Below are 49,064 nucleotides of genomic sequence, written 5' to 3'. Positions count from 1 at the left end.
TGATTAATACCATCATGCAGCTCACGCGCGAGATGCTTCTTCTCGTCTTCTTGAAACATCACCGTCTTATGAGCCAGCTCTTTCAAATTGTTATCGGCAATACGATGTTCATGCATGTTGATGGCTAAAGTCAGTACGATGATCACCGCCACGGTAACACTCAAGATCACCACAATAGAGAAAAACGTGGTTTCAATGTTCTTGTTGATCGCAGCCTGCATTGAAGCGACTTCTTGATGCACATCTTCAATGTACAAGCCCGTACCAATCATCCAATCCCAACGTTCCAACCAAGCGGCATAACTCAGCTTAGAGACCACCTCACCTGTCGATGGCTTTTGCCACAAGTACTGATGAAAGCCTCCTCCGGTTTGTGCTTCTCGTAATAAGGCTTCAATCAGGAAATCGCCATCTTCATCTTGAAGTTGCAGTAAATTCTGGCCGATCAATTCCGGCTGTATCGGATGAACGAGATTGGTCCCATGATGATTGTAAGCGAAAAAATAGCCATCCGCGCCATATCTAAGTTTAGACAATATGTCTCGAACTTCCGTTTTAGCTTGGGCTTCTTGAATATCGGGATCGTTGTAGATGTGTTCGATGGCGTCGAAAGCCAGATCGACAGTGTCCTTAAGAGCATTTTCACGGGATTTGATCAAGCTGTCTCTGAAGATCTGGACCTCTTTATCACCCAGGGTTTTAGTCTGGTGTAACGAGATCCAACTAATGCTCGCCGTAACCAGCAGCAACGGGAGTAGTGTCAGCAGAATCAGCTTGGCTTTTAGAGGCATTCCTTTTCCTCACGAAAAACGGCTTATTGAACATCAATAAGCCGTTTTATTTTAGCAATTTATAGATAGCCGTTGAAACGTATCGTTCACATTCTTGGCGTCACTCACATTCCATAAAACGCAGGGAACGCGAGAAGTGACCCAAGTACGAGTATCTGAATCACAATGAAAGGCATCACTCCTCGGTAGATGTCTTTGGTCGTTACGCCTTTTGGTGCCACACCTTTTAGGTAGAACAAGCTAAAACCAAATGGTGGCGTCAAGAAGGAGGTTTGTAGGTTCATTGCAATCAAGATAGCGAACCACGTCATGTTGATACCCATTAACTCAGCAACAGGCGCTAAGATTGGCACGATGATGAAACAGATCTCTACGAAATCGATGAAGAAACCCAGAATCAAAATCACTAGCATGGTAATGATCAGGAAGCCCCATTTCTCACCCGGAAGCTGCAGCATCCACTCTTCTACCAGATAATCACCGCCAGTGTAGGTAAACGCCATCGAGAAAGCGGTCGCACCGAGCAAGATTGCAAACACCATTGCCGTTACCTTTACGGTTTCTTTAGAAGCGTCATACACCATTGACCAACTAAACTGACCATATAGCAGTGCAAGTATCATCGCACCTGCGCCACCTAATGCAGCAGATTCTGTCGGCGTCGCCACACCCGCAAAGATGGAACCCAGTACCACAATGATTAACGCGAGCGGCGGAAGAATCGCTTTTAGCGCATCAATCACTTCTTGTTTACGGCTGATTGAATCGTCACGCTCAATAGGCTGAGCGGCTGTAGGGTTAAGTTTTGCGTATATCAGAATATAAACAATGTACGCACCCACCAGCATTACACCCGGCCAAATTGCCGCTTGGAACAAGTCACCAACCGGAACACCAAGTACATCACCGAGTAGAATCAAAACGATCGATGGTGGGATGATTTGACCTAAGGTACCTGAAGCACAAATGGTGCCACAAGCTAAGCCTTTGTCGTAATTGTACTTAAGCATTACAGGCAAAGAGATAAGGCCCATCGCAACAACAGAAGCACCAACCACGCCAGTTGAAGCAGCAAGTAGCGAACCTACCAGTACTGTAGAAATCGCGATACCACCACGTACACCACCAAACAAGCGGCCCATAGACTCAAGTAGCTGCTCAGCAAGCTTGGTCTTTTGCAGAACAAGCCCCATGAAAACGAATAATGGAACGGCCATCAGTACCGTATTTTCCATGATCGATTGAATTCGATATGGCATAAAGGCAAACATTTCGATGCCTTCAGCCCAAACACCAAAGATTAAGGCGATACCACCAAAGGTAAACGCAACTGGGAAGCCAAGTAAAAGTGCAAACAAGGCTACAAAAAACATTACTATTCCAATCATGTTTAGCCTCTACTTATGATTTACATGGATAAGGTGCGGATTAAAAATCTTGTTGAGTGAGTGCAGGATCAAACCTACGCCACTCAGTGCCATCAAAAAGAACGACAACGGGATCATGGTTTTGATGATCCAGCGATATGGCAAGCCACCAGGATCGCCTGAGGTTTCACCCAGTTCATAACTCTCTTTGGCAACATCGATGCCGAACCAAGTAACCAGTAAACAAAAAGGAAGAAGAAAGATAAGCGTACCCAGCAGGTCAATAATAGCTTGCGCCTTAAAGCTCAATTGCTCGTAGAACACATCTACTCGAACATGGCCACCCGCTTTAATGGCATATGGCACACCTAGTAGGAAAACAGCAGAGAACAGATGCCATTCCATCTCTTGAAAGGCAATTGAGACATCGTTGAATGCATATCTCATGACAACGTCATACACGACGTTGGCGATAAGTAAAATAAACAACATACTGGAAAGCCATCCCAGTGCATCACCGATGCGATTAAACATGCGTTCAATATAAATTAGACTTCGCATTCCCGACTCCATGGAATTTGAAAAGACATCGTGCAGCTGAATTAACAAGCTGTAGGACGTAGAAAAGGTTCTTGAGAGTAATACAGGTTAGTTATTATGTTTTAAATAAACCCTCAGCTTATTCACTCTTAAATACTTAATAAGAAAAGCTTTGGGTTCATTTAGACTTAGTTCATAAAGAGCGATTATTTCGCTTGGCTATTTAGGTAAGCTCTGTGTGAAATATCCGTCCATGAACGTACTTGCTCTAGGTAAGCAGCTTGTGAAGCTTGAATATCTTTTGCTAGCTCATCTTTCTCAGCATGTGCAGCAAGTAGGCGATCGTTCGCTTCTTTCATTGCAGACATAACCTCTGGCGGGAAGTCTTTCACTTGTACATCTGGGTATTCAGTCTTCATAGAAACCCAGTTCTTACCACTTTCGTGCGTTGCTTGTGTGTACATGTCGTAAGCCGCTGTGCGCATTGCAACACGTAAGATTTCTTGTAGATCTTCAGGAAGCTTGTTCCAAGTGCGCTTGTTCACTAGGAATTGAAGCTCTGAACCGGGCTCATGCCAACCTGTGTAGTAGTAAGGCGCGATTTTGTGGAAACCCATTCGCAGATCCAGTGACGGACCTACCCACTCTAGTGCATCAATCGTGCGACGCTCTAGAGATGTGTAAAGCTCACCAGGGGCAATGTTTGTCGGCTTAGCACCAAGCTCTGCTAGGATTTCACCCGCAAAACCAGGGATTCGCATTTTCAGACCTTTTAAATCTTCAACACTGTTGATCTCTTTTTGAAACCAACCATCCATCTGAATATCCGTATTACCACCAGGGAACGACATCAAGTTATGTGGAGAATAAACCTGCTCCATTAACTCCATACCGCCACCGTGGTAGAACCATGCGTATTGCTCTGCTGGCGTCATACCGAAAGGCATAGATGTGAAGTAAAGAGTGTTTGGAACTTTACCTTTCCAGTAGTAAGAACCTGAGTGACCCATGTCGTATTGACCTGACTTAACCATGTCAAAAACGCCTAGAGGGGCTTTGTGTTTATTCGCTGAATCGATCCTGATTTGCAGTCGACCATTCGACATTTTCTCAGCCATCGCCGCCATGTTCTTCGTAGCATCACCGAAAACTGGGAAATTTGGTCCCCATGTTTCAGCAAGTTTTAAACGGTAAACCTTATCCGCAGCTGTTGCACCAGTAGCGACCAAAGCTAAACAAGCCGCAGCAGTCACCGCTACGTTTTTAAAAACTCGTGTGAGTGAGTTAGAAATGAGACTCATGTTCACGTCCTTTGTTGGGTTAACACTCTTTCTTTGAGCATTTTTTATGATTCAACACAAGAGTGCACCGCGATGAGGCAACAAGATATCAGGGAGAGCACGCACGGATACTCCGCACAAAGATACGTATTAGACCAAAGAACTAAGTAGAACTACGTAGGAGGTAAATGACTGTCGCCAGTTTTAAAGGACTTAGACTATTCACACGAAGAATTCGTATTGATCAATACCTAAGTAGTTACAATGAAGCCGTATTAACAATTGTTTGCTATTTCGTGATGAAGCTCTATTCATCGCTTGATGAATCGGGAGAGATTATCGATGTTTTAATCAGGGTTCGCCCTAATTTGGTGCTCACTGATGAGAGGCAGAGCCAGACGGTAGACTGAATAAGCGAACAACAAATTTGGAAGAAGTATAAGAGCGAGCCTTGTATTGCAGATACAAAAAAGCCTCGATAATCGAGGCTTAAAAACTTAACGAAGCGAAAATCATCCCGTGAGATTAGATAGCTTTGTAGATAACCTTGTTACCTGCTAGCTGCTCTTTCGCTACTAGGTTTTCTTCAAGAAGTTTTTTCAATGCGCCTGTTGCCCATGAAGCTGCTTTCGCGTCTTCTTGACCAGCTGCTAGGCCGATACCTTTAGGGTTAATGCCTTCAGCATTGCTAACAACGATGTCTAGAACTTGTTGTTGCTTAGGAGTCAGTGCTACTGCAACTTCTTTAGTTGCTGCTACTGTTTTCTCTACCGCTGGTTTTGCTGCTACAGTTTTTTCTGCTACAACTTTCTCTGCGACAGGCTTCGCTTTTTTCGGCGTTGCCACTGCTTTAACTACAGCCGCTTTAGTGCGTTTCTGCAGTTTAGCCTGCACCTTACGCTTATGAGCAAGTCTCATTGAATATTTCTCCAGTTCACTGCTCTTTTCGCAGTGGTGAAAATTTGAAGCGCGATTTATACCAAAAAACAGGAGCTATTTGTAGAGTGAAGCGCCGAAAGTCGACGAAAAATACCGATATTGTCTACTAGCGTCTATTATTTAAACATCAACTTATCAATTCAGGGTCATATACACTGGTTATCCATCCAGACAAAATATGAAAACTTGGTGTTACCTATGAACACTCGTCATCTCACTAATTTCTCTTTGCCTTCGTTCACACGAGCATACCGTATTCTAGCTGTTATTTTGGGCTTTATTTGCTTCATCATTGCACTCTATAGCGATAATCCAAAGTTAGTGATCGTAGGCGCTTTTTGCATTATTACGCTGCTTGGAACAGGCTATTATTTAATGCTACGCAGCCGAGTGATGTTCACACTCACTCCGACACATTTTCAGCAGCACTTTTATAAAGGTGGATGGGTTTTAAAATGGAGTAATATCCAAAAAATCGGCTTGTGTACTTATGAACAAGATGGCTGGCATCAACCTCTTCCTTGGATCGGGATTAAGGTCAAAAATTACTCACCCTACTTGGATTCCATCTGCCCTAAAATCACCTGCGAATTACTGCTCAGCCAGCGCGGACTTTTGTACTTGGGAGCTAAGCAAGCGGGTAAGGAGTCCAACTTTGAAGATATGGTTCTCGACTCTTCGCATTTCCATGCTCGCTGCACTAAAGCTGGCTGTGTAGAGCTAAGTCAATTTAAAGAATCAGAAAACACTGAAGAGAGCCACTTTGGTAACAGCCAAAAACAAGCTGCGTCTGAACCCTCTAAAACATCAAGTGACGAGAAAGCCATCATCAAAGATTACTCTGGACTACAGGCGATGCTCGCTAACAGAATGAAATACCAAAGACGTTTTCACGACTACGATATTTTTATATCAACCAATGACCTAAATATTAGCGGGGAAGAGTTTGTAGGCTTGGCTCGGCGCTACCTAGCCGCTGCCGAGCGTGTTTCTGATTAACATCCAATAGGCTCAGAGAGTCAATCCGCACGCTAATCCACGATGAACCATAAAAAAGCTTGGCTTTCACAAGCAAAGCTAAGCTTCATTTTCAATCGTTCTGTATTGAATCAGAGATTTAGTAAAGCGGCATCTCATCGGCTACAAATGGGTTTGATGCGCGCTCACGACCGAATGTTGATTCAGGGCCATGACCCGGTACGAAAGTTACATCGCTGCCTAGTGGCCAAAGCTTGGTCTTGATTGATTTGATGAGCGTGTTGAAATCGCCTTGTGGGAAGTCGGTACGACCAATGGCACCGTTAAACAACACATCACCAACAAACGCTAAACGAGCTTGCTCGCTAAACAGTACCACGTGACCTGGTGTGTGGCCCGGAGTGTGAATTACATCGATAACTTGGTTACCAAACGTTAATTTGTCACCCTCTTCTAACCAAGTATTTGGTTCAAACGCTTTACACAGAGGGAAACCGAACATTTGGCTTTGATTCTCTAGACCTTGTAGCCAAAAGTTATCCGCCTTATGTGGACCAACAATCTCAACGTTCAACATCTCAGAAAGTGGCACCGTACCACCTACATGATCTAAGTGACCATGAGTCAGCACCAAGTTCACTACCTTAACGCCCAGCTCTTCGATGATTGCAGCTAGCTGTTGAATGTCACCACCTGGATCAACAACGATGCCTTCCATGGTTTCATCACACCACACAATCGAACAGTTTTGAGCGAAAGAGGTAACAGGTACAACTTGATACTTAAGAGACATATACAAACCTTAGAGGGCAAACTGAAATTTGGGCAAACTATGACATTGGATGTTTACTTTGACAAGCCCCTACCGCTTTGCTCACCTACTGAGTCTTGCTCTACCAAGTTCGCACAGGGCCAGTATCAATGTGAATGAAATTGCTCCGAGCATAGTAACCAACACCACCCGCTTGTAGACTTCTTGCTACATCTCTCAACTCTTTCAAATCAACACCATCGATACGGAAATCGATCGCCTTACCAAGCATGTGATAGCTCTTTTTAGCAACACCACTCGACTTAGAGCGTAACGCTTCATTGGTTGCTGGAGAGCGGTAGCCAGAGATGATCTGAACTTCTTTTTGAATGCCTAAGATATTTTGAATCTGAGTAATTTGATCAAATAGGTTCTTATCCATTGGGTGTATTTCATTACGGCGGAAGTCACGACATAGTTTGCTAAGGCGCGCCATCTCATCACCAATATAGTTGGTGCCATCGAAATAGCAGGACTCTAACCTTTCACCGGTATGAAGGTTGTTCATGCTAATCGTTCTTGGTTGATCAGGGTATGAAGCAAAGGCAATAGAAGGAGTAAGTGAGGCAACAACAGCAGTACCACCAGCGTAAGTCAGGAACTGACGGCGTGAAAATAAACTTTGAGACATACAGCAAGTAAACCCAATCAGATCGAACAAAAAAAGCACGATACATAATTGAAATTGCTTCGTCAACGAACAAAAAACGTGCAAAACGTTAGTGTTTGTAACCTTTGCACGGTTAGTTATTGATACTCATTATAAATTTACCAATAGCAGGCAAGTTGTCATTTTTTGGTCAAGATCACCACTCTATTTATATCTATTATTAGCCACCCTGTTTATCGTATTGATAAATGTCGCCACGGTACTGTATGCCCTCTTCTTCAAACAACACGGTTTGGTAAATAATGTGTACCGGAATTCGTTTATTGAGTCGAACCTTTGTATTGGGAGCAAGTTCATCATTCTGATTGGGTACTTTCTTTACCTTAGTCGCAAATAACAACTCCGCGAGTTCCTCGGCATGCTCAACACGAATGCAACCTGAGCTATAGGCGCGGAAGTCATCGTTAAACAAGCTTTTACTTGGGGTGTCATGGAGATAGATGGCTCGCTTATTTGGTGTATTGAACTTATACAAACCCAATGCGTTGCTAGAGCCTGCTTGCTGGCGCATTCGATAAGGGAAAGAGTTGAAGTTGATCGTCTGCCAATCTATCTCGGTAGTATCGACGGTTTCCATCGAACGCCAACCATCAATCAATTGAAAATTGTGTGTTTCAAGATAGCTCTCGTCGGCTTTTACTTTAGGCAAGATATCTTTAACCATAATTTTCCATGGCACGTTCCAAGTCGGGTTTAAGATCACCGAATCAAGTTTTATCTCTAAGAGTGGCGTTTTTCTCGATTTTCTCCCGACCACGACTTTAGACTCAAAAACCTCTTCTCCGTTTTCCCAGTACTTCATATCAAAACTAGGTACATTCACCACTATCAGTGAGTCTCTATTTCTTGGCCATAAGCGGGCACGCTCGGCGTTCAATGCTAGGGAAGTAAGTCGATCATCAAAGCCCATGTTGATCCACTTGATCGTGTCTGGTCCGATAATCCCATCCGCGGTAATCCCATGCATACGCTGAAAAGCTTTGGTCGCGATTTCTAAGTCTTGATCAAACCGAGGGGAGTCGACAGCAATCATTGAAGTATCTACGCCAACCAATGCAATGCGCTCAACCAATGTCGCTTTGTCTGAAAGCTTATCTCCCAAGCGTTTTAGGCCTTTCTGGCGGTAGCGTTCAATACCAAGCTCTGATGCCGTGTTTAAAACAGAATAGGTTGCTTTGAATTGGTCAAAATCGCCAACCGGTGGCGCGTAAGACAACACCATCTCCAATAAGTAATCATTGGCGACACTGCTTTTAAGCCTCATAACAATGTGAGGTGAAGGCGCGGGCAATTTCGAGTGCAGCTGCCCAGAGAAATACCATTCCTCACCTATGATTGGCGCATTCTCAACGTAACTTAGATAATAGATGAAGGTGTCGGTAAGCAGTATGTCTAGCTCTTGCCACTGCTGGCGAGATTGGTATTGGTGAATCTGTTTAAGCTGTCGATCGAAAAGTGGGGCCACCTTTGCCTGTTCAATCAGCGATAACTGGAATTCAAACGCTTTAACAAGCTCGGGAGAGTCCCACAAGAATGGAAATGATGTATCTTGATAAATACTCAGGGTGAGTTCGGGATAGATAAGCATGAAAGAGAGTTCTGAATCAGCCGGAATAAACCGACGATCCTCAGAACCCGTATAGCTCCATGTGCTCATAGAAACTAGCAGCAATAATCCACAGAAGTATTTAGCTAACATGCTCACTCCACCTTTATCCATCACATAAGTATGGCAAAGAAATTGAAGCCAGCATTTTATTTTTAGATGACGTTATGAATCATATAGAACTCCAGTGGTTGTCCCACTGAATGGAGGATTGCTGTGTTGATTTCTCATAAGGTTTGCGTTGGCTAACCACACTCCCCGCCCCAGAACTTAATCTAAATTCGCCATCAAGAAGTACTGCTCCGGAAGCATCAGACAATGCCGATAGCTCAACTAACTCTTTAGTTTGCTTAGACCAAATGCCGTAGCAATTACCTCTTGGTGAGGTAGCGATAATCCAATCATCGGATGCTGCGATACTTGCAATGTAATGATTAAATCGCGCCCATTGCTCTGGCTCTGCATTCAAGGATTCGAACTCACCGCCTTTCGTATGCATTGCTAAAAGTGAAGGATATTCATCAGGTTCACCACGATATTGCTGGCCACAAAGTACTGTCTCTGTCCCATCATGCGCTAAGTGTCGAATGCTTAACTTCTTATCCAGCAATTCAACCTGATCAAGAAGCTCACCTCGCGATGAAACATAGCTCAAACTAGGCTGCATGGAATCCAAGTTTTTCGGTGTTCGGCCATCAGTGTGTACACCGCCAACTCCGATAGCAAGATTACCATCGGGCATGATAATCACCTCGTGAGGGCCAATACCAAAACCAGTGAATTCTTCGACCTTGCGATATCCTTGCGCAACATCATAGACGCCAATTACGCCCTGGCTTGTGTCCGTTTTCCCTTCAGTCGCATACAGTAGAGTACCGTCTAACGAGTAAACGCCGTGACCATAGAAGTGACGGTTATTACCCTTCACTACCATTTTTATCTGCTCACCACTTTTGTAGTCAAACGCCATAAAGTAGTCACCAGGGCGACGGGCAAACACCACAGCATGTGATGACGTTGGGCAAATGGCAACACCATGTCCACGCTCGGGGATCGCTAGCTGAGTCAGTGGCATGCCATATTCATCAGCGACAACCGCGGAATACTGGTCTCGACCATTAAGCGCGCAACCAATCAACTGAGGTTTGTTCGATGCGTTTTCACCTGAACGGCTTGCACATCCGAACGGCAGCAATGGGACAGCAGCACACCCAAGTGCTGCTTTCAGTAAGTTTCTTCGTGTAGTATCAGTCACCATCGGTAGCATTAAATCCTATTACCACGCCCAGCTCTATCGCTACTTCTTCATGAATCAGGTACTTCAAACGTTCTAGCTTGTTGTACTGGGTAAGAACTTCTCGGTAACCTTCTTTACTCTGCAGTAAACTGAACAAGCTCAATCCCGTTGGCCAAGTCTCTAATGTCAGTGTGAACTGATCAGCAACACGATCAGCCAAGTCATTTAGCCCTTTCTCTCTCAACAAGCCATCAAGGCCGTTACCGTCAGCTAGATACAATTTCTCCAGAGCTGCAACGTTCGCTTTTAGTTGAGTCATAGAAGTTTGCGCTCGCCAAGATTCTGAAAAGTATGGGCGCGGGTGACCAATTTTTGCCATCGGACGGCTTAACTTCTTCATGCTGTAATCAAGCTGATTCGTCAAAAGAGCAATGTATTCAGACTCCCAGCGCATTTCATCCAAAGCAAGCCATGGGTTTACTTGCCAAGCTTCAGCAATTGAAGCTGATTTCATTGCTAAGTTTTGCGCGATAGCTTGTGAAGACAGACAACCCGACGCCTTATCTTTAAGCAGTGGCGATTGCTGGTCATATAGCGCCCACTCCAAAGCACCCAAACCTTGAACAGTCACACTTTGCTGTGCGATTTCGTCTTGCGTCCAAGCTTTATTCTGTTGCGTCAGCTGACGCATTTTAAGGCCCGTCGTGTTCTTTTTATCTGGCCAAAATTGAACATTCCAGCTCTCTTCTAGCGCCGCTGTTGGGCCACGCTCTTGTCCTTGCAGTGCCATCCAACTATTCATGGTAAGCTGCCACTGATTTTTAACGGTATCTAACTCAACGTTATTTGTTTCACAGTAACCCTGCATCAAAGCTTCTAATTCGCTCGATTGCTTAGCGAATAGTACTGCTGAGTCAAACTCCTGTTGATACACACTACGACTGATATGACTTGTCGTGTCAGCTTGATAAGACACGCCGTTAACCTCAGACGAAGCCACTTGCTCCCCTGATGATTGACAGCCTGCCATGGCTAAAACCGACAAAGGCATTAACAATAATTTTTGAGCCATGCTGTTACCTTACTTCCTAATTTTTCTTTTAATTATATGAGTTCATCAAATATGAAAACGACCGCTGCGCTCGTATTTCTACAAGCTCAGCGGCAGTCAGTCATTTATTCGCTACTTGCTTCGCTCATCAAGCCTCTGGCCCAAATGAGTTCAAGTTAGCTTATAGTGAATCTAAGAACGCCAGCAGTGCTTCACGTTCGCTACGACTGAGTGACAACACTTCCTGTTTCGCCATCTCAGCTTCACCACCGTGCCAAAGTACCGCTTCCATCACGTTTCTTGCACGACCATCATGCAGCAAGAAGGTGTGGCCATTCACTTCTTTTGTATAACCTAAACCCCACAATGGTGTAGTTCGCCACTCACGTCCATTCGCTAGATACTCTGGACGATTATCCGCTAGGCCTTCTCCCATATCATGCAGCAGCATATCGGTATAAGGGCTGATTAACTGGTCAGATAGTGCAGGCAAACCTTCGCGCTTGGCTGTACGAATTTCAGCTTGGTGGCAGCTTTGGCAACCAATCTCATGGAACAATTGTTTGCCTTGAATGACTGCCTGATCATCAACATTACGACGGATTGGAACCGCCAAATGTTGAGAATAGAACTCTACGAAGTCTAGAATATTGTCACTCACTTCTGGCTCACCACCATTTGGGAAATCATCACAAGTTGATTGAGCTGCGGTGCAGTTTTCGTTCGGGAATAAGCTGCTTGTTAAGCCCAAATCACCGTTAAACGCTGCCGCATTTTGCTGCATGAGATTTGGCTGACCAGCTTTCCAACCGAAACGTCCTAGTGCCATTTCGTTTGTGCGAACGTCAAGAACGTAATTGGCTTTACCCGATACGCCTTGGTTATCCGCTGCTTGTTGCTTCGCGAAACCAAGAATCGTCTCTTGTGGAATACTCTCTAGCAGGCCCAAACCAATCATCGGTGGCGCAACACGAGCTGAGAATTCTGTTTTAGGGTGCATTTCACCGAAAGCAAGTTCAGTGATCTTTAAAGAAGGTTTACGCAGAGTAACAATCGAGCCGTCTTTGAAAGTAACAGGCACATCTGCGTAACTGATGTTCACCTTACCCTCTGGTTTTACCCCTTGAAGTGCAAAGTCTTGTAACTGACCGCCGTATGTTGGCTCTGGAATGCCACCATCACGAATAAAGGCTTGTCGTTGCTCAGGTGTTTCTACTGGGATACTTAGACGAACCAGCATAGACACGGCGTTCTCATCGCCTTTTTCTGGCGCGTGGCCTCGCCCATCTTTGATGTGACAGTTTTGGCAACCATTGGTGTTAAATAACGGACCTAGACCATCACGAGCGTCAGTTGATGATGGAGCGGGTACCCAAGGGTTTCTAAAGAAGCTGTTACCAACGCTGAAATCTAAGCGTTTGCTCATTGGCAAGTTAGCAGCAGGAAGAGAAAAAGCATTCGCCCCGTCTTTCTTTACGGTTGTTTTACCACCGGAGTAGGTTTCATGAGCGTGTAATGGAGCTACGAAAAACAGTGCGGTTAAGAGTGAGGCTGATAGATACGACTTCATACATTGCCTTGCTGAATTTTTGATTTTAGTTTTTATAAAGAAGTAGTTTTTTTTCTTAGCAAACAATTAAGGGCTCAATCAGAGCCCTTACATTTGTTCCTGGCTCGGGTTATTAGAACTCGTGGTCAGCTGTATCTGGGTTTAGGCTATCGATGCCAATCACACCAGCAGCACGCTCTATTGCAGCTGTTTGAGATACTAGAGCAACAATTGTTTTGTTTACTAATGCATTACCTGCAGCGTTGTCAGCAGCAATTAGCTGGTCAAAGTGCTGGTTGTTTTTCTCAGCCGATGTTACTAGCTGGCCTACTTGTGCACGTGCTAGGTCAAACTGCTTTTGAATTTCTTTCGCCGCTTGCTCATCTTTTTGCTCAACTAGGTCAAATAGGCTTGGACCTGAAAGTAGAGTACCGTCCTCACGCTTGTATAGACCCGTGTAAACGTTGTAGATGCCTTGCTCATTGTAGTAGTGAGAGTTGTGCGTGTTATCAGAGAAGCAATCGTGCTCATCTTCAGTAGAGTTAGCTTCTAGAGCTACCTTCATACGCTCACCAGCAAGTTCACCTAGAGAAAGTGACCCCATGCCGAATAGCATTTTACGTAGACCATTTTCGCTAGACTCAGAAAGAAGCTCTTGACGGTAGTTACCTTTCTCGCCTTTAGCCCACTGCTTTTCCATCCACTCTAGATCTTGAACTAGTAGCTCAGCAGATGCTTTTAGGTATGCGCCACGACGGTCACAGTTACCGTTTGTACATTCAGCACCAACAACGAAGTCAGTGTAAGCACGCTGACCAGCACCTGCGTTTGTGCCGTTTAGGTCTTGGCCCCAAAGTAGGAATTCAATCGCGTGGTAACCAGATGCAACGTTCGCTTCAGAACCACCGATCTCGTTAAGCTCGGAAATTAGTTCAGGCGTAATGTTCGTCGCGTCCACTGTCGTTTGACCGATTTGGAACGTTTTGTTTGCAACGATGTTAGCGCTTGCGCCCTCGTTACCTAGTTCGTATTGGTAATCAGAAGAAACGTAATCAATCAGACCTTCATCTAGTGGCCATGCGTTCAGTTGACCTTCCCAATCATCAACAACCACGTTGCCAAAGCGGAATACTTCTGACTGTTGGTATGGTACGCGAGATTCAAGCCAAGCCAGTTTTACTTTTTCGAAGTTACCAGCAGAAGGAGAAGCTAAAAAGGTATCGATAGAAGAGTTCAATGCTTTTGCTGTGATTACTGAGTCAGCAAATACCGCGTGTGCAATATCTGCGTAATGTTCTACCACTTGATCTTGAGTTACTGCAGCGAAAGAAGAAGCAGAGGCAAAAATGAGTGACGAAGTTACGGCTTTTGTCACTGAAGATTTGATAGTCATGAAGCATCCTTGTTGAGCTTTAAATTATTATTTGTAGTAATAGTGCAAACCATTATCATTTACACTAAGGATTAAATAATACAAACTTACAATTTTATTGCAAGATAAATACAAAAAAACCTCACATATGTGAGGTCTTTAAACATTTTGTATTAGGCGCAACAAGCCGCGGATTAGATATCCAGGTTATGCTTGCCGTGTGAAACTTTAGCTTTTAGGTAGCTTTCATTACCAGATTTGATATGAGCAGAAGTATTCACCACTTCTTCAATCTCGATACCATAGGACTTAAGCTCATTAATCTTCTTAGGATTGTTCGTCAACAAACGAATCTTCGGGATACCTAGCGCACGCAGCATTTCAGCCGCTTCAGTGAAATCACGCAAATCATCACCAAAGCCTAGATGGTTATTCGCTTCGTAGGTGTTCATACCTTCACTTTGAAGACGGTATGCATCGATCTTATTATATAAACCAATACCACGGCCTTCTTGGCGTAGATAAAGAATCACACCGCCAGCTTCGCCCATGATTCTAATGGTTTCATCTAACTGCTCACCGCAATCACAGCGAGAAGAGTGGAAAACATCACCAGTAAGGCACTCCGAGTGCATACGAACAAGAGGGACATCTTGTGTTTTATCTACTGATTTAAATATTACAGCAACATGCTCTTTATCTGTTTTCAATCCATGAAAAGAGAGTAATTCAGCATCAATACTGCTTGTTACCCCTACTTTGAAATCTATTCTGGCACGCACTTCCGCCATAGTTATACTCACTTGAAAATTCGATGTATTTAACAACACTACATTATATGTCTGGGCAATATTTTGTAGCTAACTATCTAATGATAGACACTATGAGGCTGTTAACAATTTTTTTCAAGGTCGATAGTGACAAAATTGTTATACTATAACAACCATTCTTCTAGGTAAGAAAAAACCCCAAATTGGAATGACCAACATGGGGTTATAAATGAGTCAGTTGCAGCGAATCGTGCTCGTTTTACCGAACGATTAACTTACTTGAGTCTGTTTCCAAATAACAAGTTGAACCCAAGCATTTTCTAGCTCAGCTAACTCTTCTTGTGTCAGAGTCGAGATGCTCGATTTCGCACTGTATCTTTCTGCCCATTTATCTGACTGGACATGAGTATGGAACTCTTTTTTTAAATTTGTGATAACGTTATCCACAGATACATCCTTATATAACAGTGCGTTGCCTCTATAATCCTCTAATTTTACAAAATACAGTTCAATTGGTAAACAGTAATACACAATTTTTATGAGCGCTTTCTAACACTTTTTACTGATAAATTTACAAATAGCAGAAATAATAGGCTCGTTAACAGCCAAAGTAATAAGTTTGAAACCCTCATCGCTGGTTTATCCTGCATAAACTCGACGATTCTTGCTATCATATTTTACGTAATTTCATGATGACTCTTCCCTGCTTTCACCCTATTCAATACACTCTAGGCCTAAGTCTTTTGCAATCGGAGAGTTCGATTCAATCAGGTTCTGTTTTGCCATGGGGACATCGTAGTGTCTTTGTTAAAGCAGTGTCGCGCGATGATTGATCGCGGTTAAGCTATTTAGTTTTAAACAAGTCACAGCCAAATTCTAGGTAATAAAAAAACCGAGCCATTTGGAGTATACAGTAAAAATCGTGTCTATTTGCGAGTGAGTGAGTGGAAGGCCTTTACTGACAATGCTCTTCCCATAGGTTACAAGCGTACACACTATGTATAATGGTGTGTACGCACTTCTATCCCTCAAGGATTAACAAGCCGATGACATTTGTCGGTGGACAATATAGTTTGATCTGAAATGTGCCTCTTTCAAGCTCCCCATAACGGTATGACCACTAAAATTTGACCATTATGATGAATGTTACACCCTTGGGGATTCATAACAATAAAGATTGATCAATTTCTGAAACGTTTTTGGACACTTTTGAATTAGAAAGTGCCACGGGTAAAATGTGACACGGGTAAAAATTCAGCCTGTGAAGGTTTTGGACATAAATCACTTAGTACAATAACTCTAATTCATTGCGTTTTGATTACTCTTTTTGACCCAAAAATGGAATGTGCATAGATATTCAAAGGGTAAGGCTACGCACTTGCAGTATACTTGTATCTGTAGGGTGGGCCTGTCACGCCTCTAACTAGAATTGCGACAGAACCTGTTTTCTTTGTAACATCAGAACACCCTGACGTTCATCCTAGCCAACAATGCACATAACCCTTATGCCATCAGTACCTTAAAGTGCCTACCCCCAGTGCTTTCTTAATGTTACCTATTTTAAATCCTAGATGCACTTTTCTCATTAACTGCCTATTTTTTCTGTATACAGTTACTGCACGGTCAAGAAGCAGCTAAGGGAAGTGTTAAATGCGGACCTACATCGAAACTGCAACAGCAGATCGAACAGGTAAGGCAATTGTCAAGAGCAAAGCAGCAGTTTGTGATGGATGGAAATGATAGATAAGGTTATCCAACAAGCAGCGCATTAAAAAGCCCACGAATGCGGGCTTTTACTACTACAAGCTATTCGTAAAACTTATAAAGTCCGGTAGGCCAAAATCTTTCATATCTTCCAGAAACTGCCTTCTAGTTGATATTTGATTTTGAATATCAGGCTGATCTAATAACTTTGCTATAGCGATTGCGTTCTTAGCTCTAGTTGCATGGAATGGGCAATGTTTCCATACACTTTTTTCATCACTTGACAGCAGCTCGTAAGCAGTCTCCATAGACGAATATTTCAATAAATACGGCTCTCCAAACTTATCAAAAGCATCCAATATTGAATCAGTAACTGAAGATATTTCATCTTCAGAGGAAATGCTCCAACGCTTCTGTTCGCCAATTGATAAATTACCAAGCTCTACACCAAACGTGAAAGTTTCTGCTTTTTCCTTTTTAGACAATAGGTTATTATTAGAGTTTATTAGTTCCTCAACCTCATTAAACCGAATAGCGACATTTACCGTTACATCAAAGTCATCGGCATGTCTAATAAATGAGAGGTGGACACTAGCTCTGCCTCCTTCAATAGATCGATAAAAGGACTGCTGTTTGGCTTTTTTCCCAAAGCCAAAAGCTGTCAATTTTTCACCAACACTTGCAAGTAGATTTTTTTGTAATTCTTTGATACTCATAATAGTCTCAGCCAATTAGTAACGCCTCTCAATAATCATGTTTTTGCCACGAAGTTCATCTGGGGCATTTTTACCAATAAGGGTTCCACCGTGTGTTGCAAGCGCATTATCTTTGGCGAGCTGAGAAGCATTGCGGACTGCACCGCCTGCTTTCACTTCAACAGCTCGAATCGTACCGTTGGCATCTTGAACTAAGTGATCAATTACACGTCGGCCTTCAGCAGTCCTCACTGATACTTGACTACCTAAAATAGAATTTCCTTCAGCAACTAGGTCTTTAGCCGCTTGGGCCTCGGCAGCTTTACCTACCGCTCTATTTTTGGCTAACTGGGCTGCTCTCTTGTTTGTAACATTTAATTATCAAGAAATTCTGAAATCGCCTTCTCTAAGTCATTATTGAATCCTTCGGCGTCCTCTACTTCTCCTATCTCCTGCGCTTTCTCAATCATTAAGCTAAGGCAAGCTCTAACCCCATCGGTAACACATAGCTTCAGGTCGTTTTTATCTACACCACGCCAAGAGCGCTCGGGAAAAGCTAAATCAATGGTAATTTCGGCATCTTTCTTAAGGTACTTCATTCGCTCTGGCCCTTCTGAGCCAAAATCACGAATTTTTCCAGATACTCGAAATACTATGGAAAACATCACGATAGTTTTAAAGTAAACGCCCAAGATCTCTTTATTGAAGAGATCATTGAGTATTTTCTGGATAGGCCAAAATAAATCGTCAGCCCTTGGATCACCATATTGACCACTAATTTGAATCATCATAGTTGCACTTCCTTCTACTTAGGCCGTTTTGAACCAGCCCAAGGCTCATTGTTTTTAGGTCCCGGGAATCTTTCAACTAAACGCCTTTCTCTATCAAGCATTTGGTCTCTAGGCCCTCGGCGATATTCTTTTATTCTTCCTCCAGCCAGTTCTTTAGCTGTATACCTAGTGGAAGCGTCTTGCGAGATGCCCCATTTCTCGAAATTACCATTCGCATCGAACTTTCCGTATAACGTGGCTTCAGTATCCGATGTTCTGGTATTGCCATGAGAAGAGTCAGAAGAGTGCTTTTTGGGGCCGCCATCGTAAGCAAATGTTCCGTCAGCATTCCTCAATCGACCATCGGGTGATCTCTTTGTAACATTTAATTCTAACGATCATCCAAAAAATTGACGACTCACTCTATCCACTTGATTACCCAGTGAGATTCATCGAAGTATCCTTGCAAAGCCTCCATGTTTTCTACCCAGTCATCATAACCGTTTTTAAATGATTCATTTTCTGAGATGACTACTAAGTAGCCACCTGTATTTTCCGAATCATCTACTACTTGCACGAACGACCCCTCATCATCGCCCTGAATTATTTTCCCAATAGAATTTAACTTAATCATAACCATAGTTATTTCAGTCCACAAAAGAGATGTGATTGTTAACGGTAGGTTTATTAGAACCAGGTTTGTAAGTTTCAAGATGAACGTGTGGTTTGTTTGGAGCATGACTACCAGACAAAGAACCGTTATCCATCCTAAATTGCTTTGTACCATCTGCACTTCTAAATACTCCGCTGCCCGGTTTTCCAATCTCGTTATAATTCTTGCCAAGGAATTTTTGACCGGCTTCTAAAGCCTCATCCGCTGTCAATGTATGTTGGCTAGTGATGTCCCTTTTATTCGCAGACAAAGTTTCATTAATGACATCATCTACTCTGTTTGTAACATTACTGGATCAAATAAAATCAATTAATCCTTAGCATTGTATAGTTCATGAAGACCAATCTTATCCGGATCATTGAGCAGCACCTCTGCGACCCCCTTATGCACTAGCACCAATCGTCCTTTATCATCTTCAATTGCTCTAGCTCCATCAAGGATCGCAAGAAGACCAAATAACGCTTCGTCGACTGCTTCAGTTACGATGATCTCGACATTACTACGATCTTTATCAGATAATTTATTGAACCATTCGGAACGCTGTTTCTCGGCCTCTGGAACTATTCTTCCCGGAGGCTCTTCTAAGTTCTCAATCGTATCCTCAATTGCCGAATCTCGAACAATCTCTTTTATAGCTGCGACAAACTCTTCACTATTCATAATTTTTCCTATTACTTTTTTCTGCATAAATACCAATATAACAACATGAGAAATATTTGGGCAAATAACGAACGATTGGAGACGCTAATTTTGTCGAAGAAGCTAATAAAGGGGCACTTCTGAGTTACGAAGTGCCACTGTGAAGTTACCTTCCCCCGTATCTAAATACAGCCAAAAATCGATCAATCTTTATTGTAAATGATCAGACTTTATTGGAATCGAACAAACTATATTGTCTTCCGACAACATTTCACACTTTCTATTAATCTGTGGTGACTGAATAGTCACCTTTCCCCTCGTTGTAATCATAATGAATCTCAGTAGGGTAATCTTCAGATGCAATTTCAAGTATTTCGATAATGGTAGTAACTGGGATTTTATATACATATTTATGGCGCTCAAAATCAGAGCAAGTATAGACGCCTCCCCAGTTGCGATCTTTATCTCTGTAGGCATACAAAGCACTGCCATGTACTAATTGGTTTGCAATAAACTGGACTGTCTTTGTAAGCTTATCTTCTTTAGATAGATCATACAGTTCATCAATGTTCCAGAAGTTCAAGCTATTGACAGGTTTGATACATTTAGAACCGTAGACATTAAATTGTTTACTCGTTGTGCGCGAGGAAAGCTTCTTTGCTTCAGTAAGCTTTCGAACCATAAATAACGATATAATTACATCTTTTTCGAAATTGACTTGCCGCTTCTCGGTATATCTTAGCGGTTTAGAAACGGGTTTAAACCTTCTGGCATAAGCAGCTAAGTCTTCCTTCCAGTAACGAGACTCAATCACAATTTCTTCTTCCACTCCTCATACCAACGCTTGCCCTTCAAGCCACTCTCAAACGGCCATGCCAAAACTCTATCGAACAAGGGGTCTTGCGTTATCAAATCCATATCAGGAATATCCCAATACATGTCATTTAGAGCAATTTTCTCATTTATATCCCTAAACTCACCAACCATAAGTGAAATAAATTGCTTTGCATCATTCTCAGAGGTCACTTTTATAGGTATAGACACTCTGCTATCAACATCGACTTTACCTTTAATCCTGCTTAAGCCAACGTAAGTTGCCTTTTGCTTCTTTACTTCAATCTCTTTCTCTTCAATCTTCTTTACAAACTTTGGTGAAAACTCAAATAAATCACGACTTATAAAATGAGTTTGCTTTTTGGGGTGATTGAAAAGTAACTTTAACCACTGTTGTTCAATGTCTTCAGGCATGAACCCTTCATTCGTTAGTGCTGTGTAATAATAGTGTTCAACCCAACTAGCTTTTGAAAACTCTTCCAGTGAAAGTACCGCTAACTGAAAACTGGATGGATATGAACCATGTTCGAATAGTAATATTGAGTCATTTAAGAGTCTGAGAGCATTGTGTAAAGACTCTACCGCTATCTTCTCAAACTTGTACTTGCTCAATCCGTCTAATTTTTCCATTGATAACTTTAGTTCCCCTAAATATTAAGCCATTATGTACAAGACCAGAATTGCAGTAAACGCAATTCTGCACGATAAAACTTCAGCATTGTAATAGTTCTTTCAGGTAGCTATTCCGCTTATGAGAGTGACTAGGTGCCTCGGTGATCTGCTTCATGTCATCACTACTACCAACGATATGGATTTCACTTTCCGCTCTAGTGATTGCCGTATAGAACCATGCTCTATCCACTATTCTTCCGTTTTGCAGAGCGATGATGATGCGTGGAAACTGTGATCCTTGAGCTTTATGTAGAGTGATTGCGTAACCCAACTCCATGCAGTCGAGAACGGATTGTGTTATCTCGACCTTTTCACCTGTATCTAGCGTCACTTCACCGTAACTGTCACCAGAAGGTTTGGTACTGGTTAGTGTGCCAAGTGAGCCGTTCTGAATGCCTTTATCGTAATGATTCTGCGTGAATAACACCGCATCATTGAGGCTAAGTGGCAGAAAGAACTTGTCACCATTGATTTCGAACTCAAGGCTGGCGCTATCTGGGTTAACGGCTTGCTGGGTGAGCTTATTGATTTCTGATACGAGTGCCTTGGTTGGAGCCATGACACGACTGCTATAAGGGAATTCTTGATAAAGCTCGCAACAGACTTTGGCAATATCTGTTTTACTGGTTTCGTGAAAGTGTATTGCACCTGAGCTTAATTGTTCAGGCATCACACCTTGATTGATGAGTTTTGAGTATTCGGGGATACCCGTTGAACCTTCTTGCCGTTTGACGATATCCAGCATCGTATTCGCCACCGTTTTTGCTTCAACGATGTCTTCCAATACCTTGCCACAACCTATTGGTGGGAGTTGGTCAGGGTCGCCAGTGAATATCAATCGTACAGAGGGGTGAATGTGATTTACTAGGCGATACATAGTTGGTAGGTCAATCATGCTCGCTTCATCAATCACTAATAGATGATTTGTTTTCTCGACACTGGGTTCAATAGGTTCTTCACGCAGCAATTTGGCAATGGTTGAAGTAACAAAACCGATGGACTCATGAAGTCTCATTGCAGCACGACCGCTGAGCGCAACGGCGTGTATTTCAAATCCAAGTTGATGATATGCCCTGAGAGCCGTCCTGAGTACCGTTGTCTTGCCTGTTCCTGCACCACCCGTAATGCAGCTTACCGAATTATCCAGACACGTTGTGACGGCTTCGATTTGTTTAGGGGTTAATTCGTAGGGAAGCTCCGCAGCCGCAGAGCAATACGCAGCATTGGCGTTTTCATCAAACAAGTTATTTCGTTTAATCAGTGTATTTAGCCGTTTGGCAACGACACTTTCCATCAGAAGTTGCGCAGTTGGATGGTAGGCTCCTGTGTCGGGATTTAAAATATACTGAGCTTTATCATGACCTGATTGGAACGCCTGAGTGACCAGTGTTTTGTCTTTCAATAGTTTGTTGAGGTAAGGGCGCACATTGGCATGAGTGGTATAGGTGTGACCTTTTTCAATCTCCTTGCGAATCGCCATTTCCAGAGCAGCGCTGAGCCTTCTTGGGTCATCCTTCGCAACATCGCTCTTAAAATCCATTACTTTGATAATATCTTCAATGGCACTGAACGAAAGACCAAAGCCCATCAAAGCATAAGGATTATCCTTAATTACCTCTATGGAGGCTTCACCGTGATGCTTGAGCAGCCGTTGCTGCACACTGGCGGGGATGTTGTGCTCGCTCATCCAGTTGCAATGTGCCAGATTTTTATACTTGGCGTACCCCTTAAAGAGTGCTTCAACTGAATCTTCACTCAGAATCGATGTCAGGCGCTTTCTGGACTCTGGGGTGTCATTTCTCAGTGTGGCATGGAAGTCTTTACCCAAGAGCAGCCAGAGCGCCCTAGCTTTGCTTTCGCCAATACCCTTGAAGTCACTTTCTCTGGCGATAAAGCGTATCAGTTGCTCACCTTTTTCGGGTAAAGTGCATTCAATATGCTTGGGTGATTCATAAGTGTGCTGCTGCATTACATAATCCCCCATCTCCATATTTTCTATCTGGCGAGCGCCTTTGACTGACCAATGCTGACCCAGCGTTGGAAGCACAGGGATGCTATCGGGGTCGGCTTTGATGGTGACGTAATACTTCCCACTATTGGTTTTGTAAGAGTCTTTCGCCAGCGGTACACCGCTGAATATCACCATCTTGGTCGAGTGATAAGGGATACTGGTTACGCGCATTTGGTCTTCATGCAAAACGGTATTCATCGAGGCATCAACCCCATTTCGGATAAGGTTTCAGATAGCTCACCAAAGCGCTCAAGTCGCTTTTCAAGCTCCTTGACCTTGGCTTTCAATTCAATATTCTCAACTTCCAATGACGACACCCGCTTTGAATCGAGCAGCTTTCGATTTGCTGTGTTGTCGTAGGCTTGAGGTTTGTCCTCATTATTCTTAGCAACATCAGTCAACGGTGGCAAGACACCTCTACCGCGCAGTTCATATTCTAAGGCTTTGAGTGCTTTCTTGAGGGCAGGATTTTGGTTTAACGCCGATTTCCCACAGCCGATGCCCTTTGCCACCTCGATTCGATTAAGCTGACCTCTGAATACGATTTGTTTAAAGTCATCGTCAGTCTGTGTGGCTTTCCAGACTTCAAATGCTTCAAGGTTTTGTTGCGCTTTCTGCTGCCCACTTGCCATTAGTCATCTACCTCACCCAATAGTTTGCGAAGTCCTGTGACAAAGCCTCTAGGGAATACTTCACTATTGTATTCCATGTCTTTTACCTGACCCGCCTGAGTAGTTTGCCAGTCGTTCTTTTCCATGCACTCATCAGAAATGGCATACGCTAAGGCTTTTTTCTCTGATTCGGTGAGTACGCCTGATAGGGATGGCAGCACTTCCACGCTTGGTTCTGCGGTGGTGTCAAACTGGCGCACAGGGCGTTTGTCGATGGTAATATTGGCGTATTGCTTGAGCAAATTAACCTCTTTGCGGTAACGGTTACGCTCGGCAATAATTTGACCAAACAAGGCGCGTACCGCAGGGTCTGGGATACGCTCTAACAGTTTATTATCCGCAGGGATGGATTTAGACCGTGAGGTGTTGGATAACGGTTTTTTGGTACTGGTATTGTACTTTGCCGCCCATGCTTCGATGAGCGTTCGGTAGTGCTTGTTACGGGTGGCACGCAAAGCCTCATACGCCAATCCGCCATTTTCAGCAGACACTCGACCAATTTGCGTGATGGAGAAGTCGCGCTGACCTGATTCCGCATAGGCTTTCAGCGTGTCATTGAGCTTATCGAGGTTTTGCTGCGTGCGAGGCACTTTACCTTCTTTTAAGTCAGCCAGAATAACATCTATATCGAGTTCCATTAGTCCTCCAATAAGTTCGGTAGAGCGATGCCATCTAGGTGAATGGCTTTATCAGTCAGTGCATGAATACCCTGAGAGAACAGTTTATTATCAATCAGGTATTCACCCGCTTCGATGTAGCTCGCCACTTTGCGGTAGCCTTCAAGTTTGTCGTCAGGGTCAGCGATTTTCGCCATCTGACGAAGCATGGCATTGGCAGCGATGAGCTGTTGTTTGTCGTCCATTTCCATGAAAATCGGCTCAAAGCCTTTTTTCATCAGTACACGACTGAGTTGCATCGAGCGCTTTTGAATAACAGGGGTTTTACGCAGTTCGTCCTGTAAATCAGGGTAAAACTCCGCGTCATCACAAAGCAGCGATAAGTGCAGTAATTCAGAGTCGGTTTCGATAAAATTCAAGGCATGGCTGACATCTTGCTCAGATCCAACCGCAATCAGTTTATCTTTGGTGTCGTCCTCATTTCTGGCTTCTTCGACACGAATGATTTTGCTGATAAGCTCAAAACACGCTATCCAGTCTTTTGTGTATTCATCGGCTTCGACTTGCTGTTTTTCATAGCGGCGCTGTAGGGCTTGCAGTTCATCGTGTTTGATAAACGGCTTTCCTTGCTCTTCACAAAAGAACTGCTTGTCTTTAAGGGCTTCCAGTTCACCCTCAATTTCCACAGAGAGGTTAGCCGCTTGATGCGCTTTGTAACTCAGTTGATTGAAGTGGGCATTGAGTGGCTTAAGATAATAAGCTTCGGTAATAAACCAGCGGCAGCGGATACAGTTTTCAGGGCCATGTGGCACACTGGCATAAACGCGATTTGCAGCGGCTTTTGCATCTCTAATCAACTCACCACCGTTCCAGCAACCACCAAGGGTACTGACTTCATCCGATTTAACTGTGTTACCACCTACCAAACACAAGCCACACGAGCGTTCTTCCCAACCTATCGGATTACGATTAACCAGTGCCGCCTGAATGCTATCATCACTTTGATACACCATCTTGCATTGAATTTGCTCCATCGAGGCATCTTTAAGGAAGTTACGCACCGATTGTTTGGATTTCGCATCCAACTCACCATGTGCTTCATCCATCTTCTCTGCCATCACGGACGGGGTGATTTTGTTGTAGTAGATGGTCATCAACAGGCGCGTATGACCTGCAAGTAGTTTAGAAATCACTGGCAATGGCAATTGCGTGTCCATCGTATAAGCGGTGATGAGCGAGACACGTAAACTGTGCAGGGGAAAGAGTGTGGAAACCTTAGCAGCTTCTGCCGTACTTTCTGGATAATCCACAACCAGTTTTAACCGTTCGCCGTTATCTAGGGTATCGCCTTGCTCCACGAGTTGATTTTCCAACTTTAGTAAGAGTTGATACCAGAATGCTTTGAGTCCAGTACTGGATTGAATTGGCTTATGTTTATCATCACCCTTTGCTGCTGCATCACGAAACAAAAAAGCAATTTCGCCCATGCCTTCTAGCTGTTTCTCCGATTTCTTCTCACAAGTGTGCTTTGCCAGCAGGGTGGTGCAATCGGTGGGCTTTGCAATGGGGTTGTATTTTTCTTGCCAGTTACGCAGTTTCTCAAGCCAGTACAGCACTTCCTCGTTTTGCCAAGGGATGATGTAGCCCCGCTCCAGTTCGTCTTTGTTCTGGTCGGCGGTTTTGTTGGTGTTGATATAGCAGCCTGTGGAGTATAGCCCTGTCATGGTGTCGTGAATGCGGCGGAAGATGCCTTTTCCGAATGGGCGTTTTTCACTGCCAAGCGCGAAGTCATGTTGGGTGTTCACTACCCATTGACCTTGCTCATAGCGCCAAGTGTCCGCTTCCCCACTATCGAGCATCCGCACCTGATAGGTACGCAGCGGTAGGTGGAGCTTCATGAAAATCACCATTGCTTTGACAGGCGACCAGATTTGATGAACGTTGATTTTATTACCTTTGCGAGTGACTTCTTTGCTGCGCCACACACAGTCAGGGTCGGTTTTATCAATCAGTTCAGGCTTTACCTCGAACCAATCTCCACTTTTATTACCTTGCCCTGTTTGCTGCTGCGCCCATGTCCAGTGCTTGAAGTGGCGATAGTGATAGGCAGGCAGCAAGGTTTCACCGTCCTTAAGATTTTCCTCAAGGACGGTCAATTCAGTTTTATCTGGCAGTGGGCAAAGGATTTGTCGCAAGTCCTGAATATAACGATACGGCAGAGGGTTGCGCACAGTTTCGGTCGCAATGGCTTGTCTTTTGATTTTGCTCAGCGGGTTTTGAACCAGTGGCATGAGGTTACCATTATCATCTTCTTCCGAGAACACTTTTTCGATAACAAAGTCGATGAAATCGCATGGGTTATTCACACTTTTCTGGATGGCCCCTCGGGTATTTAGTGTTTTCTTTACTAGAGTCTCCAATTCTTCACTAGAGCATTGATGTCCGTTCCAGTCCTTAAAAAACAGTTCTATATTGCTGATGGCATAAGGCGCACATTCAACAAGGTAGGATTCGAAGAAACGACCCAAAGCTTGCTGTTTATCAGAAATGTTAGTGGTTTGTGTCGACATCCACTCAGCAGCCAACTCCTGCCATTGCTGCCACTCCGCACCAAGCGTGGTGAGCATCCATGAGAAGGTTAAATCCGATGAGCGTCCATCATGTTTTTTTCTTTTATTCTTCATTACTTACCTATCAATTTTGGATGTTTGCCCGTGAAGTAACCCTGTGGGTCGATGTCGTCAAACCCATGCTCAACCAGTGCTTTCCAGTCCAGAGCTTTGACTTTGGATTCAGGGTTTGCCAGTTGCAGTGTTGCTTGGGTCAGTTCATCAGAGATTTCTTGCTGACCTTTGCCTGTGTAGGGGATTTGTGAGTCTAGGGACTTGTGGTGCATACAACGGCGTATTACCAAGGGATTCAGCCCCGAACGCTCAAGTCGTCTGCCGTAATTATGTCGATGTCCGTGTGGGTCTTTACCTTCAGCCTTGTTTTGCTCCAAACCAATGCGCTTCAAGCCGTTAGCGTAGTTATCATGGAAAGCGTTGATGGTGTAAGGGTTGCCGAAGGCACTGTGATGAAAAGAAATAAACGCATAAGGGTGGTGACAGTCGATGCTGGCGCGGTACTTTTGATATTTTTTCCAAAGTGACATAAACACTTTGCCATAGTCGGTTGGGAACCACTGAACCTGTATGTAGTTGTCTTTATGGTCAACTACGCGGTTCTTCCAACCGAGATGTGCGGTGCCTTTCATGCGTTGGCGAGGGATACGCGCATACTTTTCTTTTAAGTACGTTTCTCTATTCTGATTTTTAGAACGAACTTCAGGGTCATTTGGCGCTTTGCCATCGACTTCATTGTAAATTCGAACGATAGCACTATCTGGGTTATAAGGATCTTCAAACACATCTGTCACCCAAAGGGTTAAAGCCTCGCTTTCGCGTAATCCTCCACCGTGCATGAGCAGGAGTATTAATTTGTCCCTGAGTGCCACTCGTGGATCGCTTGCGCCACCAATACCGTTCATATAAAAATCTTCCCAATGCTTTTCAGGAAAGGCGATGGCGTCATCTTCGGTTTTGGTGAGTGGTGTGCGTCCCTTAATGGTTCGCGCCTTACGGATGGTTTTGTTCACAGTCTTATCTTCGATATGACCAAGGAAATCATTTTGGTTTTTGCGATACCATGCAGCGTAATTCAATCGCTGCTCATGAGGGGTGGCATCACGCAAGGGGTTCATGGACGCAGTACCTTGTTTTTCTGCCAACCAGTCGGTAAATGCCGTTAGTCTATGAATATGCTTATTCACGTTACTGGTTGAACTTGGCACCCAATATAAACCTGATGGGTCAAGTCCATCTTCACCAATCGTTCCTGTGTACAACCGCTTAGAAAAGGTCTGAAAGAGCAACTTCGGATCGTCAAACAATCCTCTATTTGCTTCCATATAATCCAACAACAAGGACACCGCTTGAAGAAATCCATTCATGACGGAGTTACTCACACCGTCCGCCTCTAGCTTGAGTAGGTAGTCCGTGACCGTACCTAACTCTCCTTGCTCAGTTAGCAAGATAGGCATCTGGCTTTTGATGCCCGTATTGTCCTCTACAATCGTCGCTCTGACTTTTACTGATGACAAGCCATGCTTTCCCTATACACAAAATACATACTATTCACTATATACCTATAGTTATATTTGTGCAAAAAAAAGGCAGATTTCTCTGCCTTAATACACAATATACACCCTTTAAGTTACTATATATAAACAATGGCTCGGTTTTTTGTCTCAACTTCTCTTTTTAGAAGTGAAAGCTTACTCAGTGTCTTGCTCGCTATCAGAAGCGTCTGATGCTTGCTCTTCACTGGATTCAGAAACAACTGGTGCTTCAGCGTTTGCTACTTCAGCTTCGCCTTCAACTACCTCTGCTTCTTCTACTTCATCAATACGTTGTAGTCCTACAACATTCTCGTCATCAGCTGTACGAATCAGTGTGACACCTTGAGTGTTACGACCAACTTGGCTCACTTCCGCAACGCGAGTACGTACTAACGTACCTGCGTCGGTGATCATCATCATTTCATCGCCTTCTTCAACTTGAACCGCACCAACAACTGGGCCGTTACGTTCAGAGACTTTGATAGATACTACACCTTGCGTTGCACGGCCTTTCGTTGGGTATTCTGCTAGCTCAGTACGCTTGCCGTAGCCGTTTTGAGTTACAGTTAGGATATCGCCTTCGTTAGAAGGAACAATCAGCGATACCACTTGATCGTCTTCTGGTAGCTTCATACCACGAACACCAGAAGCAGTACGCCCCATTGCACGTACTTTGTCCTCGTTAAAGCGAACAACTTTGCCCGATTTAGAGAACAGCATTATGTCGCTGTCACCGTTAGTGATGTCAACGCCAATCAATGAATCGTCTTCACGTAGGTTAACTGCGATTAGGCCGTTAGCACGTACGTTTGCGAATTGATCCAGAGATGTCTTCTTAACAGTACCGTCGCCGGTTGCCATGAAGATGAACTTGTCGTTAGAGAACTCAGATACAGGCAGAATAGCCGTAATGCGCTCACCTTCTTCTAGAGGAAGAATGTTAACGATAGGCTTACCACGAGCAGTACGACTTGCTAATGGTAGTTGGTAAACTTTCAGACGGTATGTCTTACCACGCGTAGAGAAACATAGGATGTTGTCGTGAGTATTAGCAACAAGCAGACGCTCAATGTAATCCTCATCTTTCATCTTAGTTGCACTCTTACCTTTACCACCACGGCGTTGAGCTTCGTAGTCACTTAGGATTTGGTACTTAACGTAACCTGCGTTAGAAAGCGTTACTACAACATCTTCTTGAGCGATTAGCTCCTCCATGTCGATATCATGAACCGCTGCTGTGATTTCTGTACGACGCTCGTCGCCATAGATTTCACGCACTGCTTCAAGTTCTTCACGGATCACTTCCATCAAACGCTCAGTGCTTGCAAGAATGTGCATTAGCTCAGCGATTTCTTCTAGAAGTGCTTTGTATTCGTCTAGAATCTTCTCGTGCTCAAGGCCTGTTAGGCGGTGAAGACGAAGTTCTAGAATTGCTTGTGCTTGTGTTTCCGTTAGGAAGTATTGGCCATCGCGGATGCCGTATTGGTCTTCTAACCAATCAGGACGAGCTGCGTCAGTACCTGCACGCTCAAGCATTGAAGCCACGTTACCAAGATCCCAACCACGAGACACTAAGCCAATCTTCGCTTCTGCCGGTGTTGGAGCGTTCTTGATAAGTTCGATAACTTCATCGATGTTTGCAAGTGCTAGAGACAATGCTTCAAGGATGTGTGCACGGTCACGCGCTTTCTTCAGTTCGAAGATAGTACGACGTGTAACAACTTCGCGACGGTGGTCAACGAAGCACTTAAGCATGTCTTTTAGGTTAAACAACTGTGGTTGGCCATTGTTTAGAGCAACCATGTTGATACCGAAAGTCGTTTGCAGCTGAGTTTGTGCGTATAGGTTGTTCAGAACAACTTCACCCACGGCGTCGCGCTTACATTCAATAACAATACGCATACCATCTTTATCAGATTCGTCACGTAGAGCACTGATGCCTTCTACTTTCTTATCTTTAACCAGTTCAGCAATTTTCTCGATCAGACGGGCTTTGTTTACTTGGTAAGGGATCTCAGTAACGATAATGGTCTCTTTACCATTCTTGTCAGCTTCGATGTCCGCTTTTGAACGCATGTAAACTTTACCGCGGCCAGTCTTGTATGCATCTACGATGCCTTTACGACCACTAATAAGTGCTGCTGTCGGGAAGTCAGGACCAGGAATGTAGTCCATTAGCTCATCAATCGTGATCTCTTCATTATTGATAAGTGCTAAACAGCCATCAACAACTTCACCTAGGTTATGAGGTGGGATGTTGGTAGCCATACCTACTGCGATACCAGAAGCACCGTTTACCAATAGGTTAGGAATTTTTGTCGGAAGAACTGCTGGGATTTGTTCAGTACCATCGTAGTTCGGTACGTAATCCACAGTTTCCTTATCAAGGTCAGCCAAAAGCTCGTGAGCAATTTTCGCCATACGAACTTCGGTATAACGCATTGCAGCCGCGGAGTCGCCATCGATAGAACCAAAGTTACCTTGGCCATCAACTAGCATGTAACGTAGTGAGAACGGTTGAGCCATACGAACAATTGTGTCGTATACAGCACTATCACCATGCGGATGGTATTTACCGATTACATCACCTACTACACGAGCAGACTTTTTATATGGTTTGTTCCAATCATTACCTAGTACATTCATCGCGAACAAAACGCGGCGGTGTACTGGTTTCAGGCCATCACGCACATCTGGAAGGGCACGACCAACGATGACGGACATCGCATAGTCTAGGTATGAACCTCTAAGCTCATCTTCAATATTTACGGGCGTGATCTCTTTCGCTAGATCGCTCATAGAGCCATTTTCCCTCTATAGTCAGATCGTATATTTGAATACGTATAAGACCGAAAAATATAACACAAATTTACCTACGGAGGCATCACTTTCCCTAACCTTTTATCATCTTATGACCCTTGTAGCCAATCAATTGATGAGAAATTGCACCTCAGCATCATATCTCGCTGAAACATGTTCACTTTACATCCAATAAATTCGCAAAATTGTAGATCTTCTGGTCAGCACGAAAAGGCAAGTTATAATGCCTGCAATTTCATGGATGCATTATTTAACTTGGAAATGCCGATTATGACTAAATCACAGAACGTAGACCCAGCAGAAATTAAGAAATTCGAAGACATGGCGTCGCGCTGGTGGGATCTCGAAGGCGAGTTTAAGCCTCTACACGAAATTAACCCACTTCGCCTAAATTACGTGCTAGAAAAAACCGAAGGCTTGTTTGGTAAGAAAGTCCTCGATGTAGGCTGCGGCGGCGGTATTTTAGCGGAGAGCATGGCTGTCGAAGGTGCGGTAGTCACTGGCTTAGATATGGGCAAAGAACCACTAGAAGTAGCACGTCTTCACGCCCTAGAAACCGGCACCAAGCTAGATTACATCCAAAGCACGATTGAAGACCATGCAGAGCAAAACCCACAAACTTACGATGTGGTGACATGTATGGAAATGCTGGAGCACGTCCCAGACCCACAATCTGTGATTACTGCTTGTTCGAAATTAGTAAAACCAGGTGGACACGTGTTCTTCTCTACGTTGAACCGTAATTTCAAATCTTACTTGTTCGCGATTGTTGGCGCAGAAAAACTGCTTAGAATTGTTCCAGAAGGCACTCACGAGCATGACAAGTTCATTCGCCCTGCTGAACTTATCAAGATGATAGACAACACCCCACTCCAGGAATTAGGCATCACTGGCCTGCACTACAATCCGTTAACAGACAGTTACCGTTTAAGGCAAAACGTTGATGTTAACTACATAGTTCACACTAAAAATTTCGCCTAACAAATATCAATAAATCAACCGCAAAATTTTTTAATAAAAAAGACTAATGAAAAGAGTTGCAATTAACATAACTTTGCGACTTTTTTCAGTCTAAACTTCGTGCACCAGCTTCCATTTTGACCACCTAGATTTAAATTTAATCGCCGAAAATCCGTCGCTCATTTTGCCCAAAGATCAAGGGATTTTTTTTTATCGGCGTGCAAAAATAAAGCATCCTTAAAAGGCGAGTTTTATACAATCAAGTGACATCTAACCTCATCAGTTAGTGGTCACTTACAGTTTTTTTTCAATCCACCACTTATCCACAAGCAACCCCATTTCTTTGCCTTGAAAAATATCAGTTGTAGCACTATCTTGTAACCCAACAAACAAATGACCCCTATATGTTGTGTTTGAACTACAATGTATGGGTAGACCAAGATCACAAAGCCGAAACGTAATTTACAAAAATTACACAAAAATAGACAAAAACACGGCCTTGTTTAGTTTTGTTAGGGAAATTAAGCAGAATGAACCAACAACTTACTGTTACTAAGCGTAACGGGCGCAAAGAAACGATCGATTTAGAAAAAATCCATCGCGTGATCACATGGGCAGCTGAAGGCTTGCACAATGTTTCTGTATCACAAGTAGAATTGAAAGCTCACATTCAGTTTTACGATGGCATTACCACTACTGATATCCATGAGACAATCATCAAGTCAGCAGCGGATCTAATCTCTGAAGAGACTCCAGATTACCAATATCTTGCAGCACGTCTTGCAGTATTCCACCTACGTAAAAAAGCGTACGGCAAATACGAGCCACCTGCTCTTTACGACCACGTTGCAAATCTTGTTGATATGGGTAAATACGATAGCCACCTAATGGAAGACTACACGAAGGCTGAGTTCGATGAACTTGACTCGTACATCGACCATAAGCGTGACTTAGATTTTTCTTACGCAGCGGTTAAACAGCTTGAAGGTAAATACTTCGTGCAAAACCGTGTAACGAAAGATATCTACGAGAGTGCTCAGTTCCTTTACATTCTAGTTGCTGCGTGTCTATTCGCTAAATACCCGAAATCGACTCGTCTTGACTATATCAAACGTTTTTACGACGCATCGTCTACGTTTAAGATTTCTCTACCTACACCGATCATGTCTGGTGTACGTACGCCTACTCGTCAATTCAGTTCTTGTGTACTGATCGAGTGTGGTGACAGCCTTGATTCTATCAACGCAACTGCAAGCTCAATTGTTCGTTACGTGTCTCAACGTGCTGGTATCGGTATCAACGCAGGTCGTATCCGTGCTCTTGGTTCTGAGATTCGCGGTGGTGAAGCGTTCCACACAGGCTGTATCCCTTTCTACAAATACTTCCAAACAGCAGTAAAATGTTGTTCTCAAGGCGGTGTTCGTGGTGGTGCAGCAACGGTATTCTACCCACTATGGCACGGTGAAGTTCAGTCTCTACTAGTACTGAAGAACAACCGTGGTGTTGAAGAGAACCGTGTTCGTCACATGGATTACGGCGTACAGCTGAACAAGCTTATGTACTCTCGTCTAGTTCAAGGTGGCAACATCAGCCTGTTCTCACCATCTGATGTACCTGGCCTATACGACGCGTTCTTCGAAAACCAAGAGCGTTTTGAAGAGCTGTACGTTAAGTACGAAAACGATCCGTCAATCAAGCGTGAAACAGTAAAAGCAGTAGAGCTATTCTCTCTATTGATGCAAGAGCGTGCTTCTACTGGTCGTATCTACATTCAGAACGTTGACCACTGTAATACACACAGCCCGTTTGATTCTGAAGTTGCCCCTGTTCGTCAATCGAACCTATGTCTAGAAATCGCGCTGCCAACTAAGCCACTTTCTAACGTAGAAGATGACGAAGGTGAAATTGCCCTATGTACGCTTTCAGCATTTAACCTTGGCGCAATCAACGAACTGGATGACCTAGCAGAGCTTTCTGAACTGGTTGTTCGTGCTCTAGACGCACTTCTTGATTACCAAGATTACCCGCTTCCAGCAGCATACAAGTCGACAATGAACCGTCGTACTCTAGGTGTAGGTGTTATCAACTACGCATACTACCTAGCGAAGAATGGTGTTAAGTACTCTGACGGCAGTGCAAATGGCCTGACGCACCGTACTTTTGAAGCGATTCAATACCATCTACTTAAAGCGTCTGTAGAACTAGCGAAAGAGCAAGGCCGTTGCCCATCTTTCCACGAGACTAACTACGCGAAAGGTCTACTGCCAATCGACACTTACAAGAAAGATGTCGATTTAGTATGTGATGAGCCTCTACACTACGATTGGGATGCGCTACGTGAAGAGATCATGGAGCACGGTCTGCGTAACTCTACGCTAACTGCGCTTATGCCTTCTGAGACTTCGTCTCAAATTTCGAACGCGACTAACGGTATCGAGCCACCACGTGGTTACGTATCAGTGAAAGCATCGAAAGACGGCATCCTGAAGCAAGTGGTTCCTGATTTCCTAAATCTTAAAGAGAACTACGAGCTACTTTGGAACATTGGTTCTAACGACGGTTACCTACACCTAGTGGGTATCATGCAAAAATTCGTTGACCAAGCTATCTCTGCAAACACTAACTATGATCCAAGTGTTTACGATAGCGGTAAAGTACCAATGAAGAAGCTGCTTCAAGACCTACTGACTGCTTACAAGTTTGGCGTTAAGACGCTTTACTACCATAACACTCGTGATGGTGCTAAAGACGACCAAGGCGACGCAGTAACAGTGCCGGAAGAAGATTGTGAAGGCGGCGGTTGTAAGATCTAAACCGCAGTAAAATATTAAGACCCCAGAGAAGTTAGCTTCTCTGGGTTTAAAGCATTAACAGGGTTCGTTTTATAACGAGTCTTTAAAGGATTTGGGGCATTTATGGCTTACAGTACTTTTTCTCAGAATAAAAATGATCAACTAAAAGAACCAATGTTCTTGGGTCAGTCGGTTAACGTTGCACGTTACGACCAACAAAAATTCGAAATCTTCGAGAAGCTTATCGAGAAGCAACTTTCTTTCTTCTGGCGTCCAGAAGAAGTAGACGTGTCTAGCGACCGTATCGACTACAACAAGCTTCCCGAGCATGAAAAGCACATCTTCATCTCTAACTTGAAGTACCAAACACTGCTTGATTCTATCCAAGGCCGTAGCCCGAACGTTGCCCTACTTCCACTAGTATCACTACCGGAAGTTGAAACTTGGATTGAGACTTGGTCTTTCTCTGAAACGATTCACTCTCGTTCATACACGCACATCATCCGTAACATTGTGAATGATCCAGGCCTAGTATTCGACGACATCGTTGAAAACGAAGAGATCCTTAAGCGTGCTAAAGACATCGCGTTCTACTACGACGACCTTATCCAGCTAACTGCGGATTACCACCGCTACGGTGAAGGCAACCACAACATCAACGGCGAAGACGTTAAAATTTCACTTCATGACCTGAAGAAGAAGCTTTACCTATGTCTAATGTCGGTAAACGCACTAGAAGCAATTCGTTTCTACGTAAGCTTTGCATGTTCATTTGCATTCGCTGAGCGTGAGCTAATGGAAGGTAACGCGAAAATCATCAAGCTAATTGCTCGTGATGAAGCGCTTCACCTAACTGGTACTCAGCACATGATCAACTTGCTACGTAACGGTCAAGACGACTTCACATTCATGCAAATCGCAGAGGAGTGTAAGCAAGAGTGTTTCGACCTATTCAAGCAAGCGGCTGAACAAGAAAAAGAGTGGGCAGAATACCTATTCAAAGATGGTTCTATGATTGGTCTAAACAAAGACATTCTTTGCCAATACGTTGAATACATCACTAACATCCGTATGCAAGCGGTTGGTCTAGGCACTGCTTACCCTGAAGCAACATCGAACCCTATTCCATGGATCAACGCTTGGTTGTCTTCTGATAACGTACAAGTTGCTCCACAAGAAGCTGAAATCAGTTCTTACCTAGTTGGTCAGATCGACAACGAAGTGAAAGCTGACGACTTTGAAGGATTTGAGCTGTAATGCCAACAATCAAAATCAACAAGCTAACTTCAATTGAATCTAACCCATCAAATACGCTATTGGAAACAATGGAACAGGCAGGATTAGAGCCAGAATACAACTGCCGTGATGGCCACTGTGGTGCTTGTCGCTGTACATTGGATTCTGGTGAGGTTGAGTACGTTGGTTTTGCAATGGCTTACACACAAGACAACGAGATTTTACCTTGTATCTGCAAAGCGAAATCCGATCTATCATTGAGTAACGTGATCCATCGAAACAAGCAAAAACGTGCTTAATTGGTTCGACTTGTTTCGAATCGCGTGAATTACACGGCAACTCGAAAGCTTCAAGAGATCCAGCGAAAAGGGTCCGCCTCCTCTAGGAATGCGGACCCTTTTTTATTTTAATGCATGGTGATTTGAATACCATGTTTTCAATACTCACTCTACTGCTTAGAATAAGACTTCCTGTCGACAGCGACAACACTCAAACCTTTCTTAATGAGTGAGGCTCAACGTCACTGAACCGATGTAACTAGCGCTTCTACACTCTCCACAGCCATTACACTTATCTAAAGCGGAGCTAGGTAGCTCACCAGCTTCAATCTTTATAGCGCCTGCTGAACAAGCAGTCTGACAGGCGTGACAATCTATTTGCATGTAGTTATTGCAGCTATCAGCAAAGGCCCAACACCTCTGTAGATGTTGGGCCTTTTTCTTTGCTCTGTCTTAACCTTAGTTTAAGATAACTTGGTTAGTGACAAAAGCGGCTTACTTGATGATCGCTGAAGGGATAAACATATCCTTCACGCGTTTTACTGACGAATAATCACCAAACATAGGTTTATTGTCTAGATGCCTTCTGAGCATGTCCGCAGCGACAGTTTTGATGATGGTGCGTGCATCTTCGCGCTTGTATTGGCGGTAAAACTCCAGCACTTGTCCCCACTCACCCGCTTCGCTCGACAAAGCAACACTAAAGGTATTGCCCTCTAACTTACCCGTGACTAAGGCCAACTCAGTGCCGCACTTTTCTCTTGTCGCGCCAGCCAAAGCAAACGTTGCGGCTAGTGAGTCGTTCTTTTCAAGCTCACTCTCTTTTGGCTCCGCCATCACCCAAGAGTGACCGAAGCAATCTTCAACTTGTTTATTCGATTGTAGCCAAGCTGAAAGTGCACCTTTGGTTGATACTTCCGATACCGACAAGGTTTTCTTTCTTTCCGCCATAATATGACCGATATGGTCGATCATAGGCTCATCAACACTGACAACGTTACTCTCTAACAGCTTGTACACCATTTGTAGAAGCTTGACGCGAGTTTCTAGGTCCGACTTAGGCCCAAACAGTTTCACTTCAATAAACGGCAGGTAAGAACGATAGCCCAGTTCATAACCTTCCGGCAGTTTCAATTGGTCTAACACGTCAGAAATACCAGACTCGGATAAACCAAAGGTAAACAAACGGCTGCATTCAGACGCGACTACTGGAGGATAAGTGCGAGCAAGGTCAGGGATGATTTCAAAGCTCACCATGCGCTTAAACTCACTCGGTACGCCCGGCGTGAAATAGAAAGTCGCATCGTTAATCTTCAGCTTAAAGCCACAAGCAGTGCCAACAGGGTTATCGACAATTTCTGAGCCTGCTGGTAACAAAGCCTGCTTTAGGTTGCTGTCTGGCATCGGCATACCGCGTCCAGAAAACATCTCTTCCATACGTTTTAGCCATTCAGGAAACATGACTAATTCCTGCTCTGAAGCCGACGCTGCAGCCGCTGCGCTCATATCATCGGTAGTCGGGCCCAATCCACCATTCACAATAACCACATCGTAGTTAAAGCTCAGCATCAACAATTCTTCGACTAAGGCATTCATTTGGTCACCAACAGTGGAACGTTTAGCCAAAGCAAAACCGTGCTGGTAAAACTCAGCTGACATCCAAGCCGCGTTCGTGTCTACAATGTCACCGTGAAGAACTTCTTCACCTGTGCTTAACATTGCGATTTTCGTCATGTTTCTATCCCTTGTAGTCATAAAAAGACGCTGCATTATCTACAAACTGGTCTATGTTAAAGTTTGAGCTATTTTGCTTTTTAACAAATATTAATAATGTTAAATCTAAGGTTTTCTTAGGAAAAGCGATAAATTATTAGTTCACTAAATCAGGCATTTAATAGATAATTGTGACCCTGATCAATTCGAAACTTTCTCATGGAGACCCTTGTGGCCAAATCACCGTTACTAGCAAAGGTTACTGCTGCATTCTCAATGCTAATGTCAGTTAACTCGGTTGCAAGCCAATACGACTTCGACCAGCCAATAAACCTTTCTTATTCGGATGAATGTGCTCAAGATTACTGTGTAAATGATAGCTTGTACACCTACAAGCCTAGTACTAATTACGCACTGAGCGAATCTAGCGAAGAGTATGATTTCTCAATCCAACAACCAAGGCACCTTTTGGTCAGTGAAGAGAAAAATTGGGATTACCTAATGAGTCAAACCTACACCATTCTTGGCTTAAGTGTGGCGACCGTTGGTTTGATGACCTTCTTACCAGAAAGTATCACTAAATGGGACGACGACCAACGTGACTTAAGTAAGCTAGGTCAAAAGTGGAAAGATAACGTATCTGAAGGCCCAGTCTGGGACCGCGACGAACACTTCCTCAACTATGTGATGCACCCGTATTTTGGTGGTGTTTACTACACAGCTGCACGTCACGCCGGTTACAACGAGTTTGAATCTTTCATGTATTCTTGGACGATGTCGACCTTCTTCTGGGAATACGGTGTAGAAGCATTTGCAGAAGTGCCTTCGTGGCAAGACCTTTTCATCACACCTTTCTTCGGTGCGGTTGTGGGTGAAATAATGCTAGAAACTGAGCAAGACATCATTGCTTCAGGTGGTGAAGTGATGGGTTCTCAAACCATGGGTGACATTTCTCTATTCTTCCTTAACCCTGTTGGTCATATCCACTACTGGGTTAGCGATGCATGGGGTGGTGACGCAGAAGTTAACCTGAACACTAACCCTTGGTGGGATAACCAAGATGCCGCGAAATTCGCTTACGATGCTGGCGCGCCATACGACTCTCAGTTTGTTGGTATGAACTTTAAAGTAACCTTCTAATACAACGACCAGGTTACTTTTGGTAGTAACCAAAACTTTTCTAAAAAGCGGCTTTTAAGCCGCTTTTTTTGTGCCCTACTCTTCATTCTCTTTTTTTGCGACGCAGCTTAGTTTCAAAAATTGACACAGGTCAAACATTATTCGATGTAAACTTCTACACTGAAATTAAAGAACTTTATCGCTTAATATCATACATTTAATTAGCAATGATTAATTGAAACTTTGGGGGCTGATATGAACACTACATTTATCGTAAACTTTATCGGAAAAGCGTCACCTGCGACGATCAAGCAACTCGCTGCGGTGACTCATGAAAACGACGGCAAATGGCTCATCAGTAAAGTGAATTTTATTGAAGACCAAGTAGCAGGTGTAATAAAGGTTCAGCTTCCAGCCATCAATAAATCGATTGTTAAAGAGGCATTCAGCGCTAACCCAGACCTGATTGTCCATTTTGTTGATTCAGACCATACACATAATGTTCAAGATACCATTCACCATCTGAGACTCGATTCTAACGATCGCGCCGGTATCGTCAATGAAGTGACACACGTACTCGATAGACAAGGTATCAATATTCTCGACATGGATTGCCAGCGCGTATTTATTGCCGGTGGTGGCGGCGTTAGCTCAAGCCTGTTTACTTCTAAAATCGCAGTGAAGCTACCAATCGAAGTGCAAATAGATGACGTTATCAATGAACTAGAAACTCTCAGTGAAGATACTCGAGTGATGGTTGAGAGCTAATTGAATTAACCTCCTAACGGCACCCTATCGTTGGGAGGATACTCCCCCCTCTTTACATAAGTTACAAAAAATGTATAAAACCTAAAAAAACATATAAGCACGACATATGAAACAAAGCATTGGTGTCATATTTTTGTTACCATAGATTATCTTATATAATTCAGTCATTTAGGTTTACACATGGAAAGAAAAAGGTCGAGTTGGCAATTTAATGCCATCTCAGTAGTCCTTCTTGCGACACAGTTTAGCGGATGCAAAAGTGGTCATGAAAATAATGATGAAAATACAGCCGACCCAGGATCTACGCCATCAGTAGTTGAAATCAGCGTACCTAACTCGATTTCATTTTCAGAGCCATCATCTGGTTCTAGTACACAATCAATTACTGTTTCTCTTTCCGAAGCCTTAACTGAAGATCTGACCTTAACAATCTCGACAAGTGATGTAACAACTCGCTCTGCTGGTACCTTTAAAAACTACGATGCTATCTCCAGTCAAAACGTCAAAATTTCGGCAGGTGCAACCAGCGCTGATCTGCCGCTAAATCTAGTAAACAATAATTTGTACGAGGGTAACAAGACACTTCATTACTCTATTAGTGCTGACAACTATACAAATTACACACTTTCAAACGAGCGAACAGTAGTAACCATTGATGATAGCGATACACAGCCAACGGTTAGTTTTAGTAACGGCTTAAGAACTGTTGTGGAGGGCGATAGCGTTATTCAAACAGTAGAACTAAACCACTATACTTCTAAAGATGTTACGCTGACACTCGCTCAAACAGGCATCGCCACCGCTGAAGACTTCAGTGTTGATATCGTTGGATCAAGTATCAAGATACCCGCAGAAACACTATCAACAAGCATCAAATTTTCTGCTATTGCAGACAGTTTCAATGAAGGGGGAGAATCTGTCATCTATACCATAGCTAGTGCAGGAAACACGGCTATCGATGCTAAGAACAATTCTCTTGCGTTCTATATTCCCGGCCAAAAAAGCTTCAACGATACGGGTTATGTGACCTATTTCGATGGCACAGCATACGACAGCGTCACGCCCCCCGCCTCGCACCCTAATCAAGATGCCGATTTTGGTTTAGATGTAACAAATGGAGACGAACATTCGGATGGAGAGTATGGCTTCCGCTACACCAAGTTAGATGCTCACGGAAACCGTCTAACACCTAGCGCTACTGATTGGCGCTGCGTTAGAGACGAACATACCGGATTATATATTGAAGCGAAACAAGATCCGATAGCACTGCCCAGCAAATCAGAGGTAGACACCTGGGTCAAGAACCACAAAAACGACCCTGACGCCAACCCTTACCCATGGGATAGCCAGTCAAGCTCATGGAGAAGCGCATCATACACATATACTTGGTACGACTCTGACAATACAGCCAATGGCGGCTATGCCGGAGCACCCAATGATCTCTTGTATAGCGCCGGCCCGATATCTTCTCAATGTGCTTACATTAATGATGGTTCAGGAAGCAACTACTGTAATACAGCTAGCTATATTGATAGCCTAAACAGTCGCTCAATTTGCGGTATTACAGATTGGCGATTACCGTCCCCTGTTGAGGCCCGCTCATTTATTAACTTCAATGTCGGCAGCGCCCCTGCTGGCACCATTGATTTCTTTCCTAATCTTGGAGAGCGACTCTTCACACATTCTAGTTCTGTTAAGCAAGATGGTAGTGCTAGATGTATTGACTCTCAAAATGGTGAACTTGAGCTATGTAATAAAAACATTGCAGGTTCGACAGGGGTTGTGGCTGTAAGTGGAGGTATTGAATAATGAGACTAAAACTATTCTTAGGTGTAACAGCCTCTTTGTTAAGTGCAAATACCATCGCTCAAGCCTGCGTACAAACTCAAACGCCCTCTCACCAAGACGGGCAATTTATTGATCGTAAAGATGGCACATTACTAGACGTAACGACTAATTTACTTTGGTCAAAATGCAACCTAGGTGAAACCTACAATCAATCCAATGACACATGTGATGGTACCGCGATTAAATATCAGAATTGGCAGGATGCGCTCATCGCAACCAAAAATTCGGATCTGACCACTATTGCTGGCCAATCTGGTTTTCGGTTACCTAACATTAAAGAGTTAAGTTCAATCGTTGATTATAGCTGTACTAGACCAGCAATAAACCTGACGTACTTCCCAACCACAACCAATGAACCTTACTGGACGAACACACCAGACGCACACAAAATTAATAGTGCCTATGATGGTTTAATCATTGATTTCGACGACGCTCTGGAAACGATTACAGTTCCAAGTAACTTTCCTTCCCCTCTTATTAGATTAGTTAAACCATTTAACTAGTTTTGTTCGAAACCGGAAATGAAAAAGAGCAGCTGAATCGCTGCTCTTTTGACTTATATAAAATATGATTCACTTACTTAACCGACCATTGTGACAATGAGCGTTTAAAGTCTTGATAGCCAAACTCATTCAGCTTTTGAATGTCGCCACTACTGCGCTCACAGTAGATTGATGGCATCTTCAGGCCGTTGAACCAGTTAAGCTTCACCATGGTGTAACCTGCGCTGTCCAACAAGTGAAGTTTTTGACCGATCTGCAATGGCTCATCAAATCTCGCCTCGCAGAACTGATCACCCGCCAGACATGAACATGAACCAATCACATAATCATGACTGCCGTTTTCAGACGCTTCTAATACCGATGCAGGCTCATTGTAGATAAGCGTATCAAGGCGGTGTGCTTCGGTTGCTGAATCTACAATCGCGGTTTTCTTCACGTTCTCAACGATATCAACCACGGTCACAACCAAATTCGTTGTTTTGGTAATGATAGCTTCTCCCGGCTCGAGGTACATTTGCACGCCGTGCTTTTCAGAGAAGGCTTTTAGCGCAAGGCCAAGCTTCTCAATATCATAGCCCGGCCAAGTGAAGAATATGCCACCGCCCATGCTCACCCAATCTAACTTATCTAGGTGCTCACCAAACTGCTCAGAGATTGAATCAAGCAAACCGATAAAGGCATCAACGTCTTTATTCTCACAGTTCATGTGGAACATAACACCGTCAATATCTTCAAAAACCTCTGGCTTGATATAATCCGCTTGAACACCTAAACGAGAAAACTGACGCGCTGGGTTTGCTAGATCTTGCCCTGCGTAGCTCACACCAGGGTTAAGACGTAAGCCCAATGACGCCTTGCCTTCAACGATATGTCGGTAAGCGGCCAGTTGGCTTTGTGAGTTGAAGATCATCTTATCGCAGATGTCAGCCACTTCTCTTACGTCTTCTTCGCTGTAACCCACACTGTATGCGTGCGTCTCACCACCAAACGTTTCGTGGCCAAGCTTTACTTCGTATGGGCCAGAGCTTGTTGTGCCATCCAAATAAGGCTTGATGATGTCAAACACCCCCCATGTAGAGAAGCACTTAAGTGCTAATACTAACTTCACACCTGAAATCTCTTTCAGCTGCTTAGCTTTCTCTAGATTCGCGATCAACTTATCTTCGTTAATCATGAAGTAAGGCGTTTTTAGTTCGTTGTTTTGCATGTTAATACCTTCGGCCTTCGAGTTCACGAAGGCACATGATAATCGAACAAAGCCGACGCTAAGGCACCGGCATATCATTATGCGTTGTTGTCATTCCGAGCCAATTCGCAGAACTTTGCCCTTGTAGCTAGGACATCGCGCGGAGTTTACGAATGTAAATGAGCACGATGGACAACGCAACGAGGGCAAAGAGCCAGAATTACTTCAAAGTATGGATTAAAGGTAGACCTTGCCCCGGCTCTAGCTCTTGAACATGCCAATCTAGACCAATTTCTGGCATGGTTGCTAGGAACGGGTCAGGGTTCAGCTGTTCCATGTTGAATACACCTTTAGCAGCCCATTCGCCACGGAAGAACTGAAGTGCAGCGGTAATTGCAGGAACACCTGTAGTGTAAGAGATCGCTTGGTGTTCTACATCTGCATAAGCCACTTCGTGGTCGGCATTATTGTAAATAAATACACTGCGCTCTTTACCATCTTTCTTACCTTGAACCCAGGTACCGATACAGGTTAAACCTGTGTAACCTGGAGCAAGAGATGTTGGGTCTGGTAGCAGTGCTTTTAGCACGTGCAGAGGCTGAACTACTGTGCCGTCGTGCAGTGTTAGCGGCTCTGGGCTAAGAAGGCCGATGTCACGCATACAGTTGAAGTAGTTTAGGTACTTATCACCAAATCCCATCCAGAACTCGATACGCTTAGCTGGGATGAACTCTTTCATTGAACGCACTTCATCGTGCGCCATTGAGTACACTTTGTGAGTGCCACAGTTAGGGAAATCAAACTCAAGCATACGAGAGTGACAAGGTACTTGCTTCCACTCTTCATTTTCCCAGTAGAAAGAGTCACCTTGGATCTCAAGCATGTTGGTTTCTGGGTCAAAGTTTGTCGCAAACTTCTTACCGTGGTCACCTGCGTTTACATCCATTACGTCGATCGTGTCGATCTCATCGAATAAGTGCTTAACCGCGTGCGCTGCAAATACTGAAACCACACCAGGATCGAAACCCGCACCAAGAATGCCTGTGATGCCCGCTTCAGCGAACTTCTCACGGTAACCCCACTGCCAATCGTAAGCTTGTGGCACTTGTTGGCCTTCAGAACATAGGTCAACCGCTACCGATGTATCTAGGTAAGAGACTTTTGCTTGGTAACACGCTTCCATGATCGCCATGTTTACCCAAGGAGGACCAGCGTTGATGACTAGATCTGGTTTCACTTCATTAATCAAAGCAACAAGAGCATCAACATCGTCAGCATCTACTGCGCGAGCTTCTAGTTTCTTAGTTGAATCTTTAAGGTTGTTCTTACCTTTGATTGATTCGATGATTTTTTCACACTTAGCAATGGTACGAGAAGCGATTGTGATATCACCCAGAACTTCGTTATTTTGTGCTGCTTTATGTGCAACAACCCAACCAACGCCGCCTGCACCAATTTGTAGAATTGCCATAGTATTAATTATCCTTGTTGTTCTGCTAGCTCTGTCGCTAGAGTTTGAATTTTGTTAATAAGAGATTGGAAATCTGAAGTCTTTAAGCACGGATTCAAGATGGTGAATTTAAGTGCGCTTTTACCATCCACGACCGTTTCACCAAGTACTGCAACGCCACGGGTTAGCGCTTCTAGTCTTAGCGTTTGATTAAGTTTGTCTAAATCAAGCTCACCGTCTGCTGACGGCTTAGCTCGGAACAGCACTGTTGATAGTGATGGCGCTGCAAGCAGCTCCAAGTCAGCTTGGTTTTGAATCAGGTCTGCCACTTCTAGCGTTTGCTCAAGAAGATGATCGTACATATCACCTAATTGCTTTGGCCCTACGCTCTGCATTGTCATGAATACTTTCAATGCATCAAAACGTTTAGTTGTCGCGATAGACTTGTCGACTAAGTTCGGCAATTCATCGTGTTCACGGTTTAGATAGTCTGCGTGATGCAGAAGGTACTTAAAGTTCGCTTTGTCTTTCAGCAACACCGCGCCGCAGCTGATTGTTTGGTAGAAAAGCTTGTGGAAATCGACGCTCACTGAATCTGCTTTTTCAATACCTTGTAAGCGAGCCTTGTGGCTACTTAAGATAAGTGCGCCACCGTAAGCACTGTCGACATGGAACCAAAGGCCTTGTTGGATAGCGATGTCTGCAATTGCATCAAGGTCATCGATCGCACCATGATCAGTTGTACCTGCCGTGCCAACTACCGCAAAAGGAATCAGCCCTTGCGCTTTTAGCGCTTTCACTTTTGCATCCAACAAATCGGGTTTGATGGTGCCGTTTGCGTTTGTCTCAACACAGCACACCGCACTCTCGCCTAAGCCAAGTAGTGACGCAGATTTTTGAACCGTGAAGTGAGATTTGTTTGAGCACAAGATGCGAAGCTTGCTTGCATACTCCGGCAGACCTAACTTTTGAATTGAGTGACCATTGTGCTTATCAGCAACCCAGTCTCTCGCGAGCAATAAGCCCATTAGGTTACTTTGCGTGCCGCCGCTGGTGAAAACACCGTCCGCTTGCTCGCCAAGTTGGTACTTATCGCACATCCAATCGACCACGCGCTGTTCAACATACGTTGCAGCCGATGCTTGGTCCCATGAGTCCATAGATTGATTCAGAGCGGCGATAATCGATTCCGCCGCTACCGATGCTATGAGAGGAGGCGTATGAAGGTGTGCGATACAGTCAGGGTGTTGCACAAAGATAGAGTTAGCCGCGACTAGGTCAGCGGTACTGTACACAACATCAACCAAAGTGTGCTGGTGGCTATCGAGATCAACAGCATTGATAGACGCTTCTAGCACTTTGGGGCCAAGTCCTGAATAAGGGGTTTCAACTTGCTCAAAAACCGTTTTCATCGCCAGAGTGGTTTGGTTCATCACATTGGCAAACTCGTCACTACCATGAGGGCCAGTGTGAATGAAATGCTTATTCCATTCTTGGTTTGGCTGTTCACCAGAGGCTGGGTCTTCTTGAACACCGCCACCAGCCGCAACGATGGCTTCTTCCATTACACGTAGAGCAAAATCAATCTGTTCGAAAGAGATAATCATCGGTGGCAGGAAGCGAATCACTGAGCCATCACGACCGCCTTTCTCAACCATTAAACCGCGCTCTAGCGCTGCACGTTGAATCGCTAGTGTCAGTTCACCATCTGATTTCGGCTCACCAAATTTATTAAGTTCGCCGTTTGGTTGCTTGATCTCAGCGCCAAGCATCAGGCCTTTACCACGAACTTCAGCAATACAGTTCACGCGAGATTGGATTTTTTCTAGACCTTGACGTAGATATTGGCCGGCAATCTTTGCATGCTCAACCAAGCCGTCACGCTCGATGATTTCCAACGCTTTCGCACCAGACACCATTGCTAGTTGATTACCACGGAAAGTACCCGTGTGCTCGCCCGCTTTCCAAGTGTCGATACTCTTATTAAACACAAGCAGTGACATCGGGAGCCCACCACCGATCGCTTTAGACAGACACAAGATATCAGGGGTAACGCCCGATTCTTCAAACGCGAATCGATGACCTGTTTTACCGACACCACACTGAATTTCATCAAAAATCAGTAAGATACCGTGCTCGTCACAGATACGGCGCAAGCCTTGTAGCCAAGACGCAGGAGCTGGAATCACACCGCCCTCACCTTGTACGGGCTCAACGATCATTGCAGCTGGCTTCATGATGCCAGACTCATCATCGTTCAACATGCGTTCGATGTAACGAATGCTTGCTTTAGCCCCGGCTTCTCCGCCAATGCCAAACGGGCAACGTAGGTTGTATGGGAAAGGCATAAAGTGCACATCAGACATCAAACCGCTGCGACGTTCTTTTGTACCTAGGTTACCCATCATGCCCATGGTTCCATTGGTCATGCCATGGTAAGCACCACGGAAAGCAAACATGGTATTGCGACCTGTGGTTTGCTTGGCTAGCTTGATCGCCGCTTCAACAGCATCTGCGCCGGATGGACCACAGAATTGAATCACTGAGTTGTTTGAAAACTCTTGAGGAAGAAAGGCTTTCACTCGCTTGATAAACGTCTCTTTTGCTTGAGTCGTGATATCAAGAGTTTGGTATGGTAAACCAGAATCGAGTTGGTCTTTGAGTGTTTGATTAATCTCTGGGTGGTTATAACCCAAAGAAAGTGTACCCGCACCGGCTAAGCAATCTAAAAATAGTTGTCCACGAGTATCTTCAACCAAGGCACCGCATGCTCGCTTGATAGCAATTGGTAGGCGTCTTGGGTATGAGCGAACATCCGATTCGTGCTGCTCTTGCTCAAGCAAAATAGCATCTGGTGTTAGGTCATAAGTTCCCTCTAAGATAGGAACCATAGTTGAAAATGAATTTGCGATAGTGTTGATATCGACTTCAAAGGCGGTAGTCATAAAAATTCCCTTGAATATGTTCATGCTCACTTCCAGCAAACGCAAATACACACCAGCCCTCTCGATTAACCAGAGTTCTTAATGAAATACGCATATTGTCTAGAAATGAGATATGGCTGTACGCCCGCATAAGTCAAACGACGAATACGAGATTAAGCTGCCTTAAGACAGTGAAAAATTGTTAGCGCGAGCTCAAGGTTCAGTAATGCTACTGTTTTGAAGAATTGGACATTTTTGCAGGATCGGGCAGCTATGAGGAGCTGGTCCCTTTGGAAATGCAGAGCTGATTAACAGTGTTGTAGTTAGTATATTCAATGTTGGGTTTCCCATTAGCATGGCGAACTGCGCCATAAGTATCCCGTCTATCAGCTAAAGGACTAGCCGATACCTACCCTACGTAATGTCCCAATCAGCAAGAATGGTCATTACGCGTATCCCCCAGAAAGCAATCGCGGCTCTTTTAGAACATCGGCCGTTCCGAGATTGCGCGGAAAAGTAACATAAAGCGAAACGAACTATCAATAGTTTTTAACAATTGGTTAATTAATACGCGCAGCGAATTAGAGTTTGCTCTAAATATCAACAACATAGAGCATAAGAGCGAGATCTCCGGTTCGTTCGCCCCTCACGCCCGAGGATGACGGCGAGGGTGTACAAACACTGTTAGAAAGTTTTTAGGCTATAAGCCTCTTTCGGTAGATGATGACAAACTAAATACCCAAAAGGTATATTACGAAGGCTTTGAAGCCGCAACCGCCTACGTCACTCCCTAGCGCGAGGAACGCGTTCATAGGAAATCTCGCTTTTAAAAGCTAAGTGATAGAAATGAAGTTTGAGTACGGGTTCGAATAAGAAGAATGCTGATATGGAAACGCTGAAGACAAAAACTAAAAAGTCGAACATTTCTGTTCGGGCTTTTCAATTTGGAGCTGCGCGACCGGCTAGGTACACGGGGTCAACTCGTGACCTCATGTCTCAAATTACTTTAGTATGTTTCAAACGCAAAAAAGGCTCGTCATTTCTGACGAGCCTTTTTCAAA

The 49,064-nt window shown here is 44.0% G+C and carries 41 protein-coding genes; 9 read left to right on the top strand and 32 right to left on the bottom strand.

Going from position 1 to position 49,064, the window contains the following annotated elements:
- From ACTRWI_RS12900 to ACTRWI_RS12880, 5 genes are all read right to left on the bottom strand, one after another.
- The coding region (locus ACTRWI_RS12900; protein ID WP_499131932.1) for a cache domain-containing protein at positions 1-791 on the bottom strand (791 nt) is incomplete at its 3' end.
- 104 nt (positions 792-895) lie between these two features.
- On the bottom strand, positions 896-2,179 hold the full coding sequence (locus ACTRWI_RS12895; RefSeq protein ID WP_499131930.1) for a TRAP transporter large permease: 1,284 nt from the start codon (positions 2,177-2,179) through the stop codon (positions 896-898).
- 9 nt (positions 2,180-2,188) lie between these two features.
- Complete coding sequence (locus ACTRWI_RS12890) at positions 2,189-2,719, bottom strand: TRAP transporter small permease subunit (RefSeq protein ID WP_499131929.1); 531 nt, start codon at positions 2,717-2,719, stop codon at positions 2,189-2,191.
- Positions 2,720-2,904: 185 nt separating this feature from the next.
- Positions 2,905-3,999 carry a TRAP transporter substrate-binding protein gene (locus ACTRWI_RS12885; RefSeq protein ID WP_499131927.1) on the bottom strand — a complete coding sequence of 365 codons (1,095 nt, stop codon included), beginning with the start codon at positions 3,997-3,999 and terminating at the stop codon, positions 2,905-2,907.
- Between the two features lie 504 nt (positions 4,000-4,503).
- Positions 4,504-4,896 (bottom strand): hypothetical protein, encoded by a 393-nt coding sequence (locus ACTRWI_RS12880; protein WP_004740184.1) that lies wholly within the window; start codon positions 4,894-4,896, stop codon positions 4,504-4,506.
- A 219-nt stretch (positions 4,897-5,115) separates the two neighbouring features.
- On the opposite strand from ACTRWI_RS12880, the gene ACTRWI_RS12875 reads away from it, so the two are divergent.
- On the top strand, positions 5,116-5,916 hold the full coding sequence (locus ACTRWI_RS12875; protein ID WP_499131924.1) for a DUF2982 domain-containing protein: 801 nt from the start codon (positions 5,116-5,118) through the stop codon (positions 5,914-5,916).
- A gap of 118 nt (positions 5,917-6,034) precedes the next feature.
- Here ACTRWI_RS12875 and ACTRWI_RS12870 read toward each other — a convergent pair whose 3' ends face one another.
- The 23 genes from ACTRWI_RS12870 to gyrA all read right to left on the bottom strand — a co-directional run bounded on the left by ACTRWI_RS12870 (position 6,035) and on the right by gyrA (position 31,205).
- Positions 6,035-6,688 (bottom strand): MBL fold metallo-hydrolase, encoded by a 654-nt coding sequence (locus ACTRWI_RS12870; RefSeq protein ID WP_499131922.1) that lies wholly within the window; start codon positions 6,686-6,688, stop codon positions 6,035-6,037.
- Positions 6,689-6,788: 100 nt separating this feature from the next.
- On the bottom strand, positions 6,789-7,337 hold the full coding sequence (gene mepK / locus ACTRWI_RS12865) for a peptidoglycan L,D-endopeptidase MepK (RefSeq protein ID WP_063523001.1): 549 nt from the start codon (positions 7,335-7,337) through the stop codon (positions 6,789-6,791).
- 199 nt (positions 7,338-7,536) lie between these two features.
- On the bottom strand, positions 7,537-9,075 hold the full coding sequence (locus ACTRWI_RS12860) for a L,D-transpeptidase family protein (RefSeq protein ID WP_499131920.1): 1,539 nt from the start codon (positions 9,073-9,075) through the stop codon (positions 7,537-7,539).
- A 79-nt stretch (positions 9,076-9,154) separates the two neighbouring features.
- On the bottom strand, positions 9,155-10,240 hold the full coding sequence (locus ACTRWI_RS12855; protein WP_499131919.1) for a DUF1513 domain-containing protein: 1,086 nt from the start codon (positions 10,238-10,240) through the stop codon (positions 9,155-9,157).
- Positions 10,230-11,291, bottom strand: coding sequence for an imelysin family protein (locus ACTRWI_RS12850; protein ID WP_499131917.1), 1,062 nt, complete (start codon positions 11,289-11,291; stop codon positions 10,230-10,232). The genes ACTRWI_RS12855 and ACTRWI_RS12850 overlap by 11 nt, the downstream gene beginning before the upstream one ends.
- Positions 11,292-11,451: 160 nt before the next feature.
- A complete protein-coding gene (locus ACTRWI_RS12845) occupies positions 11,452-12,840 on the bottom strand; it encodes a di-heme oxidoreductase family protein (RefSeq protein WP_499131915.1) in 1,389 nt (462 codons plus the stop codon).
- Positions 12,841-12,952: 112 nt separating this feature from the next.
- Positions 12,953-14,212 carry an imelysin family protein gene (locus tag ACTRWI_RS12840; RefSeq protein ID WP_499131913.1) on the bottom strand — a complete coding sequence of 420 codons (1,260 nt, stop codon included), beginning with the start codon at positions 14,210-14,212 and terminating at the stop codon, positions 12,953-12,955.
- Positions 14,213-14,385: 173 nt separating this feature from the next.
- Positions 14,386-14,982 carry a GTP cyclohydrolase II gene (locus ACTRWI_RS12835; RefSeq protein WP_499131911.1) on the bottom strand — a complete coding sequence of 199 codons (597 nt, stop codon included), beginning with the start codon at positions 14,980-14,982 and terminating at the stop codon, positions 14,386-14,388.
- 249 nt (positions 14,983-15,231) lie between these two features.
- Positions 15,232-15,408, bottom strand: a complete 177-nt coding sequence (locus ACTRWI_RS12830; protein ID WP_499131909.1) for a hypothetical protein — start codon at positions 15,406-15,408, stop codon at positions 15,232-15,234.
- Between the two features lie 1,352 nt (positions 15,409-16,760).
- The gene (locus ACTRWI_RS12825) at positions 16,761-17,396 is read right to left on the bottom strand and encodes a hypothetical protein (protein ID WP_499131907.1); all 636 of its coding nucleotides are present in this window, start codon (positions 17,394-17,396) and stop codon (positions 16,761-16,763) included.
- Positions 17,397-17,612 (bottom strand): hypothetical protein, encoded by a 216-nt coding sequence (locus ACTRWI_RS12820; RefSeq protein ID WP_499131906.1) that lies wholly within the window; start codon positions 17,610-17,612, stop codon positions 17,397-17,399. It abuts the gene before it with no gap.
- 122 nt (positions 17,613-17,734) lie between these two features.
- Positions 17,735-18,151: an Imm44 family immunity protein gene (locus ACTRWI_RS12815; protein ID WP_499131904.1), complete on the bottom strand. Its 417-nt coding sequence runs from the start codon at positions 18,149-18,151 to the stop codon at positions 17,735-17,737.
- 397 nt (positions 18,152-18,548) lie between these two features.
- Complete coding sequence (locus tag ACTRWI_RS12810) at positions 18,549-18,707, bottom strand: hypothetical protein (RefSeq protein ID WP_499131903.1); 159 nt, start codon at positions 18,705-18,707, stop codon at positions 18,549-18,551.
- Positions 18,708-18,777: 70 nt separating this feature from the next.
- Positions 18,778-19,053 carry a hypothetical protein gene (locus ACTRWI_RS12805; protein ID WP_499131901.1) on the bottom strand — a complete coding sequence of 92 codons (276 nt, stop codon included), beginning with the start codon at positions 19,051-19,053 and terminating at the stop codon, positions 18,778-18,780.
- 59 nt (positions 19,054-19,112) lie between these two features.
- Positions 19,113-19,463 (bottom strand): hypothetical protein, encoded by a 351-nt coding sequence (locus ACTRWI_RS12800; protein ID WP_499131899.1) that lies wholly within the window; start codon positions 19,461-19,463, stop codon positions 19,113-19,115.
- A gap of 262 nt (positions 19,464-19,725) precedes the next feature.
- On the bottom strand, positions 19,726-20,271 hold the full coding sequence (locus ACTRWI_RS12795) for a hypothetical protein (RefSeq protein ID WP_499131897.1): 546 nt from the start codon (positions 20,269-20,271) through the stop codon (positions 19,726-19,728).
- Positions 20,253-20,906 (bottom strand): AbiV family abortive infection protein, encoded by a 654-nt coding sequence (locus ACTRWI_RS12790; RefSeq protein WP_499131895.1) that lies wholly within the window; start codon positions 20,904-20,906, stop codon positions 20,253-20,255. Before ACTRWI_RS12790 ends, ACTRWI_RS12795 begins: the two co-directional genes overlap by 19 nt.
- A gap of 82 nt (positions 20,907-20,988) precedes the next feature.
- Positions 20,989-23,157, bottom strand: a complete 2,169-nt coding sequence (locus tag ACTRWI_RS12785; protein ID WP_499131893.1) for an AAA family ATPase — start codon at positions 23,155-23,157, stop codon at positions 20,989-20,991.
- On the bottom strand, positions 23,154-23,591 hold the full coding sequence (locus ACTRWI_RS12780) for a VPA1267 family protein (protein ID WP_499131891.1): 438 nt from the start codon (positions 23,589-23,591) through the stop codon (positions 23,154-23,156). The genes ACTRWI_RS12785 and ACTRWI_RS12780 overlap by 4 nt, the downstream gene beginning before the upstream one ends.
- On the bottom strand, positions 23,591-24,268 hold the full coding sequence (gene gmtX, locus ACTRWI_RS12775; protein WP_102360276.1) for a gamma-mobile-trio protein GmtX: 678 nt from the start codon (positions 24,266-24,268) through the stop codon (positions 23,591-23,593). The genes ACTRWI_RS12780 and gmtX overlap by 1 nt, the downstream gene beginning before the upstream one ends.
- The gene (gene gmtZ, locus ACTRWI_RS12770; protein WP_499131889.1) at positions 24,268-26,931 is read right to left on the bottom strand and encodes a gamma-mobile-trio integrase GmtZ; all 2,664 of its coding nucleotides are present in this window, start codon (positions 26,929-26,931) and stop codon (positions 24,268-24,270) included. Before gmtZ ends, gmtX begins: the two co-directional genes overlap by 1 nt.
- Positions 26,931-28,388, bottom strand: coding sequence for a gamma-mobile-trio recombinase GmtY (gmtY, locus tag ACTRWI_RS12765; RefSeq protein WP_499131887.1), 1,458 nt, complete (start codon positions 28,386-28,388; stop codon positions 26,931-26,933). The genes gmtZ and gmtY overlap by 1 nt, the downstream gene beginning before the upstream one ends.
- Positions 28,389-28,562: 174 nt before the next feature.
- Positions 28,563-31,205: a DNA topoisomerase (ATP-hydrolyzing) subunit A gene (gene gyrA / locus ACTRWI_RS12760; RefSeq protein WP_499131886.1), complete on the bottom strand. Its 2,643-nt coding sequence runs from the start codon at positions 31,203-31,205 to the stop codon at positions 28,563-28,565.
- A gap of 291 nt (positions 31,206-31,496) precedes the next feature.
- On the opposite strand from gyrA, the gene ubiG reads away from it, so the two are divergent.
- The 4 genes from ubiG to yfaE all read left to right on the top strand — a co-directional run bounded on the left by ubiG (position 31,497) and on the right by yfaE (position 36,513).
- Entirely contained in the window at positions 31,497-32,207 is a 711-nt protein-coding gene (gene ubiG / locus ACTRWI_RS12755; protein ID WP_499131885.1) for a bifunctional 2-polyprenyl-6-hydroxyphenol methylase/3-demethylubiquinol 3-O-methyltransferase UbiG, read from the top strand.
- 509 nt (positions 32,208-32,716) lie between these two features.
- Positions 32,717-34,999, top strand: a complete 2,283-nt coding sequence (gene nrdA, locus ACTRWI_RS12750; RefSeq protein WP_499131883.1) for a class 1a ribonucleoside-diphosphate reductase subunit alpha — start codon at positions 32,717-32,719, stop codon at positions 34,997-34,999.
- A gap of 102 nt (positions 35,000-35,101) precedes the next feature.
- The gene (gene nrdB / locus ACTRWI_RS12745; RefSeq protein WP_004740227.1) at positions 35,102-36,235 is read left to right on the top strand and encodes a class Ia ribonucleoside-diphosphate reductase subunit beta; all 1,134 of its coding nucleotides are present in this window, start codon (positions 35,102-35,104) and stop codon (positions 36,233-36,235) included.
- The gene (gene yfaE / locus ACTRWI_RS12740) at positions 36,235-36,513 is read left to right on the top strand and encodes a class I ribonucleotide reductase maintenance protein YfaE (RefSeq protein ID WP_004740229.1); all 279 of its coding nucleotides are present in this window, start codon (positions 36,235-36,237) and stop codon (positions 36,511-36,513) included. Before nrdB ends, yfaE begins: the two co-directional genes overlap by 1 nt.
- Before the next feature lie 474 nt (positions 36,514-36,987).
- On the opposite strand, the gene ACTRWI_RS12735 is transcribed toward yfaE, so the two are convergent.
- Positions 36,988-38,226, bottom strand: coding sequence for a CinA family nicotinamide mononucleotide deamidase-related protein (locus tag ACTRWI_RS12735; protein WP_499131881.1), 1,239 nt, complete (start codon positions 38,224-38,226; stop codon positions 36,988-36,990).
- 210 nt (positions 38,227-38,436) lie between these two features.
- On the opposite strand from ACTRWI_RS12735, the gene ACTRWI_RS12730 reads away from it, so the two are divergent.
- The 4 genes from ACTRWI_RS12730 to ACTRWI_RS12715 all read left to right on the top strand — a co-directional run bounded on the left by ACTRWI_RS12730 (position 38,437) and on the right by ACTRWI_RS12715 (position 42,443).
- Positions 38,437-39,345 (top strand): DUF3943 domain-containing protein, encoded by a 909-nt coding sequence (locus ACTRWI_RS12730; protein ID WP_499131880.1) that lies wholly within the window; start codon positions 38,437-38,439, stop codon positions 39,343-39,345.
- A 234-nt stretch (positions 39,346-39,579) separates the two neighbouring features.
- A complete protein-coding gene (locus ACTRWI_RS12725; RefSeq protein ID WP_499131878.1) occupies positions 39,580-40,092 on the top strand; it encodes a glycine cleavage system transcriptional repressor in 513 nt (170 codons plus the stop codon).
- Positions 40,093-40,272: 180 nt separating this feature from the next.
- The gene (locus tag ACTRWI_RS12720) at positions 40,273-41,901 is read left to right on the top strand and encodes an Lcl domain-containing protein (protein ID WP_499131877.1); all 1,629 of its coding nucleotides are present in this window, start codon (positions 40,273-40,275) and stop codon (positions 41,899-41,901) included.
- Positions 41,901-42,443 carry an Lcl C-terminal domain-containing protein gene (locus tag ACTRWI_RS12715; RefSeq protein ID WP_499131875.1) on the top strand — a complete coding sequence of 181 codons (543 nt, stop codon included), beginning with the start codon at positions 41,901-41,903 and terminating at the stop codon, positions 42,441-42,443. Before ACTRWI_RS12720 ends, ACTRWI_RS12715 begins: the two co-directional genes overlap by 1 nt.
- Before the next feature lie 73 nt (positions 42,444-42,516).
- Here ACTRWI_RS12715 and nspC read toward each other — a convergent pair whose 3' ends face one another.
- The 3 genes from nspC to ACTRWI_RS12700 form a co-directional block, all read right to left on the bottom strand.
- Entirely contained in the window at positions 42,517-43,650 is a 1,134-nt protein-coding gene (nspC, locus tag ACTRWI_RS12710) for a carboxynorspermidine decarboxylase (protein ID WP_499131874.1), read from the bottom strand.
- Positions 43,651-43,849: 199 nt separating this feature from the next.
- Positions 43,850-45,100, bottom strand: coding sequence for a carboxynorspermidine synthase (locus ACTRWI_RS12705; RefSeq protein WP_499131872.1), 1,251 nt, complete (start codon positions 45,098-45,100; stop codon positions 43,850-43,852).
- A gap of 8 nt (positions 45,101-45,108) precedes the next feature.
- Positions 45,109-48,024, bottom strand: a complete 2,916-nt coding sequence (locus ACTRWI_RS12700) for a pyridoxal phosphate-dependent class III aminotransferase (protein WP_499131870.1) — start codon at positions 48,022-48,024, stop codon at positions 45,109-45,111.
- Between the last annotated feature and the right edge of the window lie 1,040 nt (positions 48,025-49,064).

The organism is Pseudoalteromonas sp. G5_S1_14_S5, from assembly GCF_054968605.1.
The sequence above is the reverse complement of the archived record's forward strand: the minus strand, read 5'-3'. Positions and strand labels throughout refer to the sequence as shown.

What these genes read in the sequence shown, in the direction of transcription:
- ACTRWI_RS12895 (WP_499131930.1), bottom strand. Translation starts at nt 2,179, where the DNA reads ATGATTGGAATAGTAATGTTTTTTGTAGCCTTGTTTGCACTTTTACTT.
- ACTRWI_RS12890 (WP_499131929.1), bottom strand. Translation starts at nt 2,719, where the DNA reads ATGCGAAGTCTAATTTATATTGAACGCATGTTTAATCGCATCGGTGAT.
- ACTRWI_RS12885 (WP_499131927.1), bottom strand. Translation starts at nt 3,999, where the DNA reads ATGAGTCTCATTTCTAACTCACTCACACGAGTTTTTAAAAACGTAGCG.
- ACTRWI_RS12880 (WP_004740184.1), bottom strand. Translation starts at nt 4,896, where the DNA reads ATGAGACTTGCTCATAAGCGTAAGGTGCAGGCTAAACTGCAGAAACGC.
- ACTRWI_RS12875 (WP_499131924.1), top strand. Translation starts at nt 5,116, where the DNA reads ATGAACACTCGTCATCTCACTAATTTCTCTTTGCCTTCGTTCACACGA.
- ACTRWI_RS12870 (WP_499131922.1), bottom strand. Translation starts at nt 6,688, where the DNA reads ATGTCTCTTAAGTATCAAGTTGTACCTGTTACCTCTTTCGCTCAAAAC.
- mepK (WP_063523001.1), bottom strand. Translation starts at nt 7,337, where the DNA reads ATGTCTCAAAGTTTATTTTCACGCCGTCAGTTCCTGACTTACGCTGGT.
- ACTRWI_RS12860 (WP_499131920.1), bottom strand. Translation starts at nt 9,075, where the DNA reads ATGTTAGCTAAATACTTCTGTGGATTATTGCTGCTAGTTTCTATGAGC.
- ACTRWI_RS12855 (WP_499131919.1), bottom strand. Translation starts at nt 10,240, where the DNA reads ATGGTGACTGATACTACACGAAGAAACTTACTGAAAGCAGCACTTGGG.
- ACTRWI_RS12850 (WP_499131917.1), bottom strand. Translation starts at nt 11,291, where the DNA reads ATGGCTCAAAAATTATTGTTAATGCCTTTGTCGGTTTTAGCCATGGCA.
- ACTRWI_RS12845 (WP_499131915.1), bottom strand. Translation starts at nt 12,840, where the DNA reads ATGAAGTCGTATCTATCAGCCTCACTCTTAACCGCACTGTTTTTCGTA.
- ACTRWI_RS12840 (WP_499131913.1), bottom strand. Translation starts at nt 14,212, where the DNA reads ATGACTATCAAATCTTCAGTGACAAAAGCCGTAACTTCGTCACTCATT.
- ACTRWI_RS12835 (WP_499131911.1), bottom strand. Translation starts at nt 14,982, where the DNA reads ATGGCGGAAGTGCGTGCCAGAATAGATTTCAAAGTAGGGGTAACAAGC.
- ACTRWI_RS12815 (WP_499131904.1), bottom strand. Translation starts at nt 18,151, where the DNA reads ATGATGATTCAAATTAGTGGTCAATATGGTGATCCAAGGGCTGACGAT.
- ACTRWI_RS12800 (WP_499131899.1), bottom strand. Translation starts at nt 19,463, where the DNA reads ATGAATAGTGAAGAGTTTGTCGCAGCTATAAAAGAGATTGTTCGAGAT.
- ACTRWI_RS12790 (WP_499131895.1), bottom strand. Translation starts at nt 20,906, where the DNA reads ATGGAAAAATTAGACGGATTGAGCAAGTACAAGTTTGAGAAGATAGCG.
- ACTRWI_RS12785 (WP_499131893.1), bottom strand. Translation starts at nt 23,157, where the DNA reads ATGAATACCGTTTTGCATGAAGACCAAATGCGCGTAACCAGTATCCCT.
- ACTRWI_RS12780 (WP_499131891.1), bottom strand. Translation starts at nt 23,591, where the DNA reads ATGGCAAGTGGGCAGCAGAAAGCGCAACAAAACCTTGAAGCATTTGAA.
- gmtX (WP_102360276.1), bottom strand. Translation starts at nt 24,268, where the DNA reads ATGGAACTCGATATAGATGTTATTCTGGCTGACTTAAAAGAAGGTAAA.
- gmtZ (WP_499131889.1), bottom strand. Translation starts at nt 26,931, where the DNA reads ATGAAGAATAAAAGAAAAAAACATGATGGACGCTCATCGGATTTAACC.
- gyrA (WP_499131886.1), bottom strand. Translation starts at nt 31,205, where the DNA reads ATGAGCGATCTAGCGAAAGAGATCACGCCCGTAAATATTGAAGATGAG.
- ubiG (WP_499131885.1), top strand. Translation starts at nt 31,497, where the DNA reads ATGACTAAATCACAGAACGTAGACCCAGCAGAAATTAAGAAATTCGAA.
- nrdA (WP_499131883.1), top strand. Translation starts at nt 32,717, where the DNA reads ATGAACCAACAACTTACTGTTACTAAGCGTAACGGGCGCAAAGAAACG.
- nrdB (WP_004740227.1), top strand. Translation starts at nt 35,102, where the DNA reads ATGGCTTACAGTACTTTTTCTCAGAATAAAAATGATCAACTAAAAGAA.
- yfaE (WP_004740229.1), top strand. Translation starts at nt 36,235, where the DNA reads ATGCCAACAATCAAAATCAACAAGCTAACTTCAATTGAATCTAACCCA.
- ACTRWI_RS12735 (WP_499131881.1), bottom strand. Translation starts at nt 38,226, where the DNA reads ATGACGAAAATCGCAATGTTAAGCACAGGTGAAGAAGTTCTTCACGGT.
- ACTRWI_RS12725 (WP_499131878.1), top strand. Translation starts at nt 39,580, where the DNA reads ATGAACACTACATTTATCGTAAACTTTATCGGAAAAGCGTCACCTGCG.
- ACTRWI_RS12720 (WP_499131877.1), top strand. Translation starts at nt 40,273, where the DNA reads ATGGAAAGAAAAAGGTCGAGTTGGCAATTTAATGCCATCTCAGTAGTC.
- ACTRWI_RS12715 (WP_499131875.1), top strand. Translation starts at nt 41,901, where the DNA reads ATGAGACTAAAACTATTCTTAGGTGTAACAGCCTCTTTGTTAAGTGCA.
- nspC (WP_499131874.1), bottom strand. Translation starts at nt 43,650, where the DNA reads ATGCAAAACAACGAACTAAAAACGCCTTACTTCATGATTAACGAAGAT.
- ACTRWI_RS12705 (WP_499131872.1), bottom strand. Translation starts at nt 45,100, where the DNA reads ATGGCAATTCTACAAATTGGTGCAGGCGGCGTTGGTTGGGTTGTTGCA.
- ACTRWI_RS12700 (WP_499131870.1), bottom strand. Translation starts at nt 48,024, where the DNA reads ATGACTACCGCCTTTGAAGTCGATATCAACACTATCGCAAATTCATTT.